The following is a 56,060-nucleotide window of genomic DNA, read 5'->3' as shown; positions in this document are numbered from 1 at the left end:
TATCGTGCGTCGTGCCACGTGACAACTCATTGGCTTGACGAGCGCGGAAAAATATCATAAGGTATAGATACCCCTACCAGTAGGGTAAGGGTAAAGGGAACTGATCATGACGCGAGGAGATGGGATGGAACCATCTTCAATGCCGATTGTTTTTCACAAACGTTTTCCTGATACATGTACAGAAACACTGAAGAACCATACGATAAAAGGAATGAGCATGAAACAGCTGTGGAAATGTTTCGCCCTGCTTCTCCCTTTTCTTGTGCTGTTAGCAGCGTGCGGAAACACTGGAGGGACAAGCAATTCGTCAGGGCCTCAGACCATCAATGTGAACCTCTCCGAATTCAAAATAGACGCCTCGTTGACGACATTTACACCGGGAAAGACCTATCATTTTGCCATTACGAACAGAGGGCAAACAGTTCACGAATTCATGATCATGCCAAAGGCGGAGGGGAATATGAGCGGCATGGCAATGGGGAATATGGATAAAATGGCTCTGGCCGCCGTTGATAACATCTCTCCTGGGGAAACGAAAATGCTCGACTATACCTTCCCGGCATCAACAGCAAACTCTCAACCCGAGTTTGCTTGTTACCTCCCTGGTCACTATGAGGCTGGTATGAAGCAGGAGGCGCACATCACATCGTAACAGAAGAGACGTTGACGCATTACCTTTTCTTTCCCTTGCTGATCCAGGCATTTTTCTCTCACGCTCAGGACAAATCGAAAACGACGCGGCCCGTTCAAGAAAGAGCTATTGCTACCAATTGGACGGTTCCGGCGTGTTGTTGGTAAGAGCTATACGAAGGAGATCCATACTATGACCGCTCGTATCAGTACAGACTTTGCTCTTGCTGGCGTGATGCTGCTTGTCGCACTGCTTCTCGGCATACTCGCACTCGGCCTCAATCGCTGGTTGGCCCCCACTACGCGAACGTCTGAGAAGAATCCTCCGCCAGAGTATGGTGGGAGAACAGGCCACAAAACCTGGGTCCAATTTCGTTTGCGCTATGCGGTGCTTGCTTTGCTGTTCGTGGCCTTTGACATGGAGATGGTGTTCATGTTCCCTTGGGCAGTGGTCTTCAAAGAGGTGGGGTTGGTCGCCTTCTTTGATATGTTTGTCTTTGTGGCTATTCTGGCTTCTGCCATCTTCTTCGCCTGGAAGGAGGGTGGTCTTGACCCAGAAAAGTGTGGAAGGTAAACTAGAGAGAATGGACTTCCACAGAAAGGGAACAGACCATGCAAAAGAAACAAAGGACATTTACACGAGAGTTCAAGAGAGAAGCAGTCCAACTCGCAAAAACCAGTGGAAAGCCGATGATCCAAATTGCAAGGGATTTGGGCATTGCTGACAGCACGCTGCATCATTGGTGTAAGGAGTTTGACGAGCATGGGGTGCAAGCATTTCCTGGAAGTGGGCATCAAACACCTCAAGAAGAAGAAATGAGACAATTAAAGAGAGAAAACGAATTATTGCGCCAAGAACGTGATATCTTAAAAAAAGCGCTGGGCATCTTCTCGCGCGGCCAGCTCTGACCTTTCCTTTCATTGCAGAGCAGAGCCAACACTATGCCATCACGATGCTCTGTAAGACCCTTGAGGTGTCGGAGAGTGGCTACTATGCCTGGAAAAATCGAGAGCCTTCCCAGCATTGTCGAGAAGATGCCCGTCTTGCCGCCGAAATTCAACAACTGTTCCTGGAGCACAGAAAGCTTTATGGGAGTCCACGCATTCATATGCTGCTCAAAGAACGAGGGATCAGCACAGCTCGCAAGCGAGTTGCACGTTTGATGCGTGAGCTGGGCTTGTCAGCGCTGCCCAAACGGTCGCGCAAACCGACAACGAAAAGCGACCCTCATGCTCGTTTTGCTCCTAATCTCCTCCAACGAGAATTTCACGCGGATGCACCCAATACGAAGTGGGTCTCGGATACCAAAGCCGTCGAGACTGCTGAGGGGTGGCTGTATCTGGTCGTGATCCTGGACCTCTTCTCGCGCATGGTGGTCGGCTGGGCGATGGGGACATCGGAGGATTCGGAACTGACTGAGCTGGCGAGGCTTTTGGCGGTAGCGCACAGGCATCCTGGATCTGATTTGCTTCATCATTCTGACCGAGGAACTGAATTTACTTCCGAGCGGTATCAGGCAGCTTTGCGTGAGGAAGGCATTGAAGTCAGCATGAGTCGCACTGCAAATTGCTGGGATAACGCTGCAATGGAATCGTTCTTCGCTACTCTCACGAAAGAGTGTACCAATCGAATACGCTTCCAGACAAGGCAGCAAGCTCGTACAGCCATTTTCGAGTATCTCGAATGTTTTTATAATCCCATTCGTTTGCATTCGACATTGCAGTATGTCAGTCCGCTTGCTTTCGAGCACACTTCCGAAAATAAGATGAGATAACCTCCCAGTTTATCATCTACATTTTTCTGGGTGAATTCCAAGGGTGCTTTTGATTGGGAGCGGTAACAGACAAAGATATCCTCACTGGCTGACCCATTTCATCCCCCGCATCCATCACGTTCTCGGCATTGACGGCGCTGGGGGCGCACATCTGCTGGCAGATCTTGCGGGACGCGATCCCACCTTCCGACAAAGTGCTTCACCGCGTCAGGCTGATGTGCTGCTCATTGTCGAGCCAATCAGTCACAAGCTCCTCCCGGCAGTCATCAGGGAGGCGAAGGCACTTGCTCGTCCATCCCGTATTCTCATCATAAGCGAGCCTGAAGATGGTCTTGCCTCGCTTCCAGGCATAAATGTTGCTCGCTTGGATGACGTGTTCCCAAGAGCATGTCGGGTCACATCGGGTCACGTCGAGCAGATGCTTGAAGCAGTCCTTCATTGTGAGCAATGGTCAACGCTCCATATTGACGATTTCCCGGGCGAAGAAGAGGTGACGATTTCCCTTCCCGCAAAGCAAGATCAGGAAATGGCAACAGAACTGGCAGTCTTGAGCCTGGGTCCGCTTCAGCCGTTTACGGCAGGACCATTGCGTCTTTTCCTCGTTTGTGATGGAGAACAAGTCTGTTCAGTACAGATGGAAACCGGATATGCTCATCGGAACATTGGTCAGGCGATGACACTGGTTGACTGGCAGCAAGGTCTCATCCTTGCCCGTCATTTTGACCCGCTTGCACCAATTGCAGGTCAACTTGTCTATGTTCGTGCTCTTGAGCAACTGCAAGGATGGCAAGCATCCGTACAAATTGAGCAAAGCCGCGAGATGGCATTGGCGCTTGAACGTGTCCACAACGTTCTGTGGTGGCTTGTTCGTTTCGCACGCATCCTCGGCGAGATGGTGTTGCAGCACCGCTCCTCCCAGATTGCACGCAACGTGATGGAAGTCATCTCTCTTTTCTGGCGAGAAGCCCCTGAAAAGTGGCTTCTTCCCCAACGGGGGGCGACAGCACTGGTTAACAGCCAGCAGAGAGCAACAGAACTGAGGCGCGTGTCAGATGATACTGATGCGCTTCTGCGGTATGTTGAACGAAACAGAGCGATGATGCTGCGTACTCGTGGAATTGGAAGACTTTCAGGGGAGCAACTCAAGCAGTGTGGGGTTATAAGCGGACCTGTCCTCTCGGCGAGTGAACACGATGGAGGAGATGTACACAGCAGGCTTGTGGCTCGCCTGAGCATGGCCCTCCATGACCTCCGTTCGGTAGCCGAAATGGTCACGTTGCACACTACGGACACCTCTGTTCACCCCGCTGTTTGGGAGGTTCCTCCCGGAGAAACGAGCAGCGTTGTTGACGGACCAAGAGGATCTATCACGGTTCGTCTGATCCATCAAGGTGCGAAGGAGCATGACGGACCGACTCAAATTCTTTGGCGAGGACCATCTGCACCACTTGTAGCGCTCCTTCCTGAATTGCTGGCTGGTCAAAAACTTGCCGACGCCCAGGTTATCCTGGCAAGTCTTGATCTGGCAATGGCCGAGGTAGATGGATGACTCTCATACTCACTGCTCTTCTCGTCTTGCTCATCTTGCTTGTAGGTGTGTACTGCATGACTGTTCTGGAGTATCTGCTCTCCCCTGGTCCTCGCAAGATCGTCGTCGCTTTTACCCTCCCAATTGCCACCCTGTTTGCCCTGTTGCGGCAAGAGGATGTGATCCCACGAGGGGCGGACTTCTTCCTCTTCCGCTCGGCACCATTCATTGCGTTTGCGGTTGCTACCCTCATCGCGTTGGTCGTTCCATTGGGACCAGGCGTGATTGGGTTTAACCCCTCCATTGGCCTTTTTTATTTTATCGTGCTGCTCAGCCCGCTGGTGGTTGCCGTAATGAATGCCGGTTGGAGCCAGAACGCGAAGGTAGGACTGTTTGCCACCTTCCGGGCAGCAACCTATTTGATCAGTTACGAAGTTCCGCTCGGTTTTGCCGCGATTGGCCCGGTCATGGCAGCCCAATCGCTCTCGACTCAGCGGATTGTGGAAGCGCAAGCAGGACTCTGGTACGTCGTCTGGCAACCGTTGGGATTGTGTATCTACCTGTTGGCTGCGCTTTTCGTTTCCTTCCAGCATCCTTTCGACAGCGCTCTTGCCGGAAGTGAATTGGAAGGAGGAGCATTCTCCGAATACTCGGGAGGACGCCTGCTCCTCTTTAAAATCGCGCTTCGTGCCGTCTTTCTCCTGGTGATGGCAATGGGTGTCGTCCTCTTTTTCGGCGGCTGGCAGGGGCCGCTGCTTCCCGGGCCTGTCTGGTTTCTCCTCAAGACCTTTGTCCTCTGTATATTGGTTCTCTGGCTAGCACGTTTCTTTCCGAGGGTCAGGCATGATCAGATGCTCACCCTCTCCTGGAAAATTCTGTTGCCAGCCAGCCTTCTCAACGTGACACTGGTGGGTATTCTCACGCTAATTATTCCAGGAGGAAGGTAACGCATGAGCGGCATGATTGAATGGATCATTTTTCTCCTGCTTGCGCTTGTTGCCATCGGTACAGCGGCAGGGATGTTGCTCACTATGAGCATGTATCGAGCAGGACTGGCACTCATGGCGAGTTTTGTTGCGCTTGCTGGCCTCTTCATCCTCCTTGACGCGGATCTCCTGGCAGCTATTCAAGTCATGATGAATGTGGGCGGGATGCTGGTGATGGTGCTGTTCATGGTCATGATCATGATGGACCCTGGCGGCGAGATGATGTGGAGCATGAAACGAGACATGCATATGCCGGGTCCAGGTGCTTTTTCTATGCATATGCCATCAGCTTCTCCCCCACCAGAAGAGGAAACGACTCATCAAGAACATGATCAGAGTGGAGATTGGACCTGCCCCATGCACCCTGAAATAAGCCAGCCTGGGCCAGGGAAATGCCCTAAATGCGGGATGGGCTTAATTGCACGTACTGAAACAGAGGACGAGTATGGTACGAAGCAGAGAGATCAGCAGGATACAGCCTATAGCTGCCCCATGCATCCCGAAGTGCAACAAGATCATCTGGGAAACTGTCCGAAGTGCGGGATGACGTTGGTCGCACAGAAACAGACTGGACCTCTTGAGAAGCATGCTGCGATGGCTATGGACCACGCATTACATGAGGATGATATGGCGCAAAGTGAGCATAACGCCGATGAAATGCCTGCCATGACTCAGGAAACTGACGCGAAGGAGAACAGCCGGCACGATATGAGCATGGCGGGTATGCGCACTGGAGGCCATGAGATGGAGCATATGCACGGATCTGGTATGACACCACGACAAAACTACGACATGATGGTTGATATGGCGATGTCAACGGCCCAACTACCCTGGGCCATTGGGATTGGCACGCTCTCGGCCCTGTTACTCATCGCTCTGCTCATCCTCACTCCCTGGCCTGTCGTGAATGCTGTTCCTACACAAGATGCATCGCATATGGTTGGTCAACTTTTGCTGTCGCGTTACATGATCGCTTTTGAGGGGGCGGCATTGCTCATTCTGGCTGGTATCGTCGGCGCGGTCGTGCTTGCAAAGCGGGAGCATTCATCTGCGCGGCCATCACAGGCCAGTCAACCAGAGCAATCGCTCTTTACATGTCCTATGCATGCTGATATCCAACTATCAGAACCGGGGATGTGCCCGCGCTGCGGAATGGACCTCGTTCCGTCTCAGGAAACCGGCGAGAAAGACAAGCAGAAAGGAGATCCAGTATGAATTGGTTGAGCAATAGTGGCGGGCCGGGACTGCTTCCTTATCTTCTTGTAGGTGCGCTCATTTTTGGGATCGGGGTGGTTGGGGTGCTTTCGCAACGGAGCGCTCTTATGGTCTTGATGAGCGTCGAAATCATTATGAATGCGGCCATCCTGACGCTGGTTGCTTTCTGGCGCTTTGTGCGTCCCGACCAGTTTGATGCCCAGGTGTTTGTCATCATCATTGTCACCATTGCAGCCGTTGAGATGGCCGCTGGGCTTGGCCTGACGCTTCTGGTCTTTCGGCAGCGGGGCAATGCCAACGTCGATGAGGTAAAGGAGCTGAAACAGTGAATGGTTTTGAGCTGTTCTGGTTGGCTCCCATCCTTCCTCTTAGTGTCTTCGGACTGCTCACGCTTGGCCTTGCCCGCTCTGGTCGCCTGGCTACAGGGCTTGCGATCACAGCGATGGGAGGAGCAACCGTCGTCTCTGGTCTCAGCCTGTATGCAGTGGTTCTCGGAAGGCGGGCCATTGTTTCGCTGCCCTGGCTAACGGTTGGAGGACGACCTCTCACCCTCGCCCTCTGGCTCGATCCCCTGAGCGCATCGATTGCTATGCTGGTAGCTATCGTTGGCTTCATCGTCTTTCTCTATGCCGCAAGCTACATGGCACAAGACCCACGACGTGGCCGTTTCTTTGCTGAGTTGAGCCTTTTCGCAGGTTCCATGCTCACGCTTGTACTGGCCGCTAACCTCATCACTCTCTTTATCGGGTGGGAGCTAGTTGGCGTCTGCTCCTATCTGCTCATTGGCTTCTGGTTTGAACGAGAGGCTCCTCCTCGTGCTGCCACGCAAGCATTGCTCACCACTCGTCTGGCAGATCTTTTGTTGCTTGCAGGTATCTTGTTCCTCATAGGCACGACCGGGAGCGGGCGAATTGACACCATCCTGGCGGCACTCCATGAGAAGCACATTGCGGCGAATCAATTACTTTTTATTGCCTTGCTCCTGTTTGCCGGGGCCGCAGGCAAATCTGCTCAGTTCCCCTTTCAGCGATGGCTGCCCGATGCAATGGCCGGTCCGACCCCTGTTTCGGCGCTCCTCCATTCCGCGACGATGGTTGCAGCCGGGGTTTTTCTTGTTGCCCGTCTCTACCCTCTCTTCCTCGCAGCTTCTCCGTCCCTTGCGGTTGTAGCCTGGATAGGGCTGCTCACGTCTCTTCTAGGAGGCTCGGTCGCATTAGTGGAAATGGACCTGAAACGAACGCTGGCCTATTCGACGATGAGCCAGATCGGTTTGATGTTTGTGGGACTTGGCAGCGGCAGTCTTCTGGCGGGACTGCTTCTGCTCATTGCTCAGGCTTTCTACAAAGCGACCCTGTTTCTGGCGGCTGGTGCGGTAGACCAGGCTGTGGAAGAGCAGACCACCTTTGAGTACATGGGAGGGTTGTGGAGACAGATGCCACTCACCGCACTCGCGTTTGCGCTCGCTGCCGCTGCTCTGGCAGGGTTGCCCGTAGCGCTTGCTCTCCCGGCGAAAGATCCTGTCCTGGCCGCTGCCTGGCAATCCAACCTGTTCCTGTTCGTCGCCTCCCTACTTGCGAGCCTGCTAACTGCTCTGTATAGCACGCGCGCCTTCAGCCTCGTCTTTCTTGGCCCTCCATCGCCAACAGCGCAAAGAGCCAATGAGACAGAGCTAGGACTGCTCATCCCCATTTTGGTGCTGGCAGCACTGCTCCCTCTGGTCCTCATGATCGATACGCCGCTGCTCGCATCTCTCCTCGGTGGACAGGTTCCTGATGTACCAACGGCGACGCTCCTCACCCTGAGTATCACCATCATCGGAGTCATATTAGGGCTTGGGGGACGCACTCTCTGGCCTCTTGCGTTTGTCTGGCCGGGGTTGCGACGTTTCCAACCTCTCCTGCAAGCAGAGTTCGGCTTCAAGGCTCTTTATCGCCTGATTGCACACGCTGGACAGGAGGGAGCCAGACGGTTAGAGAACATAGATCATGCGCTCTTTGATACCTTCAATACAGGGATCATCACCGGGCTGCTGGCGCTCACCCGTGCCTGTGCAGGAATCGACCGCAAGGTCTTCGATGCGTTTGCACGTGTCATGACCAGGGCCATCATGACGCTCGTGCAGGCAAGTGGTCGCTTTGACCTGCAAGGTCTCGATGCGGCGGCGAACACCCTGGGGCAGCGCATACTCACCTTGAGTCAACGAGTGCGAAGGATACAGACAGGGCGCATTGAAAATTATTTACTCCTGGTCTTTTGCTGGGGAGTGGGAGTGCTTGTTCTCGCTGTCCTTGCTACAGTTATACGATAATGGAGGAACAATGCTATGCTCACACTCATTACCTTTCTGCCACTGCTCGGAGCGGCCTTGCTCTACACAACCAGGAACAGGCAGGTCCAGCGTTGGATTGCCATCAGCACTGCGGCTCTCGTGCTGGGATTGGGGGTTGTCCTGGCGGCGCTTTTTAACTGGCAACGGGGAAGCTTGCAATTTGAGGAACGTGTTCCCTGGATTCCGACCCTCGGCTCAAGCTATCACCTCGCCGTCGATGGCCTTTCTCTGCCCTTGCTGCTCTTGAGTGCCCTCCTGACCTTTTTAGTCATCCTGTATGTGTGGAAACGAGAAACAGCTTCACGAGAATACTTCGCCCTGTATCTGGTCATGGAGACGGGACTCATTGGTTTCTTCAGTACGCTTGACCTCCTGCTCTTCTACGTCTTCTTTGAAATTGCGCTGGTGCCCATGTATTTTATTATCGGCATCTGGGGACATGAGGGCAAACGAGTGCAAGCGGCCATGAAATTTTTTCTCTATACGCGAGTTGGTAGCCTCGCCGTTCTGCTCTCCATCCTGGGCCTGTATCTGACGACGAATCCGCACACGTTCGATTTACCGACCATCATTGCGGCTCAACCGCTGAAAGGAACGAGCGGTGTGGCATTTCTCGTCTCGCTGGGTTTTCTGATCGGCTTTGGGATTAAGTTGCCCATTGTTCCGCTGCATTCCTGGTTGCCCGATGCACATACCGAAGCTCCAACGGAAGGGAGCGTGATTCTGGCGGCATTGCTGCTGAAGTTGGGAGGCTATGGCCTGCTCCGACTCGCCCTGCCAACCGTCCCACAAGCATTGAGCGCATGGTCGGCACCGATTGCAGCCATTGCAGTGATCTCGGCGATCTATGGGGCGGCGGTGGCGATGGCCCAGACAGACCTGAAACGGCTGATCGCCTTTAGCAGCATTAACCATATGGGCTATGTCCTGTTGGGAGTTGCCGCCGCCGCGCTGAGCGCGAACCCGGCTGATCGTGCGGCTGCTGCAAGTGGAGCGGCGTACCAACTCGTCGCACATGGTCTTGTGACGGGTGCGCTCTTCTTCCTGGTGGGGATGCTTGCTGATCGAACGGGAACCCGCGAATTTGCACGCCTATCCGGTATCTGGGCAGCACTTCCCCTCTACGGTTCGATCTTCGCCTTTGCTCTGTTTGCTTCGCTTGGTCTGCCCGCTCTAGCGCACTTTGCAGCCGAGGTACAAATCGTCCTGGGAACACTGGGGATCTATCGCTGGGCGGCGTTCGGCATGCTTTTCGGCATCCTGATTACAACGGCAATGTTCCTGTGGACGCTGCAACGCGTGCTGTTTGGCAAACTACCTGCTGCATGGATAGCGCTGCCACGTCTTAAACCGGGCGAGGTAGCGACCCTGCTTCCGCTGCTGGCCCTGATCGTCCTGTTGGGAATTCTCCCTGGCCCTCTGGTCAGTATTCTGACCACCGCGCTGAGTGTTGGCCCGCTCGGTCTCTTGGTAGGAGGGAGATAGGATATGGGCGGAATGCAAGGAGGGATGGAGCTATGGGCCATTGTCCCAGAAATGACACTTGGTGTGCTGGTGCTGCTGCTGTTGCCGCTGGGTCCATTTTTACCACCAGCACGCAAATATCTGACGACGACATTTGCGCTGATCGGGCTTGGTGTGGTTGCTGTTGAAAGTAGCTTTATGCTCTCGTTTCGGATGCAACCGATCTTTCTGGGCACCTACGCCGTAGATCCATTCGCTGTCTACTTCAAGCTCTTTGCCGTTGTGACCACAGCCTTTGTCCTGCTGGCAACGGAGAGCCATTTTAGAGGGAGGCCACATGAGGGCGAAGTACCAGCACTGTTGTTGCTGACCTGTTTAGGGATCATGTGCCTGACGGCAAGTCAAAATCTGGCGTTGATTGCGCTCTTCATCCAACTGGTCACGGTTGGTTCGTATATTTTAATTGGGATTGCCAAAGAAAGCCGCCTGGCAACTGAAGCGGCTCTGAAAATGTTTCTCTTCTCGGCGGCAGTAGGAGCAGTGATGGTCTATGGGATGGCACTGCTCTTCGGATTGACAGGCACGTTGGATCTCCTACAACTGGCAAGAACACTTCCGAGCATGCCTGTCGTGACCGTTATTGCGGCCTTTTGTCTTGTTCTGGTTGGGTATGGCTTTGAAGTGACGCTCGTACCGTTTCACACATGGGCACCAGATGCGTATCAAGGAGCTTCAACGCCTATTGCAGGCTTTCTCTCGGTTGGTCCGAAAGCCGCAGGAGTGGCCGTCTTGTTGCGGACGTTGTTTGTGGCCTTTCCACATGGTCTGGGTTACTGGCCTGAACTGTTTGCGGTGCTTGCCGCTGTAACGATGACGGTGGGAAACATCTTTGCGCTTCGTCAGACCAGCGTGAAACGCTTGCTCGCGTATTCCTCGATTGGACAAGTTGGCTATGTGCTTGTTGGAGTGGCAGCAGCACAGAACAGTCCATTTGCCATCCCTGGCATGCTCATCTATCTCGCTGTCTACCTGTTTATGAACCTGGGGGCATTCTTAGCGGTAGACGCGATGGAGCGACAAGTGCAATCGGATAGCCTCGTGAAATTCGCTGGACTGGGCCGCCGCCTTCCCTTCTCTGCCACAGTGTTAGCAGTCTGTATTCTCGCGCTGGCTGGCTTTCCACCATTTGGCAGTTTTGTGGGCAAGGTCATGCTCTTTAGCGCAACACTTGACATGGGCTGGACCTGGTTGGCAGTTGTCATGTTGCTCAACATCGGACTCTCTCTCTATTATTACATCCGTGTACTGGTCCCCCTGTATCTACGTTCCTCAAAAGAACAGGGGCTTCAGCGCGAACCTTTTCTTCTACGTGTTGCGCTGTTCCTTCTCGCCAGTGGAGTACTGCTAAGCGGTCTTTTCCCGCAGCTATGGGTTGCCTTTGCTACTCATACATCCCTTCTCTTGAGGTGAATGCATCATTTCTTATATGTACACACTCTCTATAGAGATATGCAATCTGGCGAACGATGCGATGATGATGGGATTGAAAACGACGAAGCGGTCAAGAGGTCTGCTGGTAGGAGACATTCTGACCGCTTCAGTAAGGCCACACAGGCTGGCTCACGCTCACAATATACATCATTACACCTGGATGATTTATCTCCTTCCAACAAGCACTTCCGCGTCCCCAGCTCGACTCTTCAGCCACCTGTCAGTAGTTCATCAGCCTGCCTTCAGTTGGGTGCGCTAAACTCTTTGAAGAGAAACCTGGGAGCGACATTCTTATACAATACAAGAAGAGAAACGAGTACAATACAAGAAGAGAAACGAGGCTGAACTCCCAGCACTGTAGGAGAAGAATATGGATATCACAATGATGTTACAACTGCTGTCGCAACTCCGATCTTTCCGGCTGCGAGAGAACTGGAATCGAAAACTTCTTGAAGACTACCAGACACATGCGTTACGGCTGTTACGTGCGTATGCCTACGCACATTCGCCTTTCTATCAGCGCTTCCATCAGGGACTCTATAATGCCTGGCAACCAGAGATGCTCATTGCCTATGCTTCGATGGCGCGGGTCCTGGCTGATGAGCAGCTTAGCGGGCATCTTCGGATCACCCCACGCGTTGTATTTCCCAGTTCTGAGGTGCTCACCGAGGAGACACGCCGACGGATGGAGCAAGCATGGGGAGAGCGGATCTTTAATCAGTATGCGGCCACTGAATGTGGGAGTCTTGCCGCCGAGTGCGACCAACATCAGGGGATGCATCTTTCTGAAGATCTTGTGATCTTTGAGGTTGTTGATAGCGGCAATCGTCCTGTTCCCCCTGGGGTCTACGGGGACAAGCTCCTCATCACGGTGCTAGGAAGCCGTACGCAGCCACTGATTCGCTACGAATTAAGTGACATCGTCTCTCGACCAGTGTCTGCTCCTGTGGGCGACCCTTTAGACTCATCGATGCTATCGGGGGACGTGTAGAGGAAGCACTGACCTTCCAACATGCAGAAGGTGGGGTTGTGAACGTTCATCCACTGGTCTTTAGCCGCATTATGGATACGCTTCCAGTGAGCGGCTGGCAAGTGCTCCAAGAAAACGTGAGCTTACAGGTGAGACTGAGTGGTGTGCGTAGTACCGTTGATGCTGATGGGCTTGCAGATGCCGTGCGACAAGCACTACAGGAGCAAGGAGCCATTGCTCCACGTGTGGAGGTGCAATATGTCGCCTCCATTCCGAAAACATCTGCTGGCAAGGCTCCTCTGGTCAGAGCACACCCGCAACAAGCTGCTTCCCCGGAAGAAAACACAGATATATCATGAACACCCATCTTGAACGATGAGATTGACTGGCAGAAGCGCCTATCTCATCCGCTGTGAAAACTCGTCTTCCTTCGGTTTTATGGTAGAGCCTGGTTTGTTGATGCCACACTGAACAGTAGTTGAAGATTCCTGAGTCGGTTTCCCTATCACTCATATCCTCAGCGTAGCCTCAGTTCTCCCTCAAGGAAGCTTCAGAAACAAGTTGCAAACTGGGGGATAGAAAGAGCACAACGAAACACTCATCGTCTTATTTGGATAAGGATGTAGCTTCAGTTCAACGTTGTGCATGTCACAAAAACGTGTACTCATGATTTATTCAGTTTTCTGGTTCATGCGTGAGCCAGAAAGAAAGTGAGGGTAGATCTATGATGTGGGGATACGGTTTTGGCTGGGGGTGGTTGATGATGGGATTTGGCATGGTACTCTGGATCGCTTTGCTGGTGGTTCTCGTCTGGACGATTATCCGTGGGTTTGAGAAAAAGGCAAGCGATTCGAGGCTACAAGGGCCTGCAACACCAGCAAACAGCCCCTCTGTGCTAGAGACTCTCCGCCAACGCTATGCGCGTGGCGAGATCGATACCGCGACCTTTGAACAGATGCGCGAGCGGCTTGAAGCCTCAGCCGGACAAGAAATACCGTTGGGTAGGTGAGCCTGCCCCGGTTTCGTGGTTCTCTTCCGCAACTCTCGTGCTACACTCAACCATAATCGCATCGGTGTCGATGGGTTCGCCATATCGAACCCATCGAACGATAAGCGGTTGGTCCCACACTTGTTCTGAGTGTGGGGCCGCGATGAAAAGAGGAGATATCACCCGTTAGCTGACCTTTACTACGCGCATCATGCCAGCCATTTCATGGTAACGCATGTGACAATGGAAAGCCCAGGCACCGGGGTTATCGGCAACCCAGTTGATGGTAAGATTTTGCATAGCATCGACCAGCACCGTATCTTTTAGTGGTCCGCGTCCAGTGCCGTTATCCACTTGAAAGAAATGTCCATGCAGATGCATCGGATGAGGCATCATACTCTTATTCTTGAACTGGAAACGAATCAGACGATTCTGACTGACAGCGATCTGCTGAGCCTTCTCGAAAACTTCGTTGTTCATCTTCCAGGTGTACCGTCCCATGCCACCGCTCAGTTCAATAGGAAGTATCTGATCTGGATTCTGGTCGGGAGGGGTAAAAATACCAGGAGCGGCTTTCAACATTGGATAGGTTAAGAGTTGCCGCGTCATTTCTTGTGGGATAAAGTTCGCCGATGGTGCGGAACTGGTACTTCCCTGGTAGCGCAAGAGAGCGCGAACCATTGGCTTTGCCCCCTCTACCTGAGCGGCAAACTGCCAGACTCCGGGATTGTTTGCCGAAATCAAGACATCGTAGCGCTCTCCCATTCCGATGCGAATCGCATCAACTTCGACAGGCTCAACGGGGTTGCCATCTGTGTGGGTCACTGTCATCCGATGGCCTTGCAAGGCGACGCGATAGATCGTGGAAGCAGAAGCATTGATGAGCCTGATACGCGCCTTCTGCCCTCGGCTCACCTTCAGTTCCAGAGGGTGTGCGCTACTCTTCCCATTGATGAGATAAAACGGATAGATGAGATCTGGCGGCACTTGCTGATTCATCCCTCCCATATTGCCCATGCTCCCCATATTGTCTCCTCCGGCAATTAATTGTTTCATCGCCTGCTCAGGTGTCCCGGGACCATCAGATACGCCGTCTAGCCAGTCGTCGAAGACCATCAAGAAATCATGATCGTAGGTCATCGATTCCTTCGCGGCATCCACGATCAGCGGGCCATAGAGGGCGCGGTCTGGTTGAAAGCCAACATGGGAATGATACATGTAGGTCCCTGCAGCGGGAACGAGGAAGTCGTAGGTAAAATCCTGTCCAGGTTTGATGGCAGGTTGTGTCACATCAGGAACCCCATCCATTGGATTGACCAGCGGCACGCCATGCCAGTGAATAGTCGTGCCTTCTGGAAGACGGTTTTTGACGATGACGCGTAACCGATCTCCTTCGCTGGCATGAATCTCCGGGCCTGGCAGCATTCCATTATAGGCCCAGGTGGAAACCTCTTTCCCATCAATCATGACACGTGCAGGTGCCGCTTCAAGTGTATAGGTTCGCGTCTTTCCTGTACTTGCTGTGCGCGGAAAGGATGGTTGCACACCGGCCATCCCCATTGCCCCTGCCATCTGTTGCCAAAGTGCAGGGCCATTGAACGTTACCACTCCAGCGCCAACGCCCAGGCCAACGCCCAGGCTTCCAAACAGTAGGAACTCCCGGCGGGTAAAGCCTGAGCGCTTATGAGGGAATGTACTCTCTTGCTTCATATATGTCTTTTCCTTCCAAAGCTGATTGGCTGTCATTGTTTTCATTGTGTCGCAAAGAGTAAGTTCTTCCTGACATACTCTCTTTCTGCTGTAGAACAGAATTGGTCAGATATTTGCATATGCTCGACTATGGCGATTTCACCTGTTCTTGTTTTGTCTATCTACTATCGTAAATAGTATGGCATGCCGTAGTATGCTGCCATTCTTTTAGTACATTCTGGCTAGTTAAAAAGTCCAGTTGCTCACTTCTATCGCTCTTCATTTACGTTCATGCTTCAGCCAGGGAGTGATTTTGCATTGCTCATTTCCCAGGTTGAGAGCACATCCAATGACATCTATTCCTCTCTTCGCGCGTGACTCTTCTGCAAGATTGCGCTTTATTTCTTAACGAAATGGTGTGTACTATTGACAGTAGTACTATGCATACAGTATAGTAATGCCTCTCATAAAAGTTTTTGGCACGGTCTCAAGCCCGCTCCTATGCAGTTTAGCAGGCTGAGGTATCAGCAGTAGATCTAACCTTGCATATTGAAGAGTATCTCTCTTAACGTACTTGCTACTCCATCTGGAAGGAGAAGTTTTTGTGAATGTAAACCAAAGGCTGGATGAAGTCTTAAAGCATTCATCACTCCGCGTGGTCGAGATGGACCCACAACATGATGCCCGCTGGATTGCCTTCATGCAAACCCTGCCAACCAGCGTCATTTATCATCATCCTGCCTGGCTCAGCGTGCTGGAAGAAGCCTACGGGTACAAGCCGCTTCACCTGGGCTGCGAGGACGCCTCTGGAGCTTTGCACGGTATTCTGCCACTCTTCTATCGGCGCGGATTACGGAGTGGACGACTCTGCACTTCTCTCTTTGACTCTCCTCTTGCTGGTCCACTGGCCGATGATGATCAGGCAAGGAAGTTATTAATCCAGAAAGCCATTGAACGTACTCGTGCGGAGGGTGGCACGCAGTTCCAATTTAAGGTAATGTCTACCCATTTCGATGCGTTGGTAGAGAATGTCATGGGTGTCCCTTTGTTCGAGACGTACGAACTGGCCTTGCCAGAACAACCTGATAGGGTGCGTCTGGACCCGAAGATCAGATGGGCGATCAACAAGGCAACGAAATTGGGCATGCAAGTACGACTTGCAGAAACGATAGGTGACTTACGAGCATGGTATGAATTATATCTGCAAACCATGCGCCGACTTGTTGCTGTTCCCAAGCCATACCGCTTCTTTGAACAAGCCTGGCGGCGGCTGCATCCACAAGGATTGCTCCGCTTGCTCCTGGCCGAGCATGTCCAGGCTGGACACAGCAGGCTGATCTCCGGGTTTCTTTTTCTTCAATGGGGACAAACTGTCTCTCACATCTTCACAGGGTGGCGACGAGAGGACCAACAGTTGCGACCTAACGATTTGCTCCACTGGCACGCAATTCGGACTGCAACCGCAGAGGGGATGCGTTGGTACGATTTCGGGAATGTCCGCGTAGGAGATCAGGGACTTATTCACTTTAAAAGCAAATGGGGAGCCGAAGCTAGGACCATCTATCACTATTCCTATCCAACAGCGCCTCTCGTCTCTCAGAAGACCGTTCGCTCCTCTGTTCAATCAAGAGGAAGTCGCCTCCGTCGCCTGGGTACTCCTCTCTGGCAGCATCTTCCAACCAAAGTGATTGGGCTGACAGGTGATTTGTGCTATGTCATTCACTATTACTAGAAGAGAGGGGCAATATAAGTATGCGGATTTGATGGATACGCTTGATAAAGAGAGCATTACTCACCTCATACGAGAAGATCTCTTGATATGAGCTGGCCCCGTTGTTTGTAGATGCAGGCACAAGAGCCAGCGTTACCGAAAGGGAACCGGATAACACTATTCCCCTGTTCACGAACATCGTTTACTGGAAAAATGTGAGGATGACTTCCTCACGTCCTTGATGACTTACCAAAAGGGTGTATTTTTGATAATATGGAAGGAATTTCTTATGGATGTTGCTCTGGTTACTGGCTCAGAATGGCCTGATTTGAGCCAATCTGATACGATCTTGCAGAAAGCGTTGCTGGCAAGGGGTATTGATGCGCAACCGCTGATCTGGAACGATCCTGCGGTGGACTGGTCCTGTCCGCTGGTAAGCATCATTCGTTCAACATGGGATTCTCATCTTCACCGCACCGCCTTTCTGGAGTGGGCGCAGCACGTTTCGCAGGGAGGTATCCTCTGGAATCCTCTTCCGTTGCTGCAATGGAATACGCATAAAGGCTATTTGCGTGATCTCGAAGAGCATGGCATCCCAACGATTCCAACCAAGCATTGCATGCAGGGATCGTCGGTTGCTCTTGCCCGGCTGATGCAAGAGCAACACTGGTCAGAAGTAGTGATCAAACCTGCCGTTTCAGCCGAGGCGTATGGTACGATCTTAATTAAAGAAGGGATGCTGGACGAGGGGCAATTCTATCTCGATCACATGGTGTCTCTCCAGGATATGCTGATCCAGCCATTTCTTCCGACCATCTTGAGCAGCGGAGAGCAATCCCTCATGTTTATCGATGGCGAGTTCACCCATGCCGTAGTACGTCCTCCCATCCATGCGGTTTCCCGTGAAGCTGCATCAGACAAGAGTATGCAGAAGCAATCTGGTGTGTCAGAGGAGAGGATCATCGTTCCCCAGGAAGAGGAGGTGCGACTGGGATATAGAATCCTTGAGACACTCTCCTCCCCTACCCTTTATGCGCGTGTTGATCTGGTTCACGATGTGAATGGAAAACCGTGTGTCATGGAAGTAGAACTGGTTGAGCCAGGGTTGTGGCTGGCTTGGGCACCAGACGCAGCCGAACGGTTTGCCGATGCTATCGCCAGGGAGGTGCTACAAGCCAGGAACAAGCGTGCGTAAATGATACTGGCAAGAAGAGGTACAGAGAGTCTTGTCCGAAGTTGGTAGAGGCCCACCCGCAGGGTCTCTCTTCTCCATCCACGACTCATCACATGACTGTCATAAGGTTGCTGTGAGCTGGGGGGCGGAAATGCAGATGTTTTCGTGGCTCGCAAATGCTCCTCTCAAGCGAATCTTGTATTTGATCTGGCATCATCCTCGCCTTCTGTTCCGAAGGTTTCTGGGATCGTTCACGGCACAGTATTGCTGATTGGATGGGCCGCTTTTGCGGTGGCTGGCCCGATGCAAGGGCACGCAAGTTGCGATTACCAGGTACTCGCGTCCTTGAAGAGTGCCGAGGCCAAGAGAGCAGCTTTTGTGGAGATCTCTTTGGGAGTGCAGGGACGCCCATGCTCCAGCCACCAGGTGATAGTCTCAACAAACATCGCGGCGACTATGTCGGGCACAAACTCATCTGAGAAGATGTGAACGGGATATGTATTTGCATCTGGTCCATGAGGAAGGCGTCCTCGCTCTTTGACCAGTTTACTCAGCGCTCACGCATCTTCCTCACAAACCGGGGCTACCCTTGCTGCCCAACAGTGCTCGATAGAGTCGTTCGTAATGCTCGATACGCTCGAAGAATGCTACCCATATCTTTGCTGGATGTTCTTGCCCTAACTCGTCCACCACGCTCAGCAAAGCACTCATCGCTTCCTTAAAGATCTGCTCCATCAGGTCGTATTTATCCTGATAATTGCGCTAGAAGGCGGCTCGGCTTATTATGGCCCGCTCGGTAATCACGCCGATGGTGAGCAACTTAAAATTCTGCTCCTCAATCAACTCAATGAGAGCTTCCCGCAATAACATCTGCGTTCGTCTCAGACGTAAATTCTTCCCCTGCTGAGTCATTTTTTGCTCCTTGTCTCATTTGGGACAAATCTACCCGATTGAACTTGTATCCGTCTACCCATCCAACTACACTTGGGATCAGACAGGATCACCCATCTGAGATACTATGTCTCAACTCAAGCGAATTGTCGACATACGATCTTTTCACAAGAGACTGTTTTTCTTAGTTAGTTCATGTATATTAAGAATATTCTTTATAATACATATAAGGGGTATTATATGAAAAAGGAGACAATGATGAGTAAGCAATATGACGTTGTACCGGAAGGACCGAATTGCGCGGTGGCACAGCCTGACCGGAGTCTCACCCCGCAGACCTTCCCCAGACAACGAGTGCTGGCTGCCGCAGGAATCTGCGCCCCAATCCTGTTCGCACTTGGCTTTGTGATGCAGGGCTTTCTGCGCACCGATCTACGCCTGGGGTACAACCCGATTGCGCAAGAGGTTAGCGACCTGACGGCTGGCCCTTTGGGATGGGTGCAGCAGGTAAACTTTCTGGTGTTTGGGCTTCTCGTGATCGCATTTGGGATAGGACTCTATCGAGGGGTGCGGAAAGCATCGCCCTGGATGGTGGGTCCAGCTCTGGTTGTCTGGAATGGGATAGAGCTGATCATTGCTGGCCTCTTCCCCAGGAGCGAAAACGTAGCAGGTCACATCTACGATCCGCTCGGAGTCCATATGATGAACGGCATGCTCTTCTTTCTGAGCATTGGGATCGTGCTCGTCATGTTGTCGTTCCAGCTTGCATGTGATGAGCGATGGCGCAACCTTGTCATCTACACGAGGGTCACAGGCATTCTAGTATTCGTCCTGAATGTGCTGAATGGTTTTTTTGCTGAGGCAACAGGAGACCCGCTGCATCCCTGGTTGGGCCTGTTCCAGCGGACGATCCTCGCCGTCTGGTTTCTGTGTCTCATCATCCTTGCCCTCCGGCTCTGGCGTCTTGGGGGGCGAGATGCAGTGGAGATGCGCCAGGTGACCTTAGCCTCTAACAACCACCCGGAATCCCAGGGCTTTCCAATTCTCCCATCTAGCAGGAGTGCAGAGGGCGGTAGCCCTTTGCCGGGGTGCGGGGTGTCTCCGCAAAAACCTTTTTTCTTCTCTTTTGCGCGCCGCCTGCGGCGGCGCGCGAAGGAGGGAAGGAAACTGGGGACGCCCCAGGCCCCGGCAGGGAGACCCCTGCACCCCTTTGAGCGGAGAACTGGAAAGCCCTGCCCGGAATCCGACCATGTATTGACTAGGTACATGCCACGCTGGGTGATCATCTTTGTGCTCATCATCTTGCTGATCGTTCTGACAGTAGTGATCATAGAGATCACCAACAACGGCATGGGGGACATGCAAATGGCGATCCCCGGATACCTGTCGGCCATCGCATACGGAGGGCAGGCACAATGATCCTCTCATCAGGATGGCGCAAGATCTGGCTCACGATGCATGTGATGTCCTCACTTGGCTGGTTTGGCGCGGTCGCTGTCTTTCTGACGCTCGCCCTCGTTGGGATGACCAGCCAGGACACTCAACTGGTGAAAGCTAGCTATCTTGCTATGAAGTTGACTGGCTGGTTTGTCATTGTCCCATTTGCCTTCGTGTCACTCGGAAGCGGGATCGTCTCGTCCCTGGGTACGAAGTGGGGTTTGTTCCGCTACTATTGGGTTCTGCTGAAACTGGTGATCACCATCGGTGCTACCTTCCTCTTGATGGTCCACACGCAGGCTATTGACCTGCTGGCAGACATCGCGGCAAAAACAACTGTTCTGAGTGTCTATCCCTACGGAATGCAGCTCAAAATGGTAGTTACTTCTGGTGCCACAGTGGTAGTGTTGATCATGCTCACGGGGCTGGCTGTGTATAAACCGCGAGGCATGACCCCTTATGGGCAGCGGAAGCAGAGACAAGGGACGGCGCAGAAAAACGCTGACAGCCCTGTTCGTGCAACGATCTTAAAGTAAAAAAAGAAGGAAAGCAGATGAGTATCCTCAAGATTCCTGGTGCGCTGTTGTTGTACTACGACTTTTCCAGGGAGGAGAACAGCATATGTCTCAATCGACAGTGACATCACAAACGACAACGCATCGTCAGGCACCAACGAAGCGGCGCAGACAACCACCTGGACCGTCGTGGCCGACAGCGCTTTGGAATACCATCAGATTTGCGTGCCAGCCCCTCTCGTTCTTACGAGAACTGCACGAGCGCTACGGAGATATAGTAACGTTGCCGACCATCATGGGTTCCTGGACCCTGGTTTTTCATCCCGATGGCGTGCACCATGTTGTGCGGAAAATTACAAAAATTACCGCAAGGGAGGCATTTCTAATCAAGTACTCAGCCTGACACTGGGCAATGGCCTGCTCAATAACAATGCAGACTCCTGGCTGCATCAGCGTCGTCTGATCCAACCGATCTTTCATCGCCAACGGATTGCTTCATTTGACAGGCTTAAGTTGATTGTACATGATACAGAAGTGTGCAAGTCAAGAGCATGAGAAGGAAGACTCACTGAGAGCGAGAGCAAATGTGTTAATAGCAGCGAACTCTTACACCGGCAAAATCTATAGCCTGCGTATGATTTTGTCCAGTGTTGGCGCTCCATTGGGATTGGTACTGGCAATTCCCGCGTTCGAGTATATGAATGTGCCACTGACGATCAGGCTTTGTGCGATCTTCTTTCTCGTTACTGGTCTGGCTGGTCTCGTGCGCTTTGGGATACGCAAACCACACGTGTACACGGGTCTGGCTGATTCTATTTCTTGTTTTTGCGATACTACGACTGTTCTCCTTCACGCTCATCGGGCTGCTGTATAGGGTTGAATATCAAAAGTGGCTAACCTTTGAATGTCATAGTGGATCTGTACCACTCCCGCTCTGACCTGATTCGTATTGGGATCAGTCTGGCCGACAAAAGCGTTGTTGGCCTGCGTAAACAGGTCATCGAGGAGCGCAACAGTGGTCGGTGCCAGCAATTGCTGTGGCGTCATCTGGAGCAGCTTGATAGCATCAGTATGCGCCACCTGTAACCAGAACTGGACCATATTGAGTGCGGCATTAATACGTATTGCGAGCGCTTTCTGCTCTGGTGTCACTCCCGGCACCATCACCAATTCACGCAAGTGATTCCCAATCTCCTTCAAATAACCCGGTGGATTTTGCGCAGGGGTCACTTGCAGGAGACCCATGTGCGCTTTGAGAGGATCAGCCATGACTGGCGACAGATCAGCAGGGAGGAGTTCCATCTTCACATATGCAACTCCGTCCAGATAATCGAGCATGCGCACCAATTGTCGGCGCATAAATGCCGTCCCTCCTCCATTGCGAGCATCGCGGATACTGCCTGCTTCTTCTAGCACTTTTAAGGTATTACGGAAGAGCTGGACATCTAGCCCCCCGGCCATGACTGTCCCTGTGTCCATGCCCATATCTGTTGACATGGATGCCTGAGAGAGAAGATGACGCAGGTGTTCAAGCAAACTATCCATCTGCCCAGGCTTCTTGACCTGTGAAAAAGACGCGGCATATCTCCAGGTCTGCTGATCGAGGGAAGGATTCGTAGGTATCAGCCCGGCATCCTCTTCAGTCACCAGCAAACGACTATAACGAGCAAGTAGATCACTGTGCTGAGCGTTTCCCGCATAGAAAAGGGCGATATGTCCCCCACTTTGAGATGAGCCAAGCAGGATAGGAGCAATATTCGTCTGGCCATCATTGTCACTCAATAACCAGACGTAGTAGCTTTTGTTTGGCTGCGGATGAGGAATAGTATCCAGGGCAATTTGCAAACGGTCAGCAATTCCCTGTGATGTGTTTTCATTCAACTGACCGCTACTGACAAAGTAGGCATGCCCCACCACGGCATAACTGCTCTTCGTAGCAGGTGGCTGGCGCATATTTAGCCAGAGTACACTTGCAATAGCGCCCAGGACGATGACGAGCAAGAAAGCGAGTGGGCCTGTTCATGCTCATCAGCAAAGAGTCTGTTTGTTCCTGGGATAAAGTATTGCTCCCCGATCCTGTTTGGGAACTGGGTTGGCTCAAAACATCAGGTATGGAATGACCAATGGCCCTGGCAAGAGCCATCACCAGAGAAGATGCAGAGGAGAAACGTGTGTTTGCGTCTTTTGAGAGACAGCGCAAAATGACAGATGTGACAGCAGGGAGAATAGAGGAGTTGACCAATGCTGGAGCAAGAGGTGTTGCATAGAGATGTTGCAGTCGGATCGCTTGCCAGATGTTGCTGCAACTCATAGGCCCCCAGGTGGCTCGTGTTCATAACGGCTCCTTTTTGAGCAAAAAACCTCTGCATGGAGGGAGAAGAAAAAATGTCCTCCATCATGTGACAGATGCAGACAGAGGGATGGAAGACCTTTCATCGAAAACCTCCTGGAGAAGAGCATTCTAAGTCAGGCAAAGGGAATACACCCTATGATGACTAATACAAGCAAGAAATTTGCACCTTGTACGAGTGGAATCGTCATCAAAGCAGCGACACTGAGAGGAAAGGACAATGGAGAGGCTGATGGTGTCTTCATGATCTCACGCCAGGCAAGTAAGCGCTGAATACGGCTCTGTATCGAAGCATGAGCTTCAACCAATAATGATGCGCCACCCATTCTGGCAAAGCTTGGCTCGTCAACAGTTTGTAGCCAGACTTTTGCCAACGCAGAGGCCAGGGCCAACGGGCGGCGGGTGAGTTGAACCGCCTGGTCATCACAGAGCAGCTCTTTTTCCTGTTGTAACTGACGATGCACCACCTGGCTTGCTGGAAGGTAGAAAAAGGCATCGCGGAGGATGGTTGCCAACAAGATGACCAGACCATCCCGTCGCACCACATGTTGCAGTTCATGGGCAAGCACTGCTTCAAGCTCCTGTCGGTCGAGACACTCCACCATCCATGTAGAAATGAGAATCGTTGGTCGGAAGATACCACACGTTAGCGCCAGGGGACGATTATATATATAAAGCAGCACGCGAGGCGCGGCCCTCTTCTGCTTGCTGCTGAGTTGATTCATGACACTTTGTAGCTCTGAACCAATGGAGAGACCTCGCCGCCTGATAAGATGGGCCATAAAGAGCCATCGTCCTATCCCCCAACACATCGCACTACCGGCAATGGTCGCCATACCAAGAGGAAGGATCACTCCCAGAAGAGAGTCCCAAAATGGGATATCAATGAAACAACTATGACCGACGAAATTGTGGAGTCCCCCAACGCCGATCCCCAATGTCAAGGATGGCATGGTTAATATCAGGGCTTTCCAGTTCTCCGCTCAAAGGGGTGCAGGGGTCTCCCTGCCGGGGCCTGGGGCGTCCCCAGTTTCCTTCCCTCCTTCGCGCGCCGCCTGCGGCGGCGCGCAAAAGAGAAGAAAAAAGGTTTTTGCGGGGACACCCCGCACCCCGGCAAAGGGCTGCCGCCCTCTGCACTCCCGCTAGATGGGAGAATTGGAAAGCCCTGTGGTTAATATGAAGAGTTGCACAACACGCCGATGTGAACCATCCTGGATGAGGCGGAGTAGAGAGAGAAGGGCAGAGCCACCGAGCAACACGAGAAGAATGCTAGACACTCCAAACACCGTATGCACTACTCGTCCTCCTCACTGCCTCGCTGTTGTCTGATTTCATCAAGGAAGTGGCGAGCTTGAGTGGCCGCCACTGGATCTTGTAATGCCTGAATACTCTCTAGCATTTCCCCAGAAAAGCTGAGAAACAGATCCTCAAGAATGTGGCTCACAAAGCGAGAAACAAACTCTTGCCGTGTATAGGTAGGGTAATAGAGATAACTTTGCTCCTTCTTTTCGACACGCAAGAGCTGCTTCTTCGCCAGGCGGGTCATGGTGTTCATCACAGTGGTATAGGCAAGATGTCGGCGTATAGAGAGGATCTCAAAAATATCACGCACGGTCGTGCCCTGACTGATAGGACGCGCCCAGATCGCTTCCATGATCTCGGCTTCCAGATCGCCCAGAGCCTTACGAATGCCGGGCCGATCCGTCCGAAACGTATGAATATCTGGTTCAAGCGTCACGGCTTTCCTCCTCTCAGAGAACTTCTGATCCATTACAGTTCCCCCTCAGTTTTCCCGATGGGAAAACTTTCCGCCCCCCTGTACCCCAGCAACAGGAGGAGGTACAGGCATTTCATTACCACCCTCCACATGCCTAAAGTATAATCAATCATCGTACTCTTGTCAAAAGTACTATCGGCAATAGTATAAAAAGTAGAGAAGTATCCCCAGCCAACTTCTCTCTCTGATGATGTTGCCGAACCATTCATCAGAAACTTCTTGTCCAGACTCACTCTATCACCCTGCCAATTGTTGGTACTACTAACGTAGGTACAGTTATCAATCGTACCTTAATGGAGGAGGGACTCTTACTGCTCTCAGGTCTCTATGAAAAGCTATTCGTTGTTATCCTCTAGAAGGAGATATACATGAAAACAGATAAATAATGAGTCTGTAAAACACTACCCATTACATATTGTAGAACTGAATCCCCAGATGGATAATCGGTGGGAAGCTCTGATGAGCTATCTGCCAACCAGCAGCATCTATCATCATCCGGCCTGGCTCGGAGTGTTGGAAGAAGCCTATGGCTATAAGCCGCTGCATCTAGGTTGCGAGGATGCCACAGGAGCGTTATGCGGTGTTCTGCCGCTCTTTTCGCGCTGGGGATTGCGCACAGGACGACTTTGCTTCTCAACCACTCCAGAAGCCGCTCCATTGGCTAACGACGAGCAGGTACAGACGATGTTGATCCAGGCCGCCATTGAACGGAGTCAAAAGGAACAAGCAACCACGTTTCAGTTCCTGTCCAGATCTACGATATTCGATGAGCGCGTAAACGGTGTTGTGGGAGTACCCGATGAAGAAACCTATGAGTTGGTCTTGCATGAGCAGCCTGATCAGTTGCACTTTGACGAAAAGATCAGACGAGCCATCAAGAAGGCGACCTGGTCAGGTGTGCAGATTCGCTCAGGGGAGACGATGCATGACCTGCGAGCATGGTACGCCCTATATTTGCAGACCACGCATCGATTGGTGATTTTACCACAGCCATACCGCGTGTTTGAACTGTCCTGGCAACGCTTGCAGCCACAAGAGGTGCTCCAATTGCTGCTGGCTGAACAGGTCGAGGCAGGACACCGCGGGCTTCTCGCTGGTTTTCTGTTTCTGCAATGGAAGCAGACAATAACATATCTCATGGCAGGGCGGCAATGGGAGGATCAAACCTTGCGACCCAATGATCTGCTCCATTGGCACGCGATCCAGAATACCTGCGAACAGGGCTTGCGCTCTACGACTTTGGAACGGTCAACACGGGAAACCAGGGGCTTGCTCAGTACAAAATGAAGTGGGGAGCCGAACCCAGGATGGTCTATACTTACTCCTACCCGCTCGTTTCTCGTGGTGAAACCAATGCCACAGGCAGGGTGTCTCATCCGTCGAGCGTATCAACAAGCGCTTCTGGTTCGTCAAAACGTTCCATACATACGCCAACTCGTCACACCTCTCTGGCAGCGCCTTCCACTCAAAGCGCTCGAATTGGTGGCCCACTGGCGGCGTGTTGTCCACTATTATTAATTCAAAAGAGCACCCATCGATCTTTGGGGGTCAAATCTCAGCACACCCATTCGACGGTGAAGCGCGAGCGGTGGACGTTTTCATGCTCTGCCTATCCCCGTCGATGTTGACAGTGCTGACAAGGTGTAGAGAGATAGTAAGTATCCTGTATCGTTACAACACCATTTTGAGAAGAGCAAGAGGATTGCAATTCATTAATGACAAAATGATGAGCAGATTTGTTCCCTGGACAAGAAATAAAATAAGTAGAGAAACAACATTAGCACTTATAGGAGTAAAGCGGGTGTGATCCGTTTTTGTTTGTGGTGAGATTAATCGATCAATGCGTGTACTGAGAGGATTTTCCTTCTCAACAAGAAGTTGCGCGCCGCCAAACTGGGTCAGGTACGGCGTTTCTGCTGCATGGAGCCAGACTTTTGCGAGAGCACTCGCTAAGGCAAGGGGACGCTGTGTGACATGAACCGCAAGGTCATCACACATGAATTCCTTTTCGCGCTGAAGTTGCCGATACGCCTGCCAACTTGTTGGCAGATAGAAAAAGGCATCACGCAAAACAGTCGCGAGAAAAATGAGCAGGTAATCGTGCCGAGCCACATGTTCTAGCTCATGCATAAGGACGGCTTCTAATTCTTGCGGATCGAGATGGGAAAGCATCCAGGTTGAAAGCAGGATGGTTGGTCGAAAGATGCCACAGGCGAATGCCAGGGGACGATCACAGACACAGATTTGCACACGAGGAGAGGCAACATGCAATCGCTTGACCAGTGTCTCCACCCTCGTTTGTACGGAAAGAGGAAGAGGTGTGCGGTAACGTGCCATGACCCGTGTCATCAGGATCAGTCGCACTGCTCCCAGGCTCAAAGCACCCAGAGCGATGATAACCATACCAAGTGGCACGACGACCCCTAAGAAGAGATCCCAAAGAGGAAGAGCGCTAAAACAGGAATGGCCGGTAAAGTGGTGCAACCCGCTGATTCCAACGCCAAGTGTCACCAGTGGCATCGTCAGCACGAAAAGCTGCACCAGACGGCGGTGCGCCCAATCAGAGAGAAAGCGAAGCATACCAAGCAGGAAGAAACTTCCTCCAATGACGAGAAGAATACTTGAGAAGCCAAGAACGGTATGCACTACTCTCCCTCCTTCCCTCGCTGACGCGTAATTTCGTCAAGCTTGTGACGAGCCTGTTCTGCGGAAGTGAAAGATCCTTGCTTGCCAAAGGCACTGAGGGTCTCCCCGGTAAAGTTAATGAGCAGATCTTCAACAATACGACCAACAAATTGAGAAACAAATTCCTGTTGTGTGTAGTTTGGGTAATAAATATAAGTTTGCTCTTGTTTGACGACGCGCAACAGATGTTTCTTTGCCAGGCGAGACATCGTACTCATCACGGTGGTATACGCAAGGCGGCGACGGTCATACAGAATCTCAAAGATATCGCGGACGGTCGTGCCTTGTTCGGCTGGACGACTCCAGATCTCTTCCATAATCTCGGCTTCCAGATCACCCAGCACTTTGCGAATGCCAGGGCGATCCGGGCGAAACACACTAATATCAAGTTCAAACGTCATACATGTACACCCCCCTTTTTGTAACAAGCAGGTGCTGGCTGCTCTCTCAGGAAACAGCCTGGAACAAAGAGTCCCAGATAATCTGCTCAAACGACGTTCATTGCGTCACGCTGTCAGTGAACCATCACCTTGCCCAAACAGAATACGTGTTCATTGCTCGCCTGTGTATCTTAACATATCTTTTCAGAGGATACATCACTGATACTAGTCCCATAATAGCGACGAGAGATTCGCAATTCTCAGGAACCAGTAGATCAGATTACGGCATTGACATCGGCGTAGCAGTTGTTTTTTTCTGTGACGGTGTCATCTGATCCATTGGCATAGTTCCCCCATCCATTTGCATACCGGGCATCTGTTGTGATTGTCTGGTCTGCATCATTGTGCGTGCTGCGTCGATGCCACCTACGCCAAGAAAACCAACAGCTATTCCCCCTCCAATAGCGAGGAACCTCATGATACGTCTCCGTCCTTTATCCACTGGAGCTGTATGTTTCTGGGTCATGAGAGAGCTATTCGTTAATGATCCAGAAGGGCGAGTTTGCACATGCGCTAATGAAGCTGTTGACCATCGAACGAAAAGATCATCTGTCTCCTCCTCGTCCTGTGCAGCATCCATCATCTTCTCAGGCGTTGCGCTTCCACTCTTTGCCATTGAAGATGGCTCGAATGTCTTCTTGAACTGGTCATATTCACCCATATCTTCTTTCTGTTGTGGTGGAGCGATAGGGCGTATTGATGAGGATACCGATCTCCCACTTTCCTCAATCACTACCAGTACACGCTCAAACGCATTGGCAAGATGCCCGGCGGATTGATATCGTTGCTCAGGATGGGGTTCGAGCGCTCGCCCAAGTACCAGATCGAGAGCAGGAGGCAGATCAGGACGTAAAGCAAGCAGAGACGGGACCGGTTGTTGAACATGGAGCAAAGCTGTCCTGAGAGGATCGGCACCTAAGAACGGCGGGAGACCCGTCAGCCACTCAAAGAGCAACGCGCCTAGTGCGTATACATCAGCACGAGCATCTCGTGGCGCTCCTTGCACCACTTCGGGCGCAATGTATTCAGGCGCACCAAGAAAGGTTCCAGCAATACTGGCAAGGTGCCTATACGGTTGGGATAGCGGCTCAAGATTGTGGACGCTCAAGATACTTCCCAGTCCCACCTCGGTCATCTGTATCTTGTCTTCACTTTCTACGAAGATCGTACTATTTGCCAGTGTCCCGTGTATCATCCCTTGACGATGAATAGAATCGAGTCCATCCGCTACTTGTCGGAGAATTGCCTGCGCTTTTGGGATCGTGAGTTTACCCTGTTGTTTGAGCGTTCTGGCAAGAGAACCGGTCGTTACCAAAGGGGTAACGAGGTAGAAATATCCCCATTGCTCCCCGGCGTCATACACTGGGGATAGAGATGGATGGCGGAGTTGCATCAGTTTTGAGGTGACTTCAGTAAAACGCGTCCTGAAACGTTCACGGGCCTGGAGCGAGAAGGTTTCAGGCAGTGGAAACAGGTTCAGCGTCACAGATGGCAGGTGCACATCTTTTCGGGCAAGACAGGCGACATAGCTATTGCCATATCCCAGGAGTCGTTCTACATGATACGTGCCAAGAGTACGACCGACAAGGTGATTGACCGATAGCGGTGATGGATGCATACTCTTCCTCTCCCTCACAGATGTCTTGTTTCATGTTCATGCTGAAAGATAGCTCTTCTTTGTACATCATTCGCTTCTTTGCTTGCTTTTTATCGATACTAATAGTACTTATCAGTGAGTACTATTAGCGATAGTAACTGTGGTATTGTACACTGCTCCTCTCCTTTTCTGCCAAAACAATGGAAGGACAGCGGACTTCTTTCCTAAAGACCTGCAAGAGGAGCCATGAACAGATATTGTTCTACTCTCAAAATGCTGTTGTGTTACAGACACAACAATGGGAGGAATTCTCCTGTTATAAACGAATGAAATGGTTCGTGTATCTACTCTGGTCGACAGTATTAGTCGATTACGTACAAAAGATTGTTGGTTTTGCATGTTAACAGAGGAGCATCAAAAGGAGAGAACAATATGTCGGCAACTCACACCAATGCACAGATGCAACAGTGCATCCAGGATTGCCAGAACTGTCACACTCTCTGTATGCAGACAGTGACGTATTGTTTGCAGCAAGGAGGTCGTCATGCCGAAGCGTCACATCTACGTGTGCTGTTGGGCTGTGCGCAAAGTTGCGAGGTGAGCCTCGACTTCATGCTCAGAGCCTCCCCACTTCACCCAAAGGCATGTGCACTTTGTGAAGACGCTTGCATTGTCTGTGCTGAAGCCTGTGAACGGGCGGTTCCCACTGATAAGCAGATACAAGCGTGTGCCAATATGTGTCGTCAATGTGCTGCTTCCTGTCATCAGATGGCTTCAATGACAGCATAAACCAGGATCGTAGATGGGAAGGAAGCATTTCCTGTTTACGAAACGCACCCAGGGCTACCTCTGGCTCCTGGGAAAGTACAAAGACGAGAGTTTGAGTATATCCATCATGGAACTCGTTCTTTTATCCTGAGCCGTGATGTGGTGACCGGAAAGGTAATGGCTCCCTTTTGTGGCCCAACCCGCACAGAACAAGATTTCTTATTCCATATGCAAACCCTGGTGGCAACTGAGCCAGAAGTGAAACGATGGCATATTGTCTGTGATCAACTCAACACCCATCAGTCCGAATCATTGGTACGCTGGGTAGCCGATCTTTCAGGCATCACAAGGGATTTAGGGGTCAAAGGTGAGAGCGGTATTCTCGCATCCATGAGAAGTCGGGCCACTTTTTTACGCCAGGAAGATCACAAAATCGTGTTCCATTACACCCCAAAGCACAGTTCCTGGCTCAATCAAATCGAAATCTGGCTCAGTATTCTGGTACGCAAGTTGCTCAAACGTGGCTCTTTCGCGTCTGTTGAAGAGTTAGAGGCCAAAGTGCTGGCATTCATTGAATACTACAATCAAACAGCAAAACCTTTCCGATGGACCTATCAAGGGAAAGCTTTGACTGTCTAAGCAGGGAAAGACTTTGGCCTCAACGCCCTAACTCTGATCGAGAACCACCAAGAACTACTTTCTTATCGATTGATAAAGTTCAATGACATTTCCATCTGGATCACGAAAGTGCGCGACTCGTGATCCCCATTCTGTCATGTCTGTTGGACGGGTAATAAAGTGGATTCCCTTTTTTTGAAGCCTGTCGAATGCATCATCAACTTCATCAACTTCAAATTGAAGAACGCATTGAGATGAGGAGGTTGGATCTCCTTCTCCTATCAGATTGACCATTCGTCCTCGTGCAAAAAGAGCGAGCTGTTGTTCTTCAAAATAGGCATATTCCAGATCGTCGTTCTGCCACCCAGAAAAACCCAGCACATCTCTGTAAAATGCAAGGCTTTCGTGGAAGTTCTTTACCAACAGCCTGATTGCGTGAAATTTCAACGGACACTTCTCCTTTAAACTGAACTATTACTCTTGATTGTATCTTCTCTCCTGACCTGATTCTACGGAAGTTGCTAGAAAGTACCAGAGAGCAATAAACGAAGGCCGACCCTCAATTGAGAGACTCTTTCTCTTCTCGTTTTACTAGCACCAGAACCTTGCCTCGATCCCCATATTACCTCGTCATGGCAAATTCATAATCAGGCAACATTTACTTAAGAACTATTTAAGCCTCAATGTACTAGTACACGAAGACACAAGTCCTTCTGTGGTTTAGATCGTCAACGCTTTACCTTGCGAGGTCCACTTGAAGGGCTTGGCCGTTTGGTTGTAATAGTCGATGAAAGCCAGCACCTTGGCCTCCAAGTCTTCAACAGAAGTGAAAGAACCACGCTTGAGGACCTTGCGCATCAGGATCGACAGCCAGATCTCAATCTGATTGAGCCATGAACTATGGTTAGGGGTATAATGGAACACCACACGATGGGAGGGATCACTCAAAAAGGCGGCTCGACGGGGCATCAAGGCCAGAATACCATACTCGCCCTTCTTGCCCAGATCTTGTTCAATGCCGGAGATCTGGGCCACCCAACGTACCAGTGCTTCAGACTGATGGATGTTGAGGTTATCGCAGACAACATGCCAGCGCATGACCTCTGGATCAGTCGCGACCACAGCTTGCACATGCGCCAGAAAATCCTCCTCAGTGCGCGTGGGGCCGCAAAAGGGGGCCAGAAGCTTTCCTGTGACGACATCGCGGCTCAAAATGAAGCACCGCGTTCCATGTCGCTTGTACTCGAATTCGCGTCGCTGCACATAACCAGACTCCAGAGACAGACCGGGATGTTTGCGTTCGATGGCTTGAACGCCGGTCAACTCATCGGTACTCACGGTACATTCGCCCTGCTTCGCCCATGCAGGAGCCTCATGATACACGCGACAAATAGCCCTGATCGTTTCTTCGCGATGAGGATCAGCAGGTGGAGTGAGCCAATAGCGGATCAGATGGGGCTGGACATCCCCTTTTTTAAAAGGCGTGAGGCGTGTCGTGGCGAAATATACTTGATGATCCCACGCTGCATCACTTCTTCGGCGATCTCGCGTCCGGTCCAGTGGGTAATGGGACGCTCTTTGGGCTGTTCACAAGCAAAAGCTATCAGTTGACAGAATTGCTCAGTCGTAATCTGAGGCGGTCGCCCCGGCCTGGGAGTATCACTGAGCCGCTCACTCACCGAGAAGTCATCCAATGAAAGCTTCTGCCAGCCGAGCCAACGCATGCGCCAACTGCGCACTGTGTCCACGCAGGCTCCCAGTTCTCTGGCGATCTGCGCATTGCTTTTCCCTTCTGCCGCCAACAAGATCATGCGTCCTCGCTGCGCGATCTGCTGGGGCATACTGTGCTTGCGCACAAGCGCTTCTAACGCTTCCCGTTCTCTCTCGCTTAATGCTAAGACGGCTGGTTTGGGGCCTCGCATCCTGCTGTCCTCCTTGACTTTGTTGGCCCTATTCTACCACAGAAGGACTTGTGTCTTCATGTACTAGTCACATTGGTATGGAAAACAGTATGAGGCAAAACTTCCCTCGGGCGGTCAAAAGATGCTGGATTAGATCAATTCGCTCAGTGGAAAGACGTTTGAGACGACCTTCATGTCAATGATGATTCACCATCATAGTATGGCAATAGATATGAGTAAGGATTGTGTGAACCATGCCAGCCATGACAAATTGTTACATCTGTGCAAGTCTATTATCGCCTCTCAATCAAAGGAAATCCGAGAGATGAACGGCTGGCTGTGCGATTGGTATGATCGGTGTGAAAAAAATAAGTGATAAACAAGGAGGACTCATCCTCCACTGCTGAATATTGCCTCTTTTCTCGTCAGAGAAGCCAGCCATGAAACAAACGCCCAACTCACGGTGTGTACATTTGGGGCGTTTGTTTCATGGCTGGCTTCTCTCGAGCCTGCTCTTGATGAAACAGTGGACTATGACTTAAACCACTCTTTTTGCCATCCTTGCATTTCTTTGATTTCTGCTGATTGAGTCTGGACGATGTTTTTCCCAAGTTGGACCAGTTCTGGTCGCTGTGTTTTGTCCGGGATGAGTTGAGCCATAGAGACGGCTTGCTGATGATGTTTGATCATCATGTCAATGAAGAGCTTATCAAATTCGGCGTCCTTTGCGTTTTTGAGCTTCTCCATATCACCCATCATGTCCATCATCCCTGGAACACTCATCGAATCACTCACCGGCTTTTCCTGATACCACTCAGACAACCAGTTCGTCATCTCAGTGATTTCTTTGGTCTGTGCTGTCGTGATATTTTTTGACAAGGTGAGCAGTTCGGGGCGTTTGGTATGATCTGGAACCAGTTGCGCCATCGCAATCGCTGATTGATGGTGGACAATCATGTCCTGCATAAATTTGATCTCGAACTCTTTCCCCTGTAAAGGCTTCAGGCTATCGGTCATGGGATCGCTGGTTGTTGTCGCTGTCGCCTCGGATGTTCCCATATCCATGCCTGAGTGACTGGTGGGTTGTGTCGCTGCACCTGTTCCACTCGTCTCACTCCCACATGCCGCCAGGAGTGCCAGAAGTAAGACGCTTCCTACGAGGAGTCCAAAAAACCGTTTGTTTATCTGCATATCACTTCTTTCTCTTGTTCTTGACAAAACGTTACAAGTTCTCCATAAAAGGAGACACGTTTAACTATTCCCAGACAAAATCTGGCTTTCTTTTCCATTATATTGACGCCTACGTATTAGTGTCAACGGTACTAGCAACGATAGTAATCGGGGAGAGAAATTTCATCGGTGGGAGATTGAAAAGGGGAGAAAAGGGATAGAAACCCTCATTCGCTCTCAAAAGGGTAAGCTCCTGTTACAGCAGGACATGCTCACCGGAGAGTTTTTGTTGCTGCTCTATTCGCCAACATGTATCGCAATAGAAGTGTCTCTTCCCCTCAGAGCGGAGGTAGGAAACAGCAAGAACGAAATGCAATCACTGGATGCCTAGAGTCACTTATGCAGCCGAGCGATGAGGCTTATGACATGCGGCTTCACACGTTATAAGTCTCATCGCTCGGCTGCACAAGTATCTATTATTACTCTTGTTCGGCTTGCACTTTTTCTTACCCATATACCCGTCTAGAAAAGATCTGGAGTAAACTAGCAGTGGTAATAGGAGCAGAAAAATCAAACATGCTGATGTAATGGAAGCATACAGGTTTTTCTCCTCAGAACTTTTTTCCGTTCCTGTTCTCACCTCACCTAGTAATAATGAAGCGTACGACTCCACTGGGCGACTAATTCGGTTGCCTTGAGTGGAAGATGTTGCCAGAGAGGAGTGATAATCCGCTGCTTGATACCTTTGGACTCATTGGCTTGACTTGATTGGTTGCTCGTTGCTGATGGCAGAGCCGGTGGAAGTGTCGCCTCAGCGGTTTCCCTCTGAGAACCAGTTGGATAGGTATAGCGATAGGTCGTTTTCGTCTGAGCCACCCACTTCGCCTTGAACTGAGCAATCCCTTGATTGCCAACCGGGGCATGACCGAAATCATAGTAGCGTAACCCTTCTGCGCACGCATCGAGAATCGCTTGCCAGTGGAGCAAATCGTTGGGGCGCAAATCCTGATCCTCTCGTCGCCATCCGGTATACATATGGGAGATGGTGTCTCCCCACTGGAAATACAGGAACCCTGCTACCAACCGTGATTGCCCGGCCTGGGCGTGTTCGGCCAGGAGCAATCGGAGCAAGCCTTGTGAATGCAGCCGTCGCCAGGCTTGTTCAAACACGCGGTAGGGTTGCGGTATGACGAGCAGCCTGCGCATGGTCTCCAGATAGAGGAGATACCATACCCGTAACTCACGCATCGTCTCCGCTGGTCGAACCTGGAGACCCGAGCGCTCAGCCTTCTTGACGGCCCGCCTGATCCGCGAATCCAGGCGCAACTGATTGGGCTGTTCTGGCAAGGCCAGCTCGTACGTTTCGAGTTGAGGGACACCGACGACATTGTTCACAAGCTGATCGCAGTCTGTTAATCGTGTTGTAAACTGAAATCTAGATGCATGCACTGCTTGAGAGCGTTCAATGGCTGCCTGAATCAAGAGCGCATTGACTTGATGGTCATCGGAAAGTGGACCGGCGACCGGTAGAGGGGAAATACATTGCCGTCCGCTCCGCAATCCTCGTCGATAAAAGAGCGGCAAGATGCCTCGTAAGGTGCCAGAGGAATCTTCGCAGCCCAGATGGAGCGGCTTGTAGCCATAAGCCTCTTCCAGCACGCCCAACCAACCTGGATGTTGGTAGATGACGCTGCCGGGCAACTGCTTCATCAAGCGTTCCCAGCGAGGATCAACCTGTGGGTTCATTTCTATGATCTGTAATGACGCTGGTTCTTTAGCATCATTGTATATATGCTTCACTTTCATCATGGAACTTCTCTTTCTTTTTCAGAAGCGAAAGAAAAGATCAAACCTTCCATCTTTGACCCAGAATCATCTGCTATCACACCCAGATCAATCGACAGAAAAGGTTCATACTTCCCTTTGCGGCCATTCTTTTGAAAGCATTGGATACCATCTATCAAAGGTTCTATCTTGCGCTGAAGCGCTCAACAATAGTGATGTCAGCAACGTTATTATGTTTTCCTACGGCCACACGTTTCAGAGTGGACGTTTCTAGAAGCGGGGTGTGTAAGTCTGTCTCCGTGCTGGAAACCTATCAAAGCGATCACCTCTCCCCTTGAGTAGTATCGTGCATGTAGGTACTACTGTCAATAGTACCATCATGCTATCAAAATCTACTTCAATTCCATGCAGGATTTTACGAGGAATAGGAGAACAGGTCAGAAAGAAGAAATAAGGAAAAGAGAGCATACAAAACACACACTTCAGAATGGCTGCGGCGAGGAAGATGGACCGAAGCGCTGAAAACTCCTGTCTCTTTCAGACGCTCCCCGGGAGAAAAGCACGAAGAACTGAAATTGCGTTCAACTTGACAATACCCCGGGGGGGTATATTACACTCAATTCATACCCTCGGGGGGTATATGATTGTGTAAGTAAAGGAGAAGATCAATGGCAGCTTTAGATGAGGAGAAACAGAAGCTGCTCACTCGCCTGCGCCGCATTGAAGGTCAGACGCGAGGGTTACAGCGTATGGTGGAAGAAGATAAATATTGCGTCGATATTATGACGCAAATTGCAGGAGTCCAGGCCGCATTGGAGCAAGTGAGCATCCAATTGATGGAGAGGCACTTGCGCCATTGTGTCTCTGAAGCTATCTTAGAAGGAAAAGGGGAAGAGAAAATTCAAGAGATGATGACTGTTTTGAAACATTATAGTCGTTCATAGAGCGGAAAATGTGGCTTTCTTCAACAAAAGCCACATCCGTTGTCATTCTGCCTGCAAACCTCATGGTTCTGCAAGCTATTTCTCCTTCTCCTCGATCAAGAGACGATAGGAGAAGGAGAAAGAAGGATCTCATAATGATACAGACACACACTTCCATTACCACATCATCAAGAGTATCCAGACCAGCATCGCACCTGTTGACGTGGGGTGTTGTCCTCTCCTCAGCCTGGTTTGGAACCGGATTGTACCTGGATGGTTGGGCGCATACTCATGATTTGCCGGATACCTTTTTTACGCCCTGGCATGGCGTTATCTATAGTGGATTCTTTGTGGCTGCGCTTTTCCTGGTGAGTACGTTCATCCGTCAGCAAGGACGGCACCTCCCGATGCCCACTGGCTATGGACTCTCGTTAATCGGGGTGGGTCTCTTCCTCGTTGGTGGGGGGGCTGATCTGATCTGGCATACATTCCTGGGAATCGAGGCGAACCTGTCTGCGGAGTACAGCCCTCCACATCTCATCCTCGCAGCAGCCGGATTGCTGATCACCACTGGCCCTCTCCGCGCAGCCTGGCATGCAGAACAACTGGATCGTTCGAGACGGTGGGCCGCAGTCCTCTCGCTGGCAGTGGTGCTTTCGACACTCACCTTTTTCACCAGTGAATTCCATCCGTTTGACCATCCCTGGGCCTGGACACGCTTTCGTCCGGTGGAGATCGCGAATCAGGGCTTAGGACTCCCTGCCTTCGGAGATGGAGGCGTCAGCACCCAGGATTTGGCCCAGGCGATTGGTGTGAGCAGTATTGTCCTGCAAAGCGCCCTGTTGGTCTCCCTGTTGTTATTCGCGATTCGCCGCTTTGGGACGCTGTTGCCCAGCGGTGCGCTCTTAGTTGTCCTGACACTCAATGGAGCTGTCATGAGTATTCCACACGGCGACCCCTGGGTCTTCCCTCTCACGATTGTAGCGGGAACCGTTATCGAGCTGCTCTATCGAGGGCTACGGCCTGTAGTTGAGCTCCCTGGCCGATTGCGCCTTTTCGCCGTCCTGGTGCCGGTTGTACTGTTTAGCTTGTACTTTCTGACTCTGTTCCTCCTCGGTGGGGTGTGGTGGCCGATTCCTCTATGGACAGGAGCGATTCTGCTTGCTGGCGTGGTCGGCTGGTTTGTCAGCTATCTGGTCGTCCCCCCAGCCTTCCCAGAACAGTAAGTCAATGAGCATCTGGGACGCTGATTAGCAGAGCTATATGTTCGCCCCATACTGAAAAGCATGATACAGGACGTAGCGTGGAAACGTTGTACGCAGATGCTTACTGGATACACGAGGAATCTCCTGGGGGGGCTGATCTTCCTTCAGGACTGGTCAATATCAGCTATCAGGTGGGTTCGGCTCTGGGACTGGCGGTCATGATTGCCGTCTCTACGGCAACAACAATCAGCACGTTGAGTGAAGGCATCCAGCAGATCGTCGTGCTCAATAGCGGCTTCCACACCGCCTTTCTCGGCGCGGCCCTGATCGCTGTGGTAGGTGCCCCTATTGGCCCTCTTCTGGTTGCGCCAGCCAAAAATGGCCGGGACAGCTGAAGCGGTCAACGATCTTGCCGAGGTGAAATAAACATTGCATGTTTAGATGCCATATTACCTGGCTCCGGTGGGTGCGGATAATATGGCATCACAATACCGCTCTATCGTTTGCGCTGGACTTTGAGTCGTCTTTGGTTCGCTCATCCCCAACAATTTTATCACCCCATTTGTGAAATCTGAGATGAGCCATGTTTCTTGACATTATACTGCCATCAAAGTCATCTGGTGATAGGAAGCAGCACATTGACGGCATATGTTTGCACATGCCCGCATCTGCACGTCAATAGCAGCAGCCCGCTCGCAGGCTTCAGCACAGACAGTGCAGGCATCTTCACAAAGCGCACATGCCTTTGGGTGAAGTGGGGAGGCTCTGAGCATAAAGTCGAGACCCATCTGACAGCTTTGAACACAATCGAGTAACGCTTGCATCTGCAAGTCCTCGGCATCAAGACCTCCCTGTTGTGAGCAATACATTATCGTATGCATACAAATGATACAGCAGTTTGTGCAATCCTGCCGATATTGCTGCCACTGCGAATTGACTTGATTTCTCTGCATGTTTTTCCTCCGTAGAGAGAAATATACCGTACGTCCTATCAACACGTCTGACAGACAGGCGGTCTAGCAGGTGCAGTCTCTATACTATGGACGATAGTATGTATACGAATGGGATCATTGTTTGTCACAGGAAGAAGATATCAATTTTTCTGATGTGTTACACATCCAACAACTTTTCGTCGCGCTGAAACGATCCATTTACTGATATTTTCCTTTTCTTACACCTATTTTGCTCTTTTAACCAACCACACGAGAGAAGTTCTACATCTGATTGTCATGGGGGTAAGAGATACATGTTCAAAAACAATCTGTATTTAAAAGGATAGCAAGCGAAATGGGTTTCCTTCCTGGTTGATTGCTCTTGCGTTGTTGGGAGCAGTCAAAGCATGCCTCAGAGGTATAGTGAAGCATGCTTGTCATTTCTCTGTGTCCTCGCAGCGCCTCACAAGCCATCAGAGCCGTCTCGACCTGCCCGGCACACGTGTTGTAATATTATGGGGAAGACGATGCAAGAGCCACGACGCACGATACGAACTGTGGAGGAAGCACCAATGCGCCTGATTCGTCAAGGGGATCGTTTTGTCGCCCAGTTCTCTTTTGTCTGGGAGGTCAGCACGCTTGCTGAGCGTGAGGAAGGCTGGGTCCCGCTGTTTTTGCCTGGACACCTGGAGGAGCCAATAGGAGTGATTCACAGCCATACCCACGAGGTACGCCTTGCCGACCGGCAGATCGTGGTGCTCGGAACGACTCGACTTCCAGAGTCGCTTCAATGAGGAGCGTTCCCTCCTCTTTTTTTGGATGAACAGAACATGAACTGGAACGGAAATGAAGATGCGTTGGCGAAGAGAGGGATACCCATGTTAGAACGTACCGAAGGGTGAGCACAAGCGTCCTATTCACCACGACCGCGCTGTCCCTCTCTCTTTTCCCTGGTTGTCATGCTTCCTATCTATGCAAAAGCGGTGTGGCTTATAGATTCGTAAGGGAACATGTATATGGTGTTATCACGAGTAGAATACACATCAGCAGCACTGATGCATGCGGTTGCAGTGTGACTATCGGCAGACTTGCGCGTTCCAGATGCTCAACGCGATCAATGCGGCTCTTCTCGTGAATGATCGTAAAGACACAACGCACACAGACGAACCCCTTCCCTATTGACGCTCGCTTATGTAGCTGTTATGCTCCTCTCTGATGAGATACAGAGAAAGCCTCACGAAAGGGAGGGCATGTATGACTATTCAGGGTGACGACACTTTCTCAACGCCGATTGACCCAGAAACGATGGGAGAGATGGCACGTCTGAAGGGGCAAGACCAGATGCTCACACAAAGTATAGGAGGTGTTCTGCCTGAACTGTCCAGGTGAGAGATAGCTCGCCTTCATGATGTCCTTGATGTCGCATGTGGACCTGGGGAATGGGCGATTGCTTTAGCAATGCTTGAGTATGGCATTCATGTGGTTGGAGTAGACATATCAACAAACGTCATTCGATATGCACAAGCACAAGCGAAAGAGCAGAACCTTCCAGTCGATTTTTCTGTGATGAATGTTCTCCAACACCCGCTTCCGTTTGACGATGCAACCTTTGATCTTATTAATGCACGGCTTATCTTCGCTTTTATGACCCCCGAAAAGGGGAATTGATAGAGAGATTGTTGAGAAACCAAGCAGTCGAGAAACTTTCTATTGATCCTTTTACACCTCCCTTCAGACACATCCGCACGAAAGGATTCATAAATTGATAGCTCACCCAGCGTTTCTCTCTCAATTCCAACAAGGCGCGGTCAATAGCTTCTGGTATGGAAAGGGGTTCATGCTGTTGCAACATGTAGTGGACGAGGTGTTCGATAAAGGGACCTGGCAAGGGTGCAAATAACGGATACATATCGAATGGAGTAGTCATTTGCCTCAATACCTTTTCTTTCACTTGCAACTCAATATTTCCAGTAAGAAGCTTCTTTTCTCTGGACACAACAATGGATCTAAAAAGCCTGGAAATTCCTGCTTCATGAAGATCATCAGTTCTGGTTGGGCATATTGTGTGGCGAATGTTCTTTTTCTACACACTGAGTGTGTGTTCGGACAGATGCTCCTGTCCTGTCGGCTCTCCCATCTTCTTTCTCATTTGCGAGTCTTTCATAAGGAAGCCTTGTTTGCTCTGCCACATTGTAAACGGGAATACTATCGACTTATACTATTCCTTTTTCTTATCAAATATCCTCAATACTTATGACATACAGGGGTATCAAAAGTCTAGACAGAAAACAGCCAATATTGGGAGTAAACTCAGCAGTAAGAGAAAATCATTCCACATGATGGGAGCGATACACCGCAACGGGTGTTTTATAGTCCAGAGACTGGTGATATCGCTCATGATTATAAAACTGGAAGTGCTGCCTTAAATTAGCCCTTGCCTCTGAAACCGTTTGATAGTCCTTGAGATAGACTTCTTCGTACTTCACACTTCTCCATAAACGCTCTACAAAAATGTTATCTAAAGCTCGTCCCCGTCCATCCCAACTGATGCGAATGTGTGCCGACCGTAAACGCTCGGTAAACTCCTGGCGGGTCTACTGAACGCCTTGATCCGTATTGAAAATCTCTGGGCGTGTTGCCTGCAAAGCTCGATCCAATGTATCCAAGCAGAAGCAGGTATCCAATGTCGTTGACAACTCCCAGGCCAGCACAGATCGACTGAACCAATCGATAATCGCTACTAGATAGACAAAGCCGCGTGCCAGGCAGATGTAGGTGATATCACTACTCCAGACCTGATCGATCCGATCAATGCTCACTCCTCGTAACAGATAGGGATAGCGCACGGTCGGCGAACCAGCCAGGCTCAAACTGGGGCTTGGGATAGATCGTCTCCAAGCCCATCCGTTGCATCAGCCTCCTGACCCGTTTGCGATCTACTGCATAGCCTTCATCTTGAAGAAACTTCACCATCTTCCGTTTTCCGTAAAAAGGCGTACGCATGTATTGTTCATCAAGCAGACGCATCAAGAGCATATCTTCTTCGCTTTCAGGCACGGGTTCATAATAGTAGCTTGAACGCGCTAATCCCAACAAATCACATTGACGGACAATCGAGAGCTGGGGATGATCGGGTTCCACCAGAAGCCGTTTCTGCTCAGTGGTACGGGCCTGATTTTTTTTTGAGGAAGTCCAGCTCTACTTTAAGTTGCCCGATTTGTTGATATAAGCTCGCAATTAAGGCTTCTTCATGCTTAACATGCTCCGATCCTGGCTTGGCAAAGATCTGTGGCAGTTCATCCAGCACCTGCTTCTTCCACTGGGTTATTTGCGTTGTATGCACTCCATACTCTGATGGGATCTCATTCAGCGTTTTCAATCCTTTAATGGCTTCTAATGCAACCTTCGCTTTGAAGCCACTGCTGTATTTCTTCGGTGAACTTGCTACGGCTTTCCTCCTTGATGTTGCTTGTCTCCCTCCTGCTATTTTATCTCATCGACCTGTCCAGTTTTCTGCCCCCAGTATACTTGTGTGCATCTACTAACTCTCACAAAACAAAAAGAGACAGCAAAAGGAGAAACAAACCCATGACATCTCAAATCGGTGCTATCACACTCCTGGTAAGCGACATGCAGCGCTCCAAAGCCTTCTACACCGAACTGTTAGGTTTTGAAGCTGTTCCAGCATTTTCCTCTCCGGCTGGCGATTTCCTCTTCCTGCGCTCCAAAACCAGCGGTCCCAACATTGTCTTGCAAGATGCGAACATACAGACTTTCGGTATTCCGCTTGCTCGTGGCGGACTCACCATTGGCTTTGTCGTCGAGGATGCTGATGCCGTGTATCGGGATTGGCAGTCCAAGTCTGTTGAGATCCTGACTGACGTGGGTGATATGGGCGCAGGTCGCCTGTTCAACGCCAAAGACCCTGATGGGAACTATATCCAGGTGTATCACCTCTATCCTCATATCCTGGAAATACAAAAACAGCAGGGCTGAAAATTTACCCAAAAGCCGTTAAATGATGGCACCATGACCACTGTAGTATTCGACGATACCAATAGTAACATGATCGAAATTGCGGAGATGAAGGAGGGAGCAAAATGAAAGGCAACAAAGAGCGAACTAAGCTTCTACTCGCTTGTGGCATCATTGCTGGGTCTATCTACATTATTGCTGGAGGAGTCCAAATCTTGACGCGTTCAGGCTTTGATATGACCCGACATCCTTTGAGCCTCATGAGTCTTGGTGATCTCGGCTGGATCCAAATCACCAACTTCATGGTGACTGGTCTGCTTGTGATAGCAGCTGCGGTCGGTCTGCGAAGCCTTGCCCAATCCGACAAGCGCCAAGCTCTCGGCTCACTGCTCGTTGGTTTCTATGGGGGATGCGTAGTGGGCGGTGGCATATTTGTGACCGATCCCGCCTTAGGCTTTCCGCCCGGCGCCCCGGACACCTATCCCCAGACGATGAGTTGGCATGCGATGCTCCACTTCATTGTGGGTCAAATGGCCTTTTTGAGCTTAATTGCAGCAAGTTTTGTCTTTGCGCGTCATTTTATCGCCAGCCACGCGTCGGGTTGGGCAGCATTTTCGACGTTTACAGGAGTCATCTTTCTAGCTGCCATCATTGCTCTGATCGCCACTGCAGGTATGGCGTGGGCCTCGATCTTCTTATATGTAGCAGTGGCACTTGGCTGGGTGTGGTTATCAGCATTGACCATCCGGATGCGCGCAAGAGTATAAAATGTGAGCCGTATCGCGGGGGAAGCGTCAGAACTGACCCCGATCGTGCTCAGAGGTTTAAGCTGTCAGGAACATCCCTTGTAAGGTTTTCCAACGCTGACAAAACACCATACGTTGGTGGCCTAGAGACACCAATAAGTTCATAAGTGGTGCGGAAGCGAAAGAACGAACGGACCTCATCCCGCGGCACGACAAAAACGAGATGCTGACGCTTCCTCAGAGTCAGTAATCGTATTGAGGATTGGCGCAAAAACTCCATCGCGCTCGCGACGGCTTGTTCTCTGCCAAACAAGGGACCCGGTGCGACAAGAAGAGGTGGCATTCCCTGCTCTATCAGAAGTTCAGAAAGGGGGGGAATCCGGCTGGCACGTGCGGCGTTTTGTAGTTGAAGGCGTTGCTCATCCGAGAGATCGAGTGCATTCATGAATCGTCTGAGCGTATCTTGATACGGTAAACGCTGCCCATGCTCCAGATACATCAGCCCGCGTGGGCTGATTTCGGCGCGTTCGGCTACCTCTTCCTGCGTCAGACCGCGAGCTACCCAATACTGCTTCAGCAAAGCGCCAAAGATAAGGGCCCTACTCTCCATAGCCTCGCTTCTCTCCGTATTTAGCTTCTCTTCCCGTCTTCAAGTCTTTTTTTCTCATCATAGCACATTCTTTGGTGCGCCTGGAGAAGTAGGGATGTTGAATAAAAAGGAAGGAAGTAGCCTGCCAGGCTTTTCATTAAGCTTTTGGGAGAGAAAGAGCAAACCGGGTAAGCTTCTGCTCCGAGTTGGCCTCTGGCAAGGCCATGTAGACAAATATTCTCAGGTTGGGGTTATCAGCAACGAGCAAAGGAGTTGATTTGAGAATCAGCAGACCTACCAGAGGATGATTGAGTTCTTTGCGTCCAGAGTAGCCCTCACTTACCTCATGGAGATTCCACCAAGCACGGAACTCTGAACTGGTTTCCATCAAGCGATCGCGGCGCTCAATGAACCAGGGTTCTCCGGCACCATTATGGCCGGCACTGGCGCGAAAGAGTGAGAGTGCGCGACGAGCGGTAGACTCCCAGTTGGTATACAGGGTGCGCAGGGCAGGATGCGTGAAAATCAACCAGACGTGATTGCGTTCCCAATCGGAGAGTTGGCCATAATCGACAAAGACCTGCGCGGCGTTCCGGTTCCAGCCGACAATATCCCAGCGTTCATTCATGATCACAGCCGGATTGGGTAACAGGGCATCCAGGATACATTGGAGGTCAGGACTGATCTGCCGTACATAGGTATGTTTGAGGAGAGGCAAATGCTCGCGGGCGAGTACAAACAGATGCCTACGCTCATCAGGCGATAACTGGAGGGCCTGGGCCAGGCTTTCCAGCACTTGCGATGAAACCTGGATGGCTTGTCCCTGCTCCAGCTTCGTATACCAGGTGAGACCAACACCCGCGAGATTCGCCAACTCCTCGCGCCTCAGGCCAGGAGTGCGCCGCCTTCCTCTCTCTGGCAAATGAACCTGGGATGGCAAGAGCCGTTCTCTCCGCGTGCGAAGAAATTGCGCCAGTTCATTTCTGCGCTGATCCTCATACATAGCTATCTTCTTCTCCTCTTGGTGATAGTTTTTATACTAGCTTAATTTGGGTTCTTGTTCAAGCCCCTCGCCCATGGCATACTGCTCTCACAAAAGCAAACTGCAATAGACTGAAAAAAATAGGAGGAGAAGGTTTTCATGCAACGGGTAGCATTTCTTGGACTTGGCGGTATGGGCACAGCCATGGCTCGCAATCTGAACAAAGCTGGTTTTCCACTTGTCGTCTACAATCGCACACCTGCAAAGGCCGAGGCCCTGGTCGCTGAAGGGATACAGCGAGCTGAGACACCACGCGAAGCCGTCAGAGAAGCCGAGGTGATTATCAGCATGGTCGGCAATGATCAGGCCTCCCAGCAGATCTGGCTCGGCAATGATGGTGCTTTGGCCGGTGCTCAGCACGGAGCCGTCCTGATCGAATGCAGTACGCTCTCATTAGCATGGGTGCGCGAGCTTGCCGAACTGGCAGCCACACATGATCTGGCATTTCTTGATGCTCCGGTCACAGGAAGCAAACCAGCTGCGGAAGCCAGACAGATCGGCCTGTTCGTGGGGGGAGACATGGCAGCCATGCAACAGGTTCAGCCGGCCCTCGCGGCAATGAGTCAGTTTCAGAGCTATATGGGCGTAAGCGGTGCGGGAACAAAAATGAAGCTGGTTATCAACCTGATCATCGGGCTACATGCGGAGGCCTTGGCGGAAGGATTGAATCTGGCTGAGCAAGCTGGGCTTGACATGGAGCAGGTTATGCCTCTCCTGGCAAACGGAGGAGTAGGCAGTCCTGTCGTCAAAATGAAGGTTGGGCCTATGATTCAGCGGCAATACCAGCCTCTCTTTGCTCTACGCTGGCTCCACAAAGACCTGACCTACGCCCTGCGTTTCGCTGACGAGTTGAATCTCCCCATGCCCGCGCTCGCAACAGCGCGCGAAGTCTATCGTCTGGCAGGCAATCTGGGGCTGGATGAGGCCGACTTCTCCGCGGTGATCGAAGTGCTCCGTCAATCCCGCATGAATATTGACAGACCCTGAGCAAAAAATACGAGAGTGTTGCAACACTACCTTCGTTAAAGTACCAGAACATAAGCGAGAAACATAATGCCGTGGGTCGAGAGCAGCGATATATTCGTTGACACATTCATTGTCTCACAAAATGGAGGTCTCGTTTTATGAGGATGGAGTTTTCTTTTATTCTTCTCAGGAGGTCTACCGTATGCTTCAGTTAACAGTGCTCTATGGACAACCAAAAGATCCAGCCACATTTGATCGTTATCATGAAGAACTGCATACAGTGCTTGACATGGAGCGCGCTCCATGTTTTATCCTGAACATATGGAGAAGACATACACCATCAGCGGCGTTGCCGGATGCACAGGGGTCAGCATCGACACGCTGCGCTACTACGAGCGTATCGGGCTAATTCACGAGGTGGATCGGCTCTCAAACACGCATCGGCGCTACACAGAGTCTGACATCCAGTGGATCCAGTTTCTTCTCAGGCTGCGTGCCACAGGCATGTCTATTCAACAGATGCTAGCATATGCCCGCTTACAGCGCCTGGGCGAAGCAACACTGCGCGAGCGCATCGCTATGCTCAAAACACATCATGATCTGGTTCAAGCTCACATTCAGCACATGCAAGAATACCTCGTGGTCCTCGATGACAAAATCACCACGTATGAAAGCACTTTGCTGGCTCGTGAAGCTGAGAAAGGAGAGGAGGCAGCGCCTTAAAGGAGAGCGTGCCGCTCCTTACCAGCCAGGCCAGCAAGATCTGTTGTTGGTTGCAGGGGAGTATTATCTTTTTTCGAGCTTCCCCAGAATGATTTTGACCTGACACACATCCAGGTCTAGCTACGTTTTGCTCAAAATAGGCGCTTTGCCCAATTTTTGTGTTAGATGAGTAAAATAGTTCTATGAGCAAAAGGAGAAACTGTTTATGCGTCTGGGATTACAGGTACCTCGCTTTACCTGGCCCAACGGGCAGGGTCAGCTTGGTGAAACCTTTGGACTGATCGCTGAACGCGCTGAACGCGCTGGTTTTTACAGTCTGTGGGTGATGGATCACTTCTTTCAGATTGGCGGCATAGGGCCAGCGGAACACGAAATGTTAGAAGGCTGGAGTGCCCTGGCTTATGCTGCCGGTCGCACCAATCGCATCAAATTGGGAACGTTGGTGACCGGTATCACCTATCGCCATCCCGGTATCTTGGTGAAGACGGCGACCACGCTAGATGTGCTCTCGCACGGACGTGCCTATTTGGGCATTGGTGCTGCCAACAATGAGGAGGAGCATCGTGGTCTGGGCGTGCCTTTCCCGTCTCTCACAGAACGTTTCGATCGCCTGGAGGAGACACTGCAGATCGCCCATCAGATGTGGGCGGGCGACGAGAGGCCGTACCAGGGAAAACACTATCAACTGAGCAGGCCGCTCAATAGTCCACAGCCTATTCAGAAACCTCATCCACCCATTATGGTTGGTGGTAGTGGTGAGCGCAAGACGCTCCAACTCGTCGCCCGCTACGCCGATGCCTGCAACCTCTTCACGCTTGGCGATAACGAGGCACTGCGGCACAAACTGAATGTCCTGCGCGAGCACTGCCAGGCCGTGGGGCGCTCCTATGAACAGATCGAGAAAACGGCTTATAGCCTGCTGCTGCTTCATATCACCCCTGATGGCCGCGACCATTCGTCGACCCCGGCGGCTGTCGTAGACCATTGCACGGAACTGGCGGCCCTAGGGATTGACCAGATCATCTTGAGCCTCAGAGATGTCCACGAAGCAGAACCTTTTGAGTTGTTTGAGCACGAGATCATTCCAGTGGTTGAGAAAATCCCTGTGGCTGGTCGTTAGGGCGCAGCAACGACAAAGGCCAGATGAGGTTCGGCTAGCAGTTTGTCGGAGAGAAGTGTATTGTCAACTTGCGGAAAAGCCGATAAATATGGCATGCTCATGAGTATGAAAAAGAACATCCCAGATTCTCTCTACAAAGGATATCGTTTCCCGCCAGAAATTATTGGCTACAGTGTCTGGCTGTATTTTCGCTTCTCGCTCAGTTTCCGTGATGTGGAAGAGATCATGGCAGAGCGTGGCGTCGTGCTGACCTATGAAACGATTCGGCAATGGTGTCTCAAATTCGGTCAGAGGTACGCCAATGAGATAAAGTGTCGTCGTCCTCACACGGGAGATACGTGGCACCTTGATGAGGTTTTCTTGAAAATTAATGGGAAACAACACTATCTTTGGCGCGCCGTTGATCAGTATGGGAATGTGCTTGATATTCTGGTGCAGAGTCGACGCAACAAGCGTGCAGCAAAAAAGTTCTTCCGCAAATTGTTGAAGGGGTTGCAGTACGTGCCGCGAGTGATTGTTACTGACCAACTCGCAAGCTATGCCGCCGCCAAGAAAGAGATCCTATCCAGTGTCGGGCATCGACAGCACAAAGGCTTGAATAATCGTGCTGAGAACTCGCATCGCCCACGCGACAACGAGAGCGAGTCATGCGTCGTTTCAAATCACCTGGTCATGCTCAGCGCTTCCTTTCTGCCTTTGGCCCGATCCTGGATCATTTTCGACCAAAGCGACACCATTTGACAGCCTCAGAATATCGCGCCCTCATGCAGAAGCGATTTCAGGTATGGAGCGAGGTGATTGGAATGAAAAGAGCTGCCTAACTCCACACCATTCTCCTCCAATCTTGGTCCCTTTCCTTCTGCTTCTTCTTCTTTTCAGAAAAACTCTTCTATTCTTCCTTAAGTTGACAATACTCACACCGCTGCCTCCGCCCGCGCGAGCATGGCAAGCTTGCTGTTGGGCTGGGCCTTGCAGGAAGAGGAGGCGGTACAAGCGCGGCTCTGCTTGCAAGAGGCGGGGCATCTGACCGAAGGCCTGGAGGCCCTACACCCGGCTTGCCTGCTTATCCAGTCAGGCAAGCCCACTCCCATCAGCGAATGGCTCCTGGCTGTGCTTTGCCTCGATCAGATCCGAGGGAGCGTGGCGGTAGTGTTGCAAAAAATTGTAAGCTCATTAAAATAATGTATATTTGAGAATCTTCTGTTGATAAAACGCGTAAAAAGAGTACTCTTTTTCTTCGGTAATATCTCTTCCTGCTGTTATTGCAGTCATCATTTTGATAAGCTTACAATTTTTTGCAACACTACCCCTTTTCTGACACCTTGCATCTGTCCTTTGCGGAGCATATTCATCAGTTCATACCCTTGTAATGTTCTGTTCGCTGTCTCAAATGAAAAGAAGCCCATCCCCGGCTTCGTCAGCCGTTTGATGAAACGGTGATCTTGCTCGATCAGATTGTTGAGATACTTCACTTGCCGGAGTTGTGAACTCCGGGGAAGGAGTTCTTCGGCCTTGAGTTCGTTGAATACTTTGGGGTACGCCGCATTTTTGTCCACGTTGATGACACGCGGTTCTGTGGTATAAGAGGCGGCAAGGGTTTTGAGCAAGAAATGTTTTGCAGTGTGTGCGTCCCTGGTAGAACTCAAGAAGAAATCAAGCGTCTTTCCCCCCGAATCAACAGCCCGATACAAATACACCCACTCTTTTTTGACTTTGATGTACGTTTCATCAACACGCCAAGAATCTGTTGTGAGCTTCAAATGAGGACGACAGCATCGATCAAGCTCTGGGGCATAACACTGGACCCAACGATAGATCGTTGTATGATCGACCTGCAACCTTCGTTCGAGCATGATCTCTTCGAGATCGCGGTAGCTGAGCGAATAGCGTAAATACCAACGGACACACAGGAGAATGATGTCAGCCTGAAAACGACGCCATTTGAACGGGTGTTGCTCTCTCATATCTGATCCTCTTTGGCTCGTTTCTCTTCACTCTAGCAGATCAGTTTATTTCTTGCAACACAACCGGTATCCGGAGCAGGGCTTTCCAGTTCTCCGCTCAAAGGGGTGCAGGGGTCTCCCTGCCGGGGCCTGGGGCGTCCCCAGTTTCCTTCCCTCCTTCGCGCGCCGCCTGCGGCGGCGCGCAAAAGAGAAGAAAAAAGGTTTTTGCGGGGACACCCCGCACCCCGGCAAAGGGCTGCCGCCCTCTGCACTCCCGCTAGATGGGAGAATTGGAAATCCCTGGTATCCGGAGCTGCCCAGTTTCGGAACCCAGAAGACGACTTGCCGCGTGATTTTGACCAGCATTGGGTCTTTGCCGTTTGTATATGTGCATCCAGATCAGGACATTCTTGATAAGAAACCGCACTCGATCGCAACCGCGACGGCTGATGCACGAGAGTCAACGTTCAATTTCGTATAGATATTGGTCAAGTAGGCGCGCACGGTCCGTTCCGTGATGCCCAGTTGGGCAGCAATCTCTTTGCTGCGTTCTCCACGGGCCACTCCCTCTAGCACTTGCTTTTCACGCCTGGTGAGTTCCATATAGCTCGGAAGGGGCTGTGCGCGAGAAGGAGATGCGGTTCCGGGGGCAGGCATAGTATGTGCGAGAAGGCGAGCCATGATCTCTGGTTGGATGAGCACTTCTCCACGCGCTGCCGCACGAATAGCGTTGATAAGCGCGTCTAGCGTGATATTTTTGAGCAAGTAGCCACAGGCTCCAGCTTGCAGGCCGCGCAACATCAATTCATCCTCGTCATAGGTTGTTAGAAGCAACACGGCTATAGATGGCCAGCAGGTGCGAATGCGCTTGAGAGCAGCAATGCCATCCAGACCCGGCATGCGAATATCCATCACAACCACATCAGGCTGTCTCTGTTCCACCAGAGCCACAGCGCTCGTCCCGTCAGCGGCATCTCCTACCAGTTCAATGCCTTCGCTCCGTACCTCTTCGAGCATCAGACGCAGTCCTTTGCGGACCATTAGATGATCATCTGCGATGACAATGCGAATGGGTTGAGCCATACTTCCTCCTCGCTCTTCTGTGGCAGTGTGCAATGGAGTGGTATACTCAGGCGCAGTGTGGTTCCTACCCCATCAGCACTGATCAACTCCAGGTGTCCTCCGATGAGGCTGGCGCGTTCTCTCATTCCGATCAGGCCATAATACCCATCTCTCGTATTCAGCGTTTCTGGATCGAAGCCGATGCCATCGTCGCGCACCTCGACGGTCAATATCTCGTGGTTACAGGTTGCCTGCATCCAAACAGTTTCGGCGCAGGCGTGGCGCGCCACATTGGTCAGCCCTTCGCAGATGGCTCGCAAGACATGTTCGCAGCAAGGAGCAGGCGTATTGGCAAGGGCTATAATGGTCGCGTGGCAGGGGATATCTGTTGCGGCTGTAAAGCGGCTGATCTCTTCCTGCACGATTTCAACGAGATCATCTGGTCGGATATGGCCGGTACGTAGATTGCCAATAGCACAGCGCGCATCGGCCAGAGCGTCGCCAGCAGCCTCAATCACTTGCTCCAGCAGTTCCTGTGCCTGTGCAACTTTCTGGCGTTGTAATTGTGTGCGCACAACCTCCAATTGCATCACCAGCCCCGTGACACCCTGAATAAAGGTATCATGTAGGTCACGGGCAATGCGTTGACGTTCATTTATCACGGTCAGTTCTTCGGCTCGCAAGGCATAGGCGGACAACTGAGCATGTGCGGTGTCAAGCTGGTGCAAAAGGGCCAATGTGTGCTCATGCGCTTGTTGAGCCTGCTGCACATAAAAGAGCAGGATCAGAAGGAAAAATAGACCAAGAAAGCCGACACCTGGCGCGTATCCTCCTCCCCAGATATCGCTCCAATCGCGAGGGGGTCCGCCCATTTGCATGAAGAGATAGGTAGAGAGCAGAAAGCTCCCTAAAAATATGAGCATGCTGCGTATCTGTTTGAGCATCACCGTAGCGGCGATAAAGAGCAAAGGCGAGAGAACCAGCGGCATGATTGCCAGGCGTGTCATCTGGGTCAACGCCAGGATAAGTACAGCCTGAACACATAATGAAAACCATTGCATTGCTCTGCCTGTCTCCCTGGAAAAACCGAACCAATAGATGCCAAGATGGATGAGGATGGTGAGAGTCACCAGGATATGAAGGATCACTGGAGCGGAAGTAAAGTTCCAACTCCAAATATTCCAGTAGATAATAACGCTCCCAAGCCAGAACACACAGAACCAGCTCAGTAAACGGATATGACGCTTCATATTCTCTCCCTTGTTCTTCAGAGTGTGTTTTTCCCCTTGATATAGGGCGGTGCATGGTTGGTTGAAGACTGACTACATTATACCGTTTCTTTCCCCCCACTTTCTATGAGCATTGAGCCACTGTCGTTTCCACCAGTGGCGCGGCCTATATTCTGGCAGTGTCTGAAAAGACGTAGCGCATTACCTGATCGAACTTCGATACTAGTATCGAGAAGAGGAAACGCAGCCAGAAAAGTAATGAGGAGAAACGTATGGATTTACTTAAAAGTATCATCAAACGCCTGGTTGTTGCCAGTGTTTCTATGTATACGGTAGCGAAATTCCGTCTGTTGCGAGGCCAACGGGTCCAATTTGGACCGGGTTTTATCTCGAATGGCCGGTTACAAATCAAAGGGCCGGGACGGGTGATTTTTGGAACCTCGGTTAATGCCTGGGCGCATAAGGAGCCGAATGTGCTGATTACCTATAGTTCCGATGCGGTTATTCAGATTGGCGACAATACTCGCCTCAATGGTGCCGGGCTGATGGCGGCATCGGGCATCACGATTGGGCGTGATTGCATGCTGGGTTCAGTAGTGATGTTAGATACCGATTTTCATAGCATTGAGCCAGACCGCCGCAAGAACTCTTGCGTGAGGGAGCGTAGCGCTCCTATTACCGTTAGCAACAATGTCTGGTTGGCGGGCCAGGCTGCTGTGTTGAAAGGGGTCACGATTGGCGAGAACTCTGTCGTTGGCTTTCGCGGCGTCGTGACCCGAGAAGTTCCTCCTAACGTGGTTGTAACAGGAAATCCAGCACAAGTAGTCAAGCAGTTAACCGTGTAAAAAAAGAAGCGCAGGGATGTAAATTTGGCATTATTCTGGTGAGCAGATATTCTTAAAGAAGATCAAGTAGTTGGTTCCTTGTATGTAAGACCCTGGTCATCACCTCTGCTACAACCAGGCAGCAATCAGGCTTAGGGCTATTGAGAACACAGTACCAACCAGAGTGCTGCCTGCGGTGATGGCTCACTATTCCCTTTGTTTAGTTAGTAGGTAGGTTTAACTCTAACAGAGTTGATCGGAGTTAAGTCAACCGCTCCATAAGAATTGATAGAAAAACCAAGATCACACACCGTACCGTTCCAGTCAGTGCAGAGATCAAATCCGGCATTACTATACTGGTTGTTGAAGATTTCGTGGGTGCCGTACTGGTTCGAAAGCTGATAGACACCGTAATAGTAGTATTTCAGCGAGGGTTTATCACCGTTCCAGCCTGCGTTCTGCGGGTAGATGCAAACATAGCCCGATGGACAACCATGAATCGTGCCCGCTGGAGCTGCATGAGCCGTTGGCGCAGAAACTCCCCCCGCAAAAACCAGGCTCACTGCAAGAAGGAGTGCCACCAAAGCAAATCGATACCTTTGCTTCAGCAACAGCTTGAAAGACGCTATTGACTGCTTCATAACTCTTCCTTTCTTTTTTAAGTAATGAAAATCCTTTGCATCATAGCTATTGCAGCACTGAAACACCAGGACATAAAGCGGTCAGTTAGCGGTCAATTTATAGAGACATAGTTTCAAAGCCCGTATTACCTCTTTTAGCCTATATTACGCTCTCTTTTAAGAGTGGACCGAAGAAAGCAGCTTGACAAGATCACAGATAAGAAAAGAGGATGTTTCTGGTGGAAACATCCTCTCAGCAATTTTTGTGCTCCTCACTCAACCCCCGCCAAACTATCCACACATTGGCGACTCCACGATTTATTTTGCTGCCAACCGATGGAGCAACTTGCCGTATGCCAGAGGCCCGCGTCGGAAACTACTCAGGCGGAAAAACTCATTCGGCGCGTGGATCTGCTCATCATTCAGGCCAAAGGCAAAACCCACCGTATATGCGCCAAGATGCGTAAGAAATAGCTCACAAACAGGAATGCTTCCACCCACACGCACTTGATACGGCTCTTTCCCATACAACTCCTCAAGCACCGCCGCTGCCGCCTGATTCCCCCAGTGATCGGCTGGAATCAGATAGGGTCGCGCCGTACCAGGAAGTGCGCGTACCGTCACTTGTACCCCGGTAGGCGTGTGTTTTTCAACATGCCTGGCAATCAAATCAACAATCGTAGCCGGATCTTGATTCACGACCAACCGACACGTAATCTTCGCATGTGCCTCCGCTGGCAAAACAGTCTTCACACCTTCGCCCTGAAAACCACCCCAGATTCCGTTAATCTCCAACGTCGGACGCGCCCCGAGATGCTCCTGGGGCGTATATCCCGGCTCTGCCAATAGCGCTGACACACCGATCTGCTCCCGATATTCCCGTTCGTCAAATGGAATAGCAGCAATAGCCACTCGATCCGCCTCCGAAAGCGGCACTACCGCATCATAAAACCCCTCTACCAAAATTTTGCCCTCAGCGCTACGCATCGAAGCAAGAATGGCCGTCAGTACATGTATTGGATTGGGCACAGCACCACCATACATACCAGAATGCAAATCACCCTTCGCCCCACGTACATCAATCTGTACCCCGGTCAACCCTTTGGCCGCTAACATCAGCGACGGCTGATCCTCACTATATTGTCCCCCATCGGAACTGACCACCAGATCACACGCCAGCAGATCACGATGCTGCTCAATAAAGGCTGGCAACTGCGGGCTGCCTATCTCTTCCTGCCCCTCGAAAAAGAACTTCACATTGACAGGCAAAGCTCCCTCCGTCTTGAGCAACGCCTCAATACCCAGAATCGGCGTGAACATATTCCCCTTATCATCTGACGCGCCACGAGCATACACGCGATCCTCAATAATCGTTGGCTCAAAAGGGGGATGTGTCCATAACGCTAACGGATCTACTGGTTGCGTATCAAAGTGACCATAAATCAAGATCGTTGGCTTCTCAGCAGCATGAAGCCACTCCCCATACACCACCGGATGCCCGCCTGTCTCCAGAATCCGCACACCTTCCAGGCCCGCAGCCGTCAGGCGACCCGCTACCCATTGAGCCGCTCGTTGCACATCAGCAGCATGCGCAGGCAGCGATGAAATACTAGGAATGCTAAGAAATTGCAGCAACTCGTTCTGATGCTGAGACTGATGCTCTACGAGGTACGTTTCCCATGTCATAAGTGTGCATTCTACCTTTCATCTTGAGAGATATCTCTGCACATATAGCACCCGCAGAGATATCTCTACAGAATATCCACCTCCACTTAGCACTGGGTATGGAGATGGATACAACTCTTCTCGCAGAGTTTCAGCATACCCCCTGACGCACTGTGTCTGCAAGGAGGTATGGCCCACAAACAGGGCTTTCCAATTCTCCCATCTAGCAGGAGTGCAGAGGGCGGCAGCCCTTTGCCGGGGTGCGGGGTGTCCCCGCAAAAACCTTTTTTCTTCTCTTTTGCGCGCCGCCTGCGGCGGCGCGCGAAGGAGGGAAGGAAACTGGGGACGCCCCAGGCCCCGGCAGGGAGACCCCTGCACCCCTTTGAGCGGAGAACTGGAAAGCCCTGGGCCCACAAAAGGTATCATTCACGACCAGCAACATGATCATCCAGTGCTATCCCTGCTCAAGAAGCCTGCTCTATCTCATCCGCATGCTCCAGATAGGTCTCTTTAATCTCTCTGGAACCAAACGGCCAGATATGCTCCACACGCGCCCAGATCAGGAATGCCACTATGCCAATGACAAGCCATCCTAACGAAAGCAAGATCGGC

Annotated in this window: 62 protein-coding genes and 3 pseudogenes (1 of these 65 running past the window's edge); 38 read left to right on the top strand and 27 right to left on the bottom strand. The window is 51.2% G+C overall.

Going from position 1 to position 56,060, the window contains the following annotated elements; genetic code table 11:
• Positions 1-217 precede the first annotated feature (217 nt).
• The 13 genes and pseudogenes from K3T83_RS55620 (at position 218) to K3T83_RS55555 (ending at position 13,397) form a co-directional block, all read left to right on the top strand.
• Positions 218-652 carry a cupredoxin domain-containing protein gene (locus K3T83_RS55620; protein WP_220211730.1) on the top strand — a complete coding sequence of 145 codons (435 nt, stop codon included), beginning with the start codon at positions 218-220 and terminating at the stop codon, positions 650-652.
• A 171-nt stretch (positions 653-823) separates the two neighbouring features.
• Positions 824-1,204: an NADH-quinone oxidoreductase subunit A gene (locus K3T83_RS55615; RefSeq protein WP_220211729.1), complete on the top strand. Its 381-nt coding sequence runs from the start codon at positions 824-826 to the stop codon at positions 1,202-1,204.
• A 38-nt stretch (positions 1,205-1,242) separates the two neighbouring features.
• Positions 1,243-2,405, top strand: a pseudogene (locus K3T83_RS55605) (IS3 family transposase).
• A gap of 49 nt (positions 2,406-2,454) precedes the next feature.
• Positions 2,455-3,954 (top strand): NADH-quinone oxidoreductase subunit D-related protein, encoded by a 1,500-nt coding sequence (locus K3T83_RS55600; protein ID WP_220211728.1) that lies wholly within the window; start codon positions 2,455-2,457, stop codon positions 3,952-3,954.
• Entirely contained in the window at positions 3,951-4,880 is a 930-nt protein-coding gene (locus K3T83_RS55595; protein WP_220211727.1) for a complex I subunit 1/NuoH family protein, read from the top strand. Before K3T83_RS55600 ends, K3T83_RS55595 begins: the two co-directional genes overlap by 4 nt.
• 3 nt (positions 4,881-4,883) lie before the next feature.
• The gene (locus K3T83_RS55590; RefSeq protein WP_220211726.1) at positions 4,884-6,134 is read left to right on the top strand and encodes an NADH-quinone oxidoreductase subunit J; all 1,251 of its coding nucleotides are present in this window, start codon (positions 4,884-4,886) and stop codon (positions 6,132-6,134) included.
• A complete protein-coding gene (nuoK, locus tag K3T83_RS55585) occupies positions 6,131-6,463 on the top strand; it encodes an NADH-quinone oxidoreductase subunit NuoK (RefSeq protein WP_220211725.1) in 333 nt (110 codons plus the stop codon). The genes K3T83_RS55590 and nuoK overlap by 4 nt, the downstream gene beginning before the upstream one ends.
• Positions 6,460-8,442 (top strand): NADH-quinone oxidoreductase subunit 5 family protein, encoded by a 1,983-nt coding sequence (locus tag K3T83_RS55580; protein WP_220211724.1) that lies wholly within the window; start codon positions 6,460-6,462, stop codon positions 8,440-8,442. The genes nuoK and K3T83_RS55580 overlap by 4 nt, the downstream gene beginning before the upstream one ends.
• A 15-nt stretch (positions 8,443-8,457) precedes the next feature.
• Positions 8,458-9,948: a complex I subunit 4 family protein gene (locus K3T83_RS55575; protein WP_220211723.1), complete on the top strand. Its 1,491-nt coding sequence runs from the start codon at positions 8,458-8,460 to the stop codon at positions 9,946-9,948.
• Positions 9,949-9,951: 3 nt separating this feature from the next.
• On the top strand, positions 9,952-11,397 hold the full coding sequence (locus tag K3T83_RS55570; RefSeq protein WP_220211722.1) for an NADH-quinone oxidoreductase subunit N: 1,446 nt from the start codon (positions 9,952-9,954) through the stop codon (positions 11,395-11,397).
• 391 nt (positions 11,398-11,788) lie between these two features.
• Positions 11,789-12,409, top strand: coding sequence for a phenylacetate--CoA ligase family protein (locus tag K3T83_RS55565; protein WP_220211721.1), 621 nt, complete (start codon positions 11,789-11,791; stop codon positions 12,407-12,409).
• A 38-nt stretch (positions 12,410-12,447) separates the two neighbouring features.
• A complete protein-coding gene (locus K3T83_RS55560; protein ID WP_220211720.1) occupies positions 12,448-12,747 on the top strand; it encodes a hypothetical protein in 300 nt (99 codons plus the stop codon).
• A gap of 365 nt (positions 12,748-13,112) precedes the next feature.
• A complete protein-coding gene (locus K3T83_RS55555; protein ID WP_220211719.1) occupies positions 13,113-13,397 on the top strand; it encodes an SHOCT domain-containing protein in 285 nt (94 codons plus the stop codon).
• A 165-nt stretch (positions 13,398-13,562) separates the two neighbouring features.
• On the opposite strand, the gene K3T83_RS55550 is transcribed toward K3T83_RS55555, so the two are convergent.
• Positions 13,563-15,086: a multicopper oxidase family protein gene (locus tag K3T83_RS55550; protein WP_220211718.1), complete on the bottom strand. Its 1,524-nt coding sequence runs from the start codon at positions 15,084-15,086 to the stop codon at positions 13,563-13,565.
• 583 nt (positions 15,087-15,669) lie between these two features.
• Here K3T83_RS55550 and K3T83_RS55545 point away from each other — a divergent pair.
• Both K3T83_RS55545 and K3T83_RS55540 read left to right on the top strand, forming a co-directional pair.
• The gene (locus tag K3T83_RS55545; RefSeq protein WP_220211717.1) at positions 15,670-16,797 is read left to right on the top strand and encodes a lipid II:glycine glycyltransferase FemX; all 1,128 of its coding nucleotides are present in this window, start codon (positions 15,670-15,672) and stop codon (positions 16,795-16,797) included.
• Positions 16,798-17,065: 268 nt separating this feature from the next.
• Positions 17,066-17,971, top strand: coding sequence for an ATP-grasp domain-containing protein (locus K3T83_RS55540; protein WP_220211716.1), 906 nt, complete (start codon positions 17,066-17,068; stop codon positions 17,969-17,971).
• 305 nt (positions 17,972-18,276) lie between these two features.
• Here the strand turns inward: K3T83_RS55540 and K3T83_RS55535 are convergent, their stop codons facing one another.
• The 3 genes from K3T83_RS55535 to K3T83_RS55525 all read right to left on the bottom strand — a co-directional run bounded on the left by K3T83_RS55535 (position 18,277) and on the right by K3T83_RS55525 (position 18,862).
• Positions 18,277-18,417 (bottom strand): TetR-like C-terminal domain-containing protein, encoded by a 141-nt coding sequence (locus K3T83_RS55535; protein ID WP_220211715.1) that lies wholly within the window; start codon positions 18,415-18,417, stop codon positions 18,277-18,279.
• A gap of 103 nt (positions 18,418-18,520) precedes the next feature.
• Positions 18,521-18,685 (bottom strand): hypothetical protein, encoded by a 165-nt coding sequence (locus K3T83_RS55530; RefSeq protein ID WP_220211714.1) that lies wholly within the window; start codon positions 18,683-18,685, stop codon positions 18,521-18,523.
• A gap of 27 nt (positions 18,686-18,712) precedes the next feature.
• On the bottom strand, positions 18,713-18,862 hold the full coding sequence (locus K3T83_RS55525) for a hypothetical protein (RefSeq protein ID WP_220211713.1): 150 nt from the start codon (positions 18,860-18,862) through the stop codon (positions 18,713-18,715).
• A 219-nt stretch (positions 18,863-19,081) separates the two neighbouring features.
• Between K3T83_RS55525 and K3T83_RS55520 the strand changes: the two genes are divergently transcribed.
• The 4 genes from K3T83_RS55520 (at position 19,082) to K3T83_RS55505 (ending at position 21,667) form a co-directional block, all read left to right on the top strand.
• Positions 19,082-20,260, top strand: coding sequence for a DUF998 domain-containing protein (locus K3T83_RS55520; RefSeq protein ID WP_220211712.1), 1,179 nt, complete (start codon positions 19,082-19,084; stop codon positions 20,258-20,260).
• Positions 20,257-20,814: a hypothetical protein gene (locus tag K3T83_RS55515; RefSeq protein WP_220211711.1), complete on the top strand. Its 558-nt coding sequence runs from the start codon at positions 20,257-20,259 to the stop codon at positions 20,812-20,814. The genes K3T83_RS55520 and K3T83_RS55515 overlap by 4 nt, the downstream gene beginning before the upstream one ends.
• An 85-nt stretch (positions 20,815-20,899) precedes the next feature.
• Complete coding sequence (locus tag K3T83_RS55510) at positions 20,900-21,196, top strand: cytochrome P450 (RefSeq protein ID WP_220211710.1); 297 nt, start codon at positions 20,900-20,902, stop codon at positions 21,194-21,196.
• Positions 21,197-21,379: 183 nt separating this feature from the next.
• Positions 21,380-21,667, top strand: a complete 288-nt coding sequence (locus K3T83_RS55505) for a hypothetical protein (RefSeq protein WP_220211709.1) — start codon at positions 21,380-21,382, stop codon at positions 21,665-21,667.
• Here the strand turns inward: K3T83_RS55505 and K3T83_RS55500 are convergent.
• The 4 genes from K3T83_RS55500 to K3T83_RS55485 all read right to left on the bottom strand — a co-directional run bounded on the left by K3T83_RS55500 (position 21,649) and on the right by K3T83_RS55485 (position 24,881).
• On the bottom strand, positions 21,649-22,794 hold the full coding sequence (locus K3T83_RS55500; RefSeq protein WP_220211708.1) for a hypothetical protein: 1,146 nt from the start codon (positions 22,792-22,794) through the stop codon (positions 21,649-21,651). The two genes, K3T83_RS55505 and K3T83_RS55500, sit on opposite strands and share 19 nt — an antisense overlap.
• 104 nt (positions 22,795-22,898) lie before the next feature.
• A complete protein-coding gene (locus K3T83_RS55495; RefSeq protein WP_220211707.1) occupies positions 22,899-23,129 on the bottom strand; it encodes a hypothetical protein in 231 nt (76 codons plus the stop codon).
• A 130-nt stretch (positions 23,130-23,259) separates the two neighbouring features.
• Positions 23,260-24,096: a M56 family metallopeptidase gene (locus K3T83_RS55490; RefSeq protein WP_220211706.1), complete on the bottom strand. Its 837-nt coding sequence runs from the start codon at positions 24,094-24,096 to the stop codon at positions 23,260-23,262.
• Between the two features lie 341 nt (positions 24,097-24,437).
• Complete coding sequence (locus K3T83_RS55485) at positions 24,438-24,881, bottom strand: BlaI/MecI/CopY family transcriptional regulator (RefSeq protein WP_220211705.1); 444 nt, start codon at positions 24,879-24,881, stop codon at positions 24,438-24,440.
• 474 nt (positions 24,882-25,355) lie between these two features.
• Between K3T83_RS55485 and K3T83_RS55480 the strand changes: the two genes are divergently transcribed.
• A complete protein-coding gene (locus tag K3T83_RS55480; protein WP_220211704.1) occupies positions 25,356-26,207 on the top strand; it encodes a GNAT family N-acetyltransferase in 852 nt (283 codons plus the stop codon).
• A 66-nt stretch (positions 26,208-26,273) separates the two neighbouring features.
• Positions 26,274-26,438 carry a hypothetical protein gene (locus K3T83_RS55475; RefSeq protein ID WP_220211703.1) on the top strand — a complete coding sequence of 55 codons (165 nt, stop codon included), beginning with the start codon at positions 26,274-26,276 and terminating at the stop codon, positions 26,436-26,438.
• A 153-nt stretch (positions 26,439-26,591) separates the two neighbouring features.
• Here K3T83_RS55475 and K3T83_RS55470 read toward each other — a convergent pair whose 3' ends face one another.
• The 3 genes from K3T83_RS55470 to K3T83_RS55460 all read right to left on the bottom strand — a co-directional run bounded on the left by K3T83_RS55470 (position 26,592) and on the right by K3T83_RS55460 (position 29,663).
• Positions 26,592-27,566, bottom strand: coding sequence for a M56 family metallopeptidase (locus tag K3T83_RS55470; protein WP_220211702.1), 975 nt, complete (start codon positions 27,564-27,566; stop codon positions 26,592-26,594).
• Entirely contained in the window at positions 27,566-28,006 is a 441-nt protein-coding gene (locus K3T83_RS55465; protein ID WP_220211701.1) for a BlaI/MecI/CopY family transcriptional regulator, read from the bottom strand. The genes K3T83_RS55470 and K3T83_RS55465 overlap by 1 nt, the downstream gene beginning before the upstream one ends.
• Positions 28,007-28,265: 259 nt before the next feature.
• Positions 28,266-29,663: a serine/threonine-protein kinase gene (locus tag K3T83_RS55460; protein WP_220211700.1), complete on the bottom strand. Its 1,398-nt coding sequence runs from the start codon at positions 29,661-29,663 to the stop codon at positions 28,266-28,268.
• 411 nt (positions 29,664-30,074) lie between these two features.
• Here K3T83_RS55460 and K3T83_RS55455 point away from each other — a divergent pair, with 411 nt between their 5' ends.
• Together K3T83_RS55455 and K3T83_RS55450 are read left to right on the top strand one after the other, a co-directional pair.
• Positions 30,075-30,431, top strand: a complete 357-nt coding sequence (locus tag K3T83_RS55455; RefSeq protein WP_220211699.1) for a four-helix bundle copper-binding protein — start codon at positions 30,075-30,077, stop codon at positions 30,429-30,431.
• Positions 30,432-30,437: 6 nt separating this feature from the next.
• A complete protein-coding gene (locus tag K3T83_RS55450) occupies positions 30,438-31,049 on the top strand; it encodes a transposase (protein WP_308441750.1) in 612 nt (203 codons plus the stop codon).
• 54 nt (positions 31,050-31,103) lie between these two features.
• On the opposite strand, the gene K3T83_RS55445 is transcribed toward K3T83_RS55450, so the two are convergent.
• The 3 genes from K3T83_RS55445 to K3T83_RS56990 all read right to left on the bottom strand — a co-directional run bounded on the left by K3T83_RS55445 (position 31,104) and on the right by K3T83_RS56990 (position 32,950).
• Complete coding sequence (locus tag K3T83_RS55445; protein WP_220211698.1) at positions 31,104-31,475, bottom strand: VOC family protein; 372 nt, start codon at positions 31,473-31,475, stop codon at positions 31,104-31,106.
• A 273-nt stretch (positions 31,476-31,748) separates the two neighbouring features.
• Complete coding sequence (locus K3T83_RS56995) at positions 31,749-32,366, bottom strand: transposase (RefSeq protein WP_236065069.1); 618 nt, start codon at positions 32,364-32,366, stop codon at positions 31,749-31,751.
• 110 nt (positions 32,367-32,476) lie between these two features.
• Positions 32,477-32,950, bottom strand: a complete 474-nt coding sequence (locus K3T83_RS56990) for a helix-turn-helix domain-containing protein (RefSeq protein WP_236065070.1) — start codon at positions 32,948-32,950, stop codon at positions 32,477-32,479.
• 133 nt (positions 32,951-33,083) lie between these two features.
• Here K3T83_RS56990 and K3T83_RS58530 point away from each other — a divergent pair, with 133 nt between their 5' ends.
• Entirely contained in the window at positions 33,084-33,305 is a 222-nt protein-coding gene (locus K3T83_RS58530) for a DUF305 domain-containing protein (protein WP_373324782.1), read from the top strand.
• A 155-nt stretch (positions 33,306-33,460) separates the two neighbouring features.
• Here the strand turns inward: K3T83_RS58530 and K3T83_RS55430 are convergent, their stop codons facing one another.
• The gene (locus tag K3T83_RS55430; RefSeq protein ID WP_220211696.1) at positions 33,461-34,120 is read right to left on the bottom strand and encodes a DUF305 domain-containing protein; all 660 of its coding nucleotides are present in this window, start codon (positions 34,118-34,120) and stop codon (positions 33,461-33,463) included.
• A gap of 624 nt (positions 34,121-34,744) precedes the next feature.
• Entirely contained in the window at positions 34,745-35,908 is a 1,164-nt protein-coding gene (locus K3T83_RS55425) for a lipid II:glycine glycyltransferase FemX (RefSeq protein ID WP_220211695.1), read from the bottom strand.
• Between the two features lie 644 nt (positions 35,909-36,552).
• Here K3T83_RS55425 and K3T83_RS55420 point away from each other — a divergent pair.
• The 3 genes from K3T83_RS55420 to K3T83_RS55410 all read left to right on the top strand — a co-directional run bounded on the left by K3T83_RS55420 (position 36,553) and on the right by K3T83_RS55410 (position 38,407).
• Positions 36,553-36,828, top strand: a complete 276-nt coding sequence (locus K3T83_RS55420; protein WP_220211694.1) for a metal-sensitive transcriptional regulator — start codon at positions 36,553-36,555, stop codon at positions 36,826-36,828.
• Between the two features lie 134 nt (positions 36,829-36,962).
• A complete protein-coding gene (locus K3T83_RS55415; protein ID WP_220211693.1) occupies positions 36,963-38,033 on the top strand; it encodes a hypothetical protein in 1,071 nt (356 codons plus the stop codon).
• A gap of 77 nt (positions 38,034-38,110) precedes the next feature.
• Positions 38,111-38,407: a hypothetical protein gene (locus K3T83_RS55410; protein ID WP_220211692.1), complete on the top strand. Its 297-nt coding sequence runs from the start codon at positions 38,111-38,113 to the stop codon at positions 38,405-38,407.
• Between the two features lie 201 nt (positions 38,408-38,608).
• Here K3T83_RS55410 and K3T83_RS58835 read toward each other — a convergent pair whose 3' ends face one another.
• Positions 38,609-38,965, bottom strand: a complete 357-nt coding sequence (locus K3T83_RS58835) for a four-helix bundle copper-binding protein (protein WP_505912375.1) — start codon at positions 38,963-38,965, stop codon at positions 38,609-38,611.
• A gap of 506 nt (positions 38,966-39,471) precedes the next feature.
• On the opposite strand from K3T83_RS58835, the gene K3T83_RS55405 reads away from it, so the two are divergent.
• Positions 39,472-39,738, top strand: coding sequence for a hypothetical protein (locus K3T83_RS55405; RefSeq protein ID WP_220211691.1), 267 nt, complete (start codon positions 39,472-39,474; stop codon positions 39,736-39,738).
• Between the two features lie 196 nt (positions 39,739-39,934).
• Here K3T83_RS55405 and K3T83_RS55400 read toward each other — a convergent pair whose 3' ends face one another.
• Positions 39,935-40,102: a hypothetical protein gene (locus K3T83_RS55400; RefSeq protein WP_220211690.1), complete on the bottom strand. Its 168-nt coding sequence runs from the start codon at positions 40,100-40,102 to the stop codon at positions 39,935-39,937.
• A gap of 96 nt (positions 40,103-40,198) precedes the next feature.
• Between K3T83_RS55400 and K3T83_RS57575 the strand changes: the two genes are divergently transcribed.
• Entirely contained in the window at positions 40,199-40,333 is a 135-nt protein-coding gene (locus K3T83_RS57575) for a hypothetical protein (protein WP_268963626.1), read from the top strand.
• Between the two features lie 3 nt (positions 40,334-40,336).
• On the top strand, positions 40,337-40,612 hold the full coding sequence (locus K3T83_RS58525; protein ID WP_220211780.1) for a class I SAM-dependent methyltransferase: 276 nt from the start codon (positions 40,337-40,339) through the stop codon (positions 40,610-40,612).
• A gap of 659 nt (positions 40,613-41,271) precedes the next feature.
• Here K3T83_RS58525 and K3T83_RS55390 read toward each other — a convergent pair.
• Positions 41,272-42,431: pseudogene (locus K3T83_RS55390) on the bottom strand (IS3 family transposase).
• A 101-nt stretch (positions 42,432-42,532) separates the two neighbouring features.
• Between K3T83_RS55390 and K3T83_RS55385 the strand changes: the two are divergent.
• Positions 42,533-42,940, top strand: coding sequence for a VOC family protein (locus K3T83_RS55385; RefSeq protein WP_220211689.1), 408 nt, complete (start codon positions 42,533-42,535; stop codon positions 42,938-42,940).
• A gap of 104 nt (positions 42,941-43,044) precedes the next feature.
• The gene (locus K3T83_RS55380; RefSeq protein WP_220211688.1) at positions 43,045-43,686 is read left to right on the top strand and encodes a DUF998 domain-containing protein; all 642 of its coding nucleotides are present in this window, start codon (positions 43,045-43,047) and stop codon (positions 43,684-43,686) included.
• A 49-nt stretch (positions 43,687-43,735) separates the two neighbouring features.
• On the opposite strand, the gene K3T83_RS55375 is transcribed toward K3T83_RS55380, so the two are convergent.
• A complete protein-coding gene (locus K3T83_RS55375) occupies positions 43,736-44,275 on the bottom strand; it encodes a helix-turn-helix domain-containing protein (RefSeq protein WP_220211687.1) in 540 nt (179 codons plus the stop codon).
• Positions 44,276-44,411: 136 nt separating this feature from the next.
• Complete coding sequence (locus K3T83_RS55370) at positions 44,412-45,257, bottom strand: helix-turn-helix transcriptional regulator (protein ID WP_220211686.1); 846 nt, start codon at positions 45,255-45,257, stop codon at positions 44,412-44,414.
• A 138-nt stretch (positions 45,258-45,395) separates the two neighbouring features.
• Between K3T83_RS55370 and K3T83_RS55365 the strand changes: the two genes are divergently transcribed.
• The 5 genes and pseudogenes from K3T83_RS55365 (at position 45,396) to K3T83_RS55345 (ending at position 49,287) form a co-directional block, all read left to right on the top strand.
• On the top strand, positions 45,396-46,283 hold the full coding sequence (locus K3T83_RS55365; protein WP_220211685.1) for an NAD(P)-dependent oxidoreductase: 888 nt from the start codon (positions 45,396-45,398) through the stop codon (positions 46,281-46,283).
• 282 nt (positions 46,284-46,565) lie between these two features.
• Positions 46,566-46,985, top strand: a complete 420-nt coding sequence (locus tag K3T83_RS55360; protein WP_220211684.1) for a MerR family transcriptional regulator — start codon at positions 46,566-46,568, stop codon at positions 46,983-46,985.
• Positions 46,986-47,190: 205 nt separating this feature from the next.
• Complete coding sequence (locus K3T83_RS55355; protein WP_220211683.1) at positions 47,191-48,105, top strand: LLM class F420-dependent oxidoreductase; 915 nt, start codon at positions 47,191-47,193, stop codon at positions 48,103-48,105.
• Positions 48,106-48,210: 105 nt separating this feature from the next.
• Positions 48,211-48,926 (top strand): annotated as a pseudogene (locus K3T83_RS55350) (IS6 family transposase).
• Between the two features lie 130 nt (positions 48,927-49,056).
• The gene (locus tag K3T83_RS55345) at positions 49,057-49,287 is read left to right on the top strand and encodes a hypothetical protein (protein ID WP_220211682.1); all 231 of its coding nucleotides are present in this window, start codon (positions 49,057-49,059) and stop codon (positions 49,285-49,287) included.
• 89 nt (positions 49,288-49,376) lie between these two features.
• Here K3T83_RS55345 and K3T83_RS55340 read toward each other — a convergent pair whose 3' ends face one another.
• The 3 genes from K3T83_RS55340 to K3T83_RS55330 all read right to left on the bottom strand — a co-directional run bounded on the left by K3T83_RS55340 (position 49,377) and on the right by K3T83_RS55330 (position 52,360).
• Positions 49,377-50,069 (bottom strand): IS6 family transposase, encoded by a 693-nt coding sequence (locus K3T83_RS55340; RefSeq protein WP_220211681.1) that lies wholly within the window; start codon positions 50,067-50,069, stop codon positions 49,377-49,379.
• 378 nt (positions 50,070-50,447) lie between these two features.
• Positions 50,448-51,131, bottom strand: coding sequence for a response regulator transcription factor (locus K3T83_RS55335; protein ID WP_220211680.1), 684 nt, complete (start codon positions 51,129-51,131; stop codon positions 50,448-50,450).
• Positions 51,089-52,360, bottom strand: a complete 1,272-nt coding sequence (locus K3T83_RS55330; protein ID WP_220211679.1) for a sensor histidine kinase — start codon at positions 52,358-52,360, stop codon at positions 51,089-51,091. Before K3T83_RS55330 ends, K3T83_RS55335 begins: the two co-directional genes overlap by 43 nt.
• 251 nt (positions 52,361-52,611) lie before the next feature.
• On the opposite strand from K3T83_RS55330, the gene K3T83_RS55325 reads away from it, so the two are divergent.
• Positions 52,612-53,184, top strand: a complete 573-nt coding sequence (locus tag K3T83_RS55325; protein ID WP_220211678.1) for an LbetaH domain-containing protein — start codon at positions 52,612-52,614, stop codon at positions 53,182-53,184.
• A 203-nt stretch (positions 53,185-53,387) separates the two neighbouring features.
• Here K3T83_RS55325 and K3T83_RS55320 read toward each other — a convergent pair whose 3' ends face one another.
• From K3T83_RS55320 to K3T83_RS55310, 3 genes are all read right to left on the bottom strand, one after another.
• Positions 53,388-53,804 (bottom strand): hypothetical protein, encoded by a 417-nt coding sequence (locus K3T83_RS55320; protein WP_220211677.1) that lies wholly within the window; start codon positions 53,802-53,804, stop codon positions 53,388-53,390.
• Between the two features lie 297 nt (positions 53,805-54,101).
• Positions 54,102-55,469, bottom strand: coding sequence for a dipeptidase (locus K3T83_RS55315; protein WP_220211676.1), 1,368 nt, complete (start codon positions 55,467-55,469; stop codon positions 54,102-54,104).
• Between the two features lie 443 nt (positions 55,470-55,912).
• Positions 55,913-56,060 carry the final stretch of an APC family permease gene (locus tag K3T83_RS55310; RefSeq protein ID WP_220211675.1) on the bottom strand. It continues 1,301 nt past the right edge of the window, so only the last 148 of its 1,449 coding nucleotides appear in the window; its start codon lies beyond the right edge, outside the window; its stop codon occupies positions 55,913-55,915.

This window comes from Reticulibacter mediterranei, assembly GCF_016587455.1.
This window is presented reverse-complemented; position numbering and strand designations above follow the sequence as displayed.

Coding starts and splice junctions, on each gene's coding strand:
- K3T83_RS55385 (WP_220211689.1), top strand. CDS start 42,533: ATGACATCTCAAATCGGTGCTATCACACTCCTGGTAAGCGACATGCAG.
- K3T83_RS55555 (WP_220211719.1), top strand. CDS start 13,113: ATGATGTGGGGATACGGTTTTGGCTGGGGGTGGTTGATGATGGGATTT.
- K3T83_RS55415 (WP_220211693.1), top strand. CDS start 36,963: ATGATACAGACACACACTTCCATTACCACATCATCAAGAGTATCCAGA.
- K3T83_RS55315 (WP_220211676.1), bottom strand. CDS start 55,469: ATGACATGGGAAACGTACCTCGTAGAGCATCAGTCTCAGCATCAGAAC.
- K3T83_RS55620 (WP_220211730.1), top strand. CDS start 218: ATGAAACAGCTGTGGAAATGTTTCGCCCTGCTTCTCCCTTTTCTTGTG.
- K3T83_RS55375 (WP_220211687.1), bottom strand. CDS start 44,275: ATGGAGAGTAGGGCCCTTATCTTTGGCGCTTTGCTGAAGCAGTATTGG.
- K3T83_RS56990 (WP_236065070.1), bottom strand. CDS start 32,950: ATGCGAGGCCCCAAACCAGCCGTCTTAGCATTAAGCGAGAGAGAACGG.
- K3T83_RS55550 (WP_220211718.1), bottom strand. CDS start 15,086: ATGAAGCAAGAGAGTACATTCCCTCATAAGCGCTCAGGCTTTACCCGC.
- K3T83_RS55565 (WP_220211721.1), top strand. CDS start 11,789: ATGGATATCACAATGATGTTACAACTGCTGTCGCAACTCCGATCTTTC.
- K3T83_RS55575 (WP_220211723.1), top strand. CDS start 8,458: ATGCTCACACTCATTACCTTTCTGCCACTGCTCGGAGCGGCCTTGCTC.
- K3T83_RS55365 (WP_220211685.1), top strand. CDS start 45,396: ATGCAACGGGTAGCATTTCTTGGACTTGGCGGTATGGGCACAGCCATG.
- K3T83_RS55520 (WP_220211712.1), top strand. CDS start 19,082: ATGAAAAAGGAGACAATGATGAGTAAGCAATATGACGTTGTACCGGAA.
- K3T83_RS55430 (WP_220211696.1), bottom strand. CDS start 34,120: ATGCAGATAAACAAACGGTTTTTTGGACTCCTCGTAGGAAGCGTCTTA.
- K3T83_RS55490 (WP_220211706.1), bottom strand. CDS start 24,096: ATGCCATCCTTGACATTGGGGATCGGCGTTGGGGGACTCCACAATTTC.
- K3T83_RS55615 (WP_220211729.1), top strand. CDS start 824: ATGACCGCTCGTATCAGTACAGACTTTGCTCTTGCTGGCGTGATGCTG.
- K3T83_RS55515 (WP_220211711.1), top strand. CDS start 20,257: ATGATCCTCTCATCAGGATGGCGCAAGATCTGGCTCACGATGCATGTG.
- K3T83_RS55510 (WP_220211710.1), top strand. CDS start 20,900: ATGTCTCAATCGACAGTGACATCACAAACGACAACGCATCGTCAGGCA.
- K3T83_RS55460 (WP_220211700.1), bottom strand. CDS start 29,663: ATGCATCCATCACCGCTATCGGTCAATCACCTTGTCGGTCGTACTCTT.
- K3T83_RS55355 (WP_220211683.1), top strand. CDS start 47,191: ATGCGTCTGGGATTACAGGTACCTCGCTTTACCTGGCCCAACGGGCAG.
- K3T83_RS55595 (WP_220211727.1), top strand. CDS start 3,951: ATGACTCTCATACTCACTGCTCTTCTCGTCTTGCTCATCTTGCTTGTA.
- K3T83_RS57575 (WP_268963626.1), top strand. CDS start 40,199: ATGACTATTCAGGGTGACGACACTTTCTCAACGCCGATTGACCCAGAA.
- K3T83_RS55590 (WP_220211726.1), top strand. CDS start 4,884: ATGAGCGGCATGATTGAATGGATCATTTTTCTCCTGCTTGCGCTTGTT.
- K3T83_RS58835 (WP_505912375.1), bottom strand. CDS start 38,965: ATGCAGAGAAATCAAGTCAATTCGCAGTGGCAGCAATATCGGCAGGAT.
- K3T83_RS55570 (WP_220211722.1), top strand. CDS start 9,952: ATGGGCGGAATGCAAGGAGGGATGGAGCTATGGGCCATTGTCCCAGAA.
- K3T83_RS55335 (WP_220211680.1), bottom strand. CDS start 51,131: ATGGCTCAACCCATTCGCATTGTCATCGCAGATGATCATCTAATGGTC.
- K3T83_RS55325 (WP_220211678.1), top strand. CDS start 52,612: ATGGATTTACTTAAAAGTATCATCAAACGCCTGGTTGTTGCCAGTGTT.
- K3T83_RS55455 (WP_220211699.1), top strand. CDS start 30,075: ATGTCGGCAACTCACACCAATGCACAGATGCAACAGTGCATCCAGGAT.
- K3T83_RS55495 (WP_220211707.1), bottom strand. CDS start 23,129: ATGAACACGAGCCACCTGGGGGCCTATGAGTTGCAGCAACATCTGGCA.
- nuoK (WP_220211725.1), top strand. CDS start 6,131: ATGAATTGGTTGAGCAATAGTGGCGGGCCGGGACTGCTTCCTTATCTT.
- K3T83_RS55360 (WP_220211684.1), top strand. CDS start 46,566: ATGTTTTATCCTGAACATATGGAGAAGACATACACCATCAGCGGCGTT.
- K3T83_RS55530 (WP_220211714.1), bottom strand. CDS start 18,685: ATGGAGCAGATCTTTAAGGAAGCGATGAGTGCTTTGCTGAGCGTGGTG.
- K3T83_RS55540 (WP_220211716.1), top strand. CDS start 17,066: ATGGATGTTGCTCTGGTTACTGGCTCAGAATGGCCTGATTTGAGCCAA.
- K3T83_RS55420 (WP_220211694.1), top strand. CDS start 36,553: ATGGCAGCTTTAGATGAGGAGAAACAGAAGCTGCTCACTCGCCTGCGC.
- K3T83_RS55465 (WP_220211701.1), bottom strand. CDS start 28,006: ATGACGTTTGAACTTGATATTAGTGTGTTTCGCCCGGATCGCCCTGGC.
- K3T83_RS55340 (WP_220211681.1), bottom strand. CDS start 50,069: ATGAGAGAGCAACACCCGTTCAAATGGCGTCGTTTTCAGGCTGACATC.
- K3T83_RS55405 (WP_220211691.1), top strand. CDS start 39,472: ATGCAAGAGCCACGACGCACGATACGAACTGTGGAGGAAGCACCAATG.
- K3T83_RS55475 (WP_220211703.1), top strand. CDS start 26,274: ATGCCACAGGCAGGGTGTCTCATCCGTCGAGCGTATCAACAAGCGCTT.
- K3T83_RS55370 (WP_220211686.1), bottom strand. CDS start 45,257: ATGTATGAGGATCAGCGCAGAAATGAACTGGCGCAATTTCTTCGCACG.
- K3T83_RS55380 (WP_220211688.1), top strand. CDS start 43,045: ATGAAAGGCAACAAAGAGCGAACTAAGCTTCTACTCGCTTGTGGCATC.
- K3T83_RS55525 (WP_220211713.1), bottom strand. CDS start 18,862: ATGACTCAGCAGGGGAAGAATTTACGTCTGAGACGAACGCAGATGTTA.
- K3T83_RS55330 (WP_220211679.1), bottom strand. CDS start 52,360: ATGAAGCGTCATATCCGTTTACTGAGCTGGTTCTGTGTGTTCTGGCTT.
- K3T83_RS55425 (WP_220211695.1), bottom strand. CDS start 35,908: ATGATGAAAGTGAAGCATATATACAATGATGCTAAAGAACCAGCGTCA.
- K3T83_RS55480 (WP_220211704.1), top strand. CDS start 25,356: ATGGATAATCGGTGGGAAGCTCTGATGAGCTATCTGCCAACCAGCAGC.
- K3T83_RS55320 (WP_220211677.1), bottom strand. CDS start 53,804: ATGAAGCAGTCAATAGCGTCTTTCAAGCTGTTGCTGAAGCAAAGGTAT.